This is a genomic window from Methylonatrum kenyense (assembly GCF_023195885.1).
Lineage (GTDB): Bacteria > Pseudomonadota > Gammaproteobacteria > Nitrococcales > Aquisalimonadaceae > Methylonatrum > Methylonatrum kenyense.
Genome location: NZ_JALPKO010000007.1, coordinates 168,587 through 209,857 on the forward strand (window position 1 = coordinate 168,587; position 41,271 = coordinate 209,857).

At 63.4% G+C, this 41,271-nt stretch carries 32 protein-coding genes and 2 tRNA genes (1 of these 34 running past the window's edge); 19 read left to right on the forward strand and 15 right to left on the reverse strand.

Annotated elements, in window-relative coordinates; translation table 11 throughout:
• The 3 genes from pqqB to M0534_RS10175 all read right to left on the reverse strand — a co-directional run.
• On the reverse strand, positions 1-503 hold the 5' portion of the coding sequence (pqqB, locus tag M0534_RS10170; protein ID WP_248568315.1) for a pyrroloquinoline quinone biosynthesis protein PqqB. The gene continues 412 nt to the left of window position 1, outside the view; the window shows 503 of its 915 coding nt (coding positions 1-503); its start codon is at positions 501-503; its stop codon lies off the left edge, out of view.
• A 56-nt stretch (positions 504-559) separates the two neighbouring features.
• Positions 560-634: a pyrroloquinoline quinone precursor peptide PqqA gene (pqqA, locus tag M0534_RS13825; protein ID WP_428348745.1), complete on the reverse strand. Its 75-nt coding sequence runs from the start codon at positions 632-634 to the stop codon at positions 560-562.
• Between the two features lie 266 nt (positions 635-900).
• On the reverse strand, positions 901-2,136 hold the full coding sequence (locus M0534_RS10175) for a helix-turn-helix transcriptional regulator (RefSeq protein ID WP_248568316.1): 1,236 nt from the start codon (positions 2,134-2,136) through the stop codon (positions 901-903).
• 192 nt (positions 2,137-2,328) lie between these two features.
• Here M0534_RS10175 and M0534_RS10180 point away from each other — a divergent pair, with 192 nt between their 5' ends.
• Both M0534_RS10180 and M0534_RS10185 read left to right on the forward strand, forming a co-directional pair.
• The gene (locus tag M0534_RS10180; RefSeq protein WP_248568317.1) at positions 2,329-3,111 is read left to right on the forward strand and encodes an alpha/beta fold hydrolase; all 783 of its coding nucleotides are present in this window, start codon (positions 2,329-2,331) and stop codon (positions 3,109-3,111) included.
• Between the two features lie 114 nt (positions 3,112-3,225).
• A complete protein-coding gene (locus tag M0534_RS10185; protein ID WP_248568318.1) occupies positions 3,226-5,517 on the forward strand; it encodes a hypothetical protein in 2,292 nt (763 codons plus the stop codon).
• A 63-nt stretch (positions 5,518-5,580) separates the two neighbouring features.
• Here M0534_RS10185 and M0534_RS10190 read toward each other — a convergent pair whose 3' ends face one another.
• Complete coding sequence (locus M0534_RS10190) at positions 5,581-6,345, reverse strand: SDR family NAD(P)-dependent oxidoreductase (protein WP_248568319.1); 765 nt, start codon at positions 6,343-6,345, stop codon at positions 5,581-5,583.
• On the reverse strand, positions 6,326-7,846 hold the full coding sequence (glpK, locus tag M0534_RS10195; RefSeq protein WP_248568320.1) for a glycerol kinase GlpK: 1,521 nt from the start codon (positions 7,844-7,846) through the stop codon (positions 6,326-6,328). The genes M0534_RS10190 and glpK overlap by 20 nt, the downstream gene beginning before the upstream one ends.
• 393 nt (positions 7,847-8,239) lie before the next feature.
• Here glpK and glpD point away from each other — a divergent pair, with 393 nt between their 5' ends.
• The 3 genes from glpD to egtD are packed head-to-tail and all read left to right on the forward strand — an operon-like array spanning position 8,240 to position 12,039.
• Positions 8,240-9,760, forward strand: a complete 1,521-nt coding sequence (gene glpD / locus M0534_RS10200; RefSeq protein WP_248568321.1) for a glycerol-3-phosphate dehydrogenase — start codon at positions 8,240-8,242, stop codon at positions 9,758-9,760.
• A 56-nt stretch (positions 9,761-9,816) separates the two neighbouring features.
• On the forward strand, positions 9,817-11,079 hold the full coding sequence (egtB, locus tag M0534_RS10205; RefSeq protein ID WP_248568322.1) for an ergothioneine biosynthesis protein EgtB: 1,263 nt from the start codon (positions 9,817-9,819) through the stop codon (positions 11,077-11,079).
• A gap of 3 nt (positions 11,080-11,082) precedes the next feature.
• Positions 11,083-12,039 (forward strand): L-histidine N(alpha)-methyltransferase, encoded by a 957-nt coding sequence (gene egtD / locus M0534_RS10210; protein ID WP_248568323.1) that lies wholly within the window; start codon positions 11,083-11,085, stop codon positions 12,037-12,039.
• A gap of 58 nt (positions 12,040-12,097) precedes the next feature.
• Here the strand turns inward: egtD and M0534_RS10215 are convergent, their stop codons facing one another.
• The 5 genes from M0534_RS10215 to M0534_RS10235 all read right to left on the reverse strand — a co-directional run bounded on the left by M0534_RS10215 (position 12,098) and on the right by M0534_RS10235 (position 18,755).
• Positions 12,098-14,254, reverse strand: coding sequence for a TonB-dependent receptor family protein (locus M0534_RS10215; RefSeq protein ID WP_248568324.1), 2,157 nt, complete (start codon positions 14,252-14,254; stop codon positions 12,098-12,100).
• Positions 14,255-14,602: 348 nt separating this feature from the next.
• Positions 14,603-14,678: transfer RNA gene (locus M0534_RS10220), tRNA-Phe, on the reverse strand.
• 41 nt (positions 14,679-14,719) lie between these two features.
• Positions 14,720-14,989, reverse strand: a complete 270-nt coding sequence (locus tag M0534_RS10225) for an oxidative damage protection protein (RefSeq protein WP_248568325.1) — start codon at positions 14,987-14,989, stop codon at positions 14,720-14,722.
• Positions 14,990-15,039: 50 nt separating this feature from the next.
• The gene (gene mutY / locus M0534_RS10230) at positions 15,040-16,119 is read right to left on the reverse strand and encodes an A/G-specific adenine glycosylase (RefSeq protein ID WP_248568326.1); all 1,080 of its coding nucleotides are present in this window, start codon (positions 16,117-16,119) and stop codon (positions 15,040-15,042) included.
• Positions 16,119-18,755: an AsmA family protein gene (locus M0534_RS10235; protein WP_248568327.1), complete on the reverse strand. Its 2,637-nt coding sequence runs from the start codon at positions 18,753-18,755 to the stop codon at positions 16,119-16,121. Before M0534_RS10235 ends, mutY begins: the two co-directional genes overlap by 1 nt.
• Before the next feature lie 279 nt (positions 18,756-19,034).
• On the opposite strand from M0534_RS10235, the gene M0534_RS10240 reads away from it, so the two are divergent.
• Together M0534_RS10240 and M0534_RS10245 are read left to right on the forward strand one after the other, a co-directional pair.
• On the forward strand, positions 19,035-19,526 hold the full coding sequence (locus M0534_RS10240; RefSeq protein ID WP_248568328.1) for a host attachment protein: 492 nt from the start codon (positions 19,035-19,037) through the stop codon (positions 19,524-19,526).
• Positions 19,527-19,741: 215 nt separating this feature from the next.
• Entirely contained in the window at positions 19,742-21,199 is a 1,458-nt protein-coding gene (locus tag M0534_RS10245; protein WP_248568329.1) for a DUF945 family protein, read from the forward strand.
• A 25-nt stretch (positions 21,200-21,224) separates the two neighbouring features.
• On the opposite strand, the gene M0534_RS10250 is transcribed toward M0534_RS10245, so the two are convergent.
• Positions 21,225-21,298, reverse strand: a tRNA-Gly gene (locus tag M0534_RS10250).
• 188 nt (positions 21,299-21,486) lie between these two features.
• Between M0534_RS10250 and thiS the strand changes: the two genes are divergently transcribed.
• The 5 genes from thiS to M0534_RS10275 all read left to right on the forward strand — a co-directional run bounded on the left by thiS (position 21,487) and on the right by M0534_RS10275 (position 24,712).
• On the forward strand, positions 21,487-21,687 hold the full coding sequence (thiS, locus tag M0534_RS10255) for a sulfur carrier protein ThiS (RefSeq protein WP_248568330.1): 201 nt from the start codon (positions 21,487-21,489) through the stop codon (positions 21,685-21,687).
• Complete coding sequence (locus M0534_RS10260) at positions 21,668-22,498, forward strand: thiazole synthase (protein ID WP_428348728.1); 831 nt, start codon at positions 21,668-21,670, stop codon at positions 22,496-22,498. Before thiS ends, M0534_RS10260 begins: the two co-directional genes overlap by 20 nt.
• Positions 22,498-23,193: a tRNA (guanosine(46)-N7)-methyltransferase TrmB gene (gene trmB, locus M0534_RS10265; RefSeq protein WP_248568332.1), complete on the forward strand. Its 696-nt coding sequence runs from the start codon at positions 22,498-22,500 to the stop codon at positions 23,191-23,193. The genes M0534_RS10260 and trmB overlap by 1 nt, the downstream gene beginning before the upstream one ends.
• Positions 23,194-23,216: 23 nt before the next feature.
• Positions 23,217-24,251, forward strand: a complete 1,035-nt coding sequence (locus tag M0534_RS10270) for an NADP(H)-dependent aldo-keto reductase (protein WP_248568333.1) — start codon at positions 23,217-23,219, stop codon at positions 24,249-24,251.
• Positions 24,252-24,442: 191 nt separating this feature from the next.
• Positions 24,443-24,712, forward strand: coding sequence for a DUF6763 family protein (locus M0534_RS10275; protein ID WP_248568334.1), 270 nt, complete (start codon positions 24,443-24,445; stop codon positions 24,710-24,712).
• A 19-nt stretch (positions 24,713-24,731) separates the two neighbouring features.
• On the opposite strand, the gene M0534_RS10280 is transcribed toward M0534_RS10275, so the two are convergent.
• Positions 24,732-25,835 carry a response regulator gene (locus tag M0534_RS10280; protein WP_248568335.1) on the reverse strand — a complete coding sequence of 368 codons (1,104 nt, stop codon included), beginning with the start codon at positions 25,833-25,835 and terminating at the stop codon, positions 24,732-24,734.
• Between the two features lie 171 nt (positions 25,836-26,006).
• On the opposite strand from M0534_RS10280, the gene M0534_RS10285 reads away from it, so the two are divergent.
• A complete protein-coding gene (locus tag M0534_RS10285) occupies positions 26,007-26,390 on the forward strand; it encodes a DUF6394 family protein (protein WP_248568336.1) in 384 nt (127 codons plus the stop codon).
• 8 nt (positions 26,391-26,398) lie between these two features.
• Complete coding sequence (locus M0534_RS10290; protein WP_248568337.1) at positions 26,399-28,153, forward strand: potassium channel family protein; 1,755 nt, start codon at positions 26,399-26,401, stop codon at positions 28,151-28,153.
• A 77-nt stretch (positions 28,154-28,230) separates the two neighbouring features.
• On the opposite strand, the gene M0534_RS13730 is transcribed toward M0534_RS10290, so the two are convergent.
• Complete coding sequence (locus M0534_RS13730) at positions 28,231-28,629, reverse strand: tetratricopeptide repeat protein (protein WP_282571380.1); 399 nt, start codon at positions 28,627-28,629, stop codon at positions 28,231-28,233.
• A gap of 488 nt (positions 28,630-29,117) precedes the next feature.
• Between M0534_RS13730 and M0534_RS10300 the strand changes: the two genes are divergently transcribed.
• A complete protein-coding gene (locus M0534_RS10300) occupies positions 29,118-30,527 on the forward strand; it encodes an AmpG family muropeptide MFS transporter (RefSeq protein ID WP_248568338.1) in 1,410 nt (469 codons plus the stop codon).
• On the opposite strand, the gene M0534_RS10305 is transcribed toward M0534_RS10300, so the two are convergent.
• Positions 30,519-33,263, reverse strand: a complete 2,745-nt coding sequence (locus tag M0534_RS10305; RefSeq protein ID WP_248568339.1) for a cation-transporting P-type ATPase — start codon at positions 33,261-33,263, stop codon at positions 30,519-30,521. The genes M0534_RS10300 and M0534_RS10305 overlap by 9 nt on opposite strands.
• A gap of 426 nt (positions 33,264-33,689) precedes the next feature.
• Here M0534_RS10305 and trxB point away from each other — a divergent pair, with 426 nt between their 5' ends.
• Entirely contained in the window at positions 33,690-34,649 is a 960-nt protein-coding gene (gene trxB, locus M0534_RS10310) for a thioredoxin-disulfide reductase (protein ID WP_248568340.1), read from the forward strand.
• 529 nt (positions 34,650-35,178) lie between these two features.
• The gene (locus M0534_RS10315; RefSeq protein WP_248568341.1) at positions 35,179-35,505 is read left to right on the forward strand and encodes a glutathione S-transferase N-terminal domain-containing protein; all 327 of its coding nucleotides are present in this window, start codon (positions 35,179-35,181) and stop codon (positions 35,503-35,505) included.
• 46 nt (positions 35,506-35,551) lie between these two features.
• On the opposite strand, the gene M0534_RS10320 is transcribed toward M0534_RS10315, so the two are convergent.
• Positions 35,552-36,319: an exodeoxyribonuclease III gene (locus M0534_RS10320; protein ID WP_248568342.1), complete on the reverse strand. Its 768-nt coding sequence runs from the start codon at positions 36,317-36,319 to the stop codon at positions 35,552-35,554.
• A gap of 286 nt (positions 36,320-36,605) precedes the next feature.
• Between M0534_RS10320 and icd the strand changes: the two genes are divergently transcribed.
• Together icd and ppc are read left to right on the forward strand one after the other, a co-directional pair.
• Complete coding sequence (gene icd, locus M0534_RS10325) at positions 36,606-38,366, forward strand: isocitrate dehydrogenase (NADP(+)) (RefSeq protein WP_248568343.1); 1,761 nt, start codon at positions 36,606-36,608, stop codon at positions 38,364-38,366.
• A 232-nt stretch (positions 38,367-38,598) separates the two neighbouring features.
• Positions 38,599-41,241 carry a phosphoenolpyruvate carboxylase gene (ppc, locus tag M0534_RS10330; RefSeq protein ID WP_248568344.1) on the forward strand — a complete coding sequence of 881 codons (2,643 nt, stop codon included), beginning with the start codon at positions 38,599-38,601 and terminating at the stop codon, positions 41,239-41,241.
• The last annotated feature ends 30 nt before the right edge of the window (positions 41,242-41,271 follow it).

The following is a 41,271-nucleotide window of genomic DNA, read 5'->3' on the forward strand; positions in this document are numbered from 1 at the left end:
GGCGGGGCCTTGCTCAACAGCGGCACCGGATGAATGCGCAACCCCGGCAGTTCTGCGGGTTCGAAACTCCGGGTCTGCAGATCAATGCGATTCGGCGTCACCCCCGAATAGTGCTCGAGGATGTTAAAGATCGGAAAGCCGGTTTCGAGATCTTCCCGGACCCGGTCAGTGCAGTAGACGGACAGCGGCGCGCTGCTCTCGCGCAGCATGATCAGGCCTGTCACATGGTCGATCTGGCTATCCATCAGTAATACGGCAGCAATGCCCGAGTCGCGTACAGCGCGAGCGGGCTGCAAGGCGGGCGTTGCCAGGATCTGGGCGCGAATATCCGGTGAGGCGTTGACCAGAAGCCAATTCTCGCCATCAATGCTGACGGCAATCGAGGATTGGGTGCGCGCCTCTGCGCCTGTCGCGCCCTCGCGCCAGTCATTGCAATTACGGCAGTTGCAGTTCCACTGCGGGAAGCCACCGCCGGCGGCGGAGCCGAGTACGTGAATTTTCATGGTAGGAAGAAAAAGGGGGCGGCCGATGGCCACCCCCTTTTATCTCAGCCCTGACTTCAGCGGTTGCTGACGTACAGGTTGATTTCGAAGCCGAGACGCATTTCGTTGTAAGCAGGCTTGTTCCAGGACATTGTGCATCCTCCAGTTGTGGATTCAACTTGCGTTGACGAGCATTCTATCGCTCGTGTTTGCAACCATTGCAAACTAGGACTCGGAAGTCAAGCACCCTATTGACAAACACGACCGGATTATGAGTCGCCGAGCACCGCGCCATACGCGACGCACGCTTGTCACAGGATGTGAACAGATTGGAGCACCCTGAGCTGGCCAGAAATTTTCCTGTCCGAGCCAGACGTCCACTGGCACGAAGCCCGGGACGAAACAACCCCTTGATCTGTCAGGTCACAAGAGCCTTTGACCCTCGCCCCTCAACACATTCCGAAAATTTGCCACCCGTCGGTTGTCCGATTCTCGTGTGACACCCCGGTCCTGTGAGCAGTAACCGTGCCAGCGCCGATTGGCGACTGGTGCCAGTCTTGCGGAATACCGCCTTCAACTGCGCACGTACCGTGTGGATACTGACACCGCTTTCCGCTGCAAGTTTCTCGAGCGGTTCCCCGGCAGCGATGACGCCGGCCACGCGGACTTCGGCGTCGGTCAATCCGTACAGGCTGGCCACCCGAACAAGGTCCAGCGAAACCGGCATGGCCGGATCGTGGAGGAACACCGCGACGAACGTGTCCACGACCGGAAACACGGCATCGATGTCCAGGCTCGGGTGGATTGGCATGACCAGCGCATTCAGGTGGCTACCGTCATCGCGGCGCATGACCAGGTTGCCACCAGCCGACTTGCCTCGGCCCTGGGCCGCGCGCAGACAGACCCTCACCAGGCGCCTCAAGCGATTGTTGTCTGCTTCGATAAAACAGCGGAACCTGCCCTGACGCGGGGTCGGCAACTGCCCGCTCTCGATCAGCGACTCCGCTCCCGGCGAGGTGTATTGCACGCGCCCGCGTTGATCGAGCAGCAGAAACGGCAGTCTGCTGCCGCAGGCAGCCCTCGCGGCGGCCGCGTTGCGCGCGCGCTCGGCGCCGAGTTGGCGGCCCAGGAAGAAGGCCCGACGGAAATGCGGGAGCAGACTATTGATGTGTCGGGTCTCGATGTCGGTGTACGGACCCTGCCCCCCGGTACGCTGGATCAGCAGTTGCACAGCCTCATCGGCGGAGCGATCAACCGTGCCACAGACACCGTGATGGATATCCAGCCTCCGCGCCCAGTCATTGAAGAATTCCGTCTGGTAAAACGCTTCCTGCTTGCAGGAGAAATCAAGATAGGTGGAATACAGGCGGCCGGGCTTCTTGTGCCTGAGCTCGGGGCGCCATGGACAGGTGTTCACATAATGCGCGGTGTATTCGCGGTGGGCCCCGTCATCGATATTGACCTTGAGGCTGCGCTTAACCGTTGTCGCGTCGGCATTCATGATCAGTAGGCGGGCCGATCGCGACCCCGTGCCCTCGACCAGGCACTCGAGCGCCTGCTGCAATCTCTCCGGCTCGGTCACCGAGAGATACAGATTGTCGAGTAGTGACGCGTGCCACTGCGCGTCACTACCCATCACACCTGGGCTATCCATACCCCGACCCACCCTTGCATCCCCGTGACGATGGTTCGTCACTTCTTTTCACGATACTGCCAACCTGGCCACGCCATGCATCCGATGCCGGTTTTTCTTATTGTTGGCGAGGCCGGTTGCCACTGTTTCCGTTTGGCAACAGATTACTAACTAGCGAAAACTCCCGATCACTGCAAGCCTGATGGAGCAAGGATGCAAACCCGAACACTGACCCTGAACAACGGCATGCCACTGCAGTTCGACCACGCGCCGCGTGAGACTGGCCTACCCACACTGGTCCTGATCCACGGCTGGACATGCCGCCGGAGTTACTGGAAGCCGCAGGTCGAGCACCTGAATGATCGCTACCCACTGCTGGTCCCGGACCTGCCCGGACATGGCGACTCACCTGCCTGGCAGGAAACCCCGGCAAGCATTGACGGACTCGCCGATTGTCTCGTCGAATTGATCACACACCAGGTCACGGGACCGGCCATCCTGCTGGGGCATTCCATGGGTGGTGCGGTTGCGCTCAAGGCGGCGCAACAACTCGGCAACGTGGCCCGCGGCGTGATCCTGGCGGACACCTTCGTGATCGACTATGGCGGCCTGGATGCGGAGACCCAGGACACTCTCTACCAGACCTTCGCCGATGACTTTTCCGGCGGCATGCACTGGCTGATCGACAACACCAGCGTCGAACAAACCCCTGAGTCACTGAGAAACCGGTTGAAACAGGAGATGGCAGAAGCCGATCCGGCCTGGGCGCTGCCGCTATGGAAGACGTTGCTTGCCTGGCAGCCGGACGAGACCTTCCCTGCAGTTCGATGCCCGATTCGAGCGATCAACGGCAAGCTGGTCCCGATGACCGCCCGCAAGCGTTGCAAACCCTTTCTGAACGAAGTCGTCATGCCCCGGGCCGGGCATTTTCTGCAGATGGAGGATCCCATTGGATTCAATCGCTTGCTGGATGAAGCCCTGGCCGATTTGACCTGAGCCGCACCGCATCACCCATATGGGTGATGCGGCGAAACGCACCCCCTTGCTAACTAGGACGCAGGGCTGGCTGTCCCGCAGCCCGCAAACAAAACAGCACAGAGGGTGTGAGTCATGTTCAAACGATGGGCAATTCTGGCGTTCGCAATCGGCGCCGCATTTACGCTTGCTGCGTGTAACAGTTCGAGTAGCGGCAGCAGTAGTTCACGCAGCACTACAGATGCCAACCTCGGCGACCCGGCAATTATTGAAGGGACATTTTTCACTGCCAGCGGCAACGGGATGTCCTACCGCATGGATGGCCTTGGTTGGCAGATTGTTAGTCTGGCCGTTTCCGATGGCTTCGCCAGCGACCGCCTCAGCGACTTCCTAGCCCCCGCGACACTCCCCGCAGACGCAACATTCTCGGTTGTGCGCTTGAGTAGTGAAGACGCAGTCGACATCAGCGATGCCGTAGAAGTGATAATGAACAGCATCTACGAGATCGACGTTGACCTCGCACTAGAGCTCGTGCAGTCGGAATTCTCCGACATATCGCAACTGAGCAGCAGCCGTTTGGCGCTTCGCATCAGTTCGGAAGACGAGGAATTCAGCTTTCGGACACCGCTGGCGGTGGGTGATGCCGACGAGCCCGACGCCATCGACACTTCGCCGCTGAGCGAGTTGCTGACCCGGGAGATCGAGGCCCAAGCACTCGGTGGCGACGGCGATCTCGACGCCTTCTATGCAGAGATCGATCCACTCGAAATCAGTGAAATCCGTAACGCGTTCATCGAGGCTGTCAACCAACTGGTCACCGCAATCAATCTCAATGATCTTGAGGATGCGGCGGCAACTCTGGAGGAGAGCGGGGTCGGGGATACAGTCGGCCAAGTGGTTGCACGCGCCTCTAGCCCGCCCGCGGACGCCGCCGACCGGGACAACCTGCTTGGTGAATACAACCAGATTTTTTTCCAGACCTCCTTGCTGACGAGCGGGTTCGAACATCTGCCGACGGTGACCGATCTGGAACTAAGCGAGGGTTCCGAGGCTTCGGAGCTGGAAGTCGCCATCACGCGGGGCGAGCAATCTGTCCAGGCACAGTTCTCGGATGGTGTCGTGGATCCCGGAGATTTCCGCTATGAGCAATTCGATGGCTTGACCGACGAATCCGGCCCTGGCCTGCTCGGAAGCAACGGCGGCCTGATCGTCACGCGGGAAGCTTTTACTGAACTGGAAGAGCGCGACGAATTCAATCGCCGAGCCGAGTTCGCGCCGACCACGCGTTTCTTCGTGGCAAGTCCCGTCGACCGTCTACTTTTCGGAAGTTCGCGGGAGACATCGCGAATCTTCTGCGCCTCGACAAGCTGTGACAGCCTCTCGCAAGGGGACTTGATTGACAGTTTCGTCGACGTGGGCTTTCTGGTCGCGGCACCGGTGCTGGATGCCCCCGTTGAGATCACGAACATCAATGGTCGATACGGCACCCTGATCCTGTCCTCGGATCTTGAGGATGACGGCCGCGAACTTGCCGGACGTGGAATCGCGACGACGGTGAGCAACGGAACCAGCAGCGCGTTCGATTTTTTCCTTGAAGTCGAATTTTTTCGAAGCTCGGACGGCGAACTGGTTCGCGAGGCGGACACCGTTTCCGACGCGGGAATCCCCACCGAGTTCGACGTGCCCTTTGATAACGGCTTCCCGTTCGGTAACGGAGCGCTGGAGCTGACGATTGATAACGACCTCATTCTCCGCGGTTTCGCGAACAACGCAGATGCCGATCTCATGTTCATGACATCGGCCCCGGTCTGCGTTGACACGACTGGTGGTCGCGAGCCCTGTGAGGCAGACGGCGATGACCGCCTGAATAACGGGTTGTTCTTCGCCAACTACGAGCAAGTAGAGCCTGATGACGGAGACAACGGCGATCTCCTGGACCGGGTAAACCACGAACTTCTGGTTGGAATGAAGCTACCGGAATCCACTCCGGAACTCGGTGCCAGAACGTACCGGATCCGCGGCAAGGGTATTACCTACACCGGTAGTGGCAACAACACCCTGACCACCGCCGTCACCGGTGGTCGCCTGGCCCTGGATGGCAGCGGAGGCATGGAATTGACCGCCAGGGTGCTTGAGGCCAAACGCTCCGGCGACGCGGGCAACCCCCGCCGACAGGGAGGCATTTTCGATGGCGTCGGGCAGATAACCGTCAATCCCAAACTAGCCGGTGGCATTAGTCTGGACTTCATGGGTTTCGAGGATGAGGGTCCAGAGTTCGGCGTTGTCGGCAACGGCTTCGTCTCTGCCGACGCGGATCATCGCTACATCGCAATCCTGCTGGAGGTTGGAGACGGTGTTGCTAGCAACCAAGAAGGAAGTGTCGAGGAGGGAGGCTTTATTCTGCTGTTCGGCACCCTGATCGACTGACGCTGAAAGTACCCTTTACCGTCACTGCGCCCGGCTCCCGCCGGGCGTTTTTCGTTCCGCCCCTCAGACCATCAACTGCCCACCATTGACCTCGATCACCTGGCCGGTGACATAACCGGCCAGCCCGCTGGCAGCGAGGTAGAGAAAGGTGCCGGCGCAGTCGTCGGGCTGGCCCAGGCGTTTTTGCGGAATGGCATTGCGCGTGCGTTCGAGTTTTTCCGGCGTCGAGTAGCGTTGGTGGAAATCGGTGTCGAAGGTGCCGGGGCTGATGGCGTTGACGCGGATGTTTCTCGGTGCCAGCTCGGTGGCCATGGCCCGGGTGAAGGTGCTGACGAAGGCCTTCGAGGCGCTGTAGAGGCTCGAGCCCGGGCTGCCGCCATTGCGTGCGGAGATGGAACTGACATTGATGATCGCCCCGCCCTGCTCCGCCAGATGCGGCGTGGCGGCGCGGGTGGCGTGGATCACCGAGCGGGCATTGAGGTCGAACACCGCATCGATGAAGGCATCGTCGATCTCCTCGATCGGCGTGCGCCCGACCATGGACCCGGCGTTGTTGACCAGCACCTGCAGGCCACCAAAGCGCTCGACGGTCTCGGCAACCATGCGTTCCACATCCGCGGCCTTGCGCACGTCGGCGCAGACCAGGTCCGCCTCGCCGCCGGCGTCGCGAATGTCCGCGGCCACCGTCTCCGCCCCGTCCCTGGTCTGGTGACAATGCACCATGACGCGCATCCCGGCTTGCCCCAGCCAGCGCGCTGCGGCGGCGCCGATGCCCCGGCTACCGCCCGTGACCAGCGCCACCTTCCCTTCAAGTTCCAGACTGGGCATCCCGTTTGGCATCCGCGTAACTCCTGACCTGTCGCATGGCTTCATCCCAGCCGGCCACGGCACGCGCTCGCTTGTCGGGGTCCATGGCCGGTTCGCAGCGGCGGTCGCACCGCCAGCGGTCGGCGATGGTAGCACGCGCGTCGAACACACCCAGGTGCAGGCCGGCCAGGTAGGCGGCGCCGAGGGCCGTGGTCTCGATGACCTCCGGGCGTTCCACCGGCACGTCCACCAGATCGGCCAGGCATTGCAGCAGCCAGTTGTTGGCCACCATGCCGCCGTCCACCCGCAGGGCTGCCGGCCGATAGTCCGCATCGTCGGCCATGGCATTGAACAGGTCCCGGGTCTGGTAGCAGGTGGATTCCAGCGCCGCGCGTACCAGTTCGGCGATGCCGGTATCGCGGGTCAGACCGAAGATTGCACCACGGGCCAGTGGGTCCCAGTAGGGGGCGCCAAGGCCGGTGAATGCCGGCACCAGATAGACCCCGCGGTTCGACTCCAGGCCTTTCGCCAATTCCTCGGTCTCGGCGGCAGAGCCGATGATGTGAATCGCGTCGCGCAGCCATTGCACCGCGGCGCCGGCAACGAATATCGAGCCCTCCAGGGCATAGGTGGTCTTGCCATCAAGGCGGTAGCCGATGGTTGTCAGCAGGCGATTGCGCGACTGCACCGGTGTATCACCGGTGTTCAACACTGCGAAGCAGCCAGTACCGTAAGTGCTCTTGACCATCCCCGGCTCGAAACAGGCCTGGCCCACCAGCGCCGCCTGCTGATCCCCGGCAACACCGGCAATCGGCAATTCGATACCGATACCCTCGGTGGCGACGCCGAAATCGGCGGAGCAATCCAGCACCTCGGGCAACAGGGAATCCGGGACATCCAGCAACTCGAGCAACACCGGGTCCCAGCACTGCTCGTGGATATTGAACAGCAGCGTGCGGCTGGCGTTGGTGGCATCGGTGACATGACGCTTGCCGCCGGTCAGTTTCCAGATCAGCCAGGTGTCGATGGTGCCGAAGGCCAGTTCGCCACGCTGAGCCCTTTCGCGGGCGCCGTCCACATGGTCCAGCAGCCAGCCGATCTTGGTGCCGGAGAAATAGGGGTCCAGCAACAGGCCGGAACGGGCGGTCACATCAGGCTCATGCCCCGCCTCGCGCAGCGGTATGCAGCGGTCTGCGGTGCGCCGGTCCTGCCAGACGATGGCCCGGTGGATCGGCTCGCCGCTGGCGCGATCCCAGATCACCGTGGTCTCGCGCTGGTTGGTAATGCCGATGCCGGCCACTTCGGCGCCCTGTTCCGGCAGCGCTGCCAGGGCCTCGCGGCAGACCGCACAGGTGACGCGCCAGATTTCCTCGGCGTCATGCTCCACCCAGCCATCATCCGGGAAGTGCTGGCTAAATTCCTGCTGAGCACTGGTCACGATGGCACCGGCGTCGCTGAACACGATGGCACGCGTGCTGGTGGTGCCCTGATCGATCGCGAGGATGTGGCGTTTGCCGCTCATTTCTAAGGCTCCTGCGGTGAATGTCCCCTGAACGTAACCGGCTTTTCCACGTCCGAAAAGAATGATGCAGCGCGGGACGAGACTGTGTTTCTTTAAGGAAACACTAATTTATTCTCGCGTCTGCGCCCGAGACCGGTTTTGGTCATCTGGCAAGGCGCGGTGCCGGTTCGGTAGCTTGAGCTACCGAACCGGTGGCGCAATACAGCCAGGGGCCAAAACCGGCCGGGCCCTTTGGGTTGGGCCGCATTTTTCCCGACTGCCGCGTTGCGCTGCTTGACCGCAGAATGACTGCGGCGCTGCGCAGCGCGCCTTGCCTCGGAAAAAATGCGGACTCCAACGCAGGCGTGAGAAAAAAGTCAGTGTTTCCTTCAGGAAGCGAAGACCGGGCAAGTCATGCGCGACTCAGAGCACGTTCAGCCGTTCGATCTGCTGATTGCGGGCGGTGGCATCAACGGGGCCGGCATTGCCCGTGATGCGGCCGGCCGGGGTCTGCGTGTCTTGCTGTGCGAACGCGACGATCTGGCCGCCCACACGTCCTCGGCCAGTACCAAGCTGATCCACGGCGGCTTGCGCTACCTGGAACACTACGCGTTCCGCCTGGTTGCCAAGGCCCTGCGGGAGCGGGAACTTCTGCTCCGCGCCGCACCCCACATCATCTGGCCGCTGCGCTTCGTCATGCCCCATGTGGATGGCCTGCGGCCGCGCTGGATGATCCGTGCGGGACTGTTCCTCTACGACGCCCTGGGCGGATGCAGCAGCCTGCCGCGCAGCCATGTGATCCGGCTGGACCAGCACCCGGCCGGCGAGTCGCTCAACGGCAGCCTGAAGCATGGCTATGCCTACTCCGACTGCGGGGTGGAAGACGCGCGCCTGGTGGTACTGAACGCACTGGACGCCGCCGAACGCGGGGCCACGATCCGTCCGCGCACGGAAGTCACCGGTGCCGAAAGGGAAAATCCGCTCTGGCGCGTCGAGCTGCGAGACAGTGTTTCCGGCAGGACCGAGACCGTTCGCGCCCGGGCCCTGATCAACGCGACCGGCCCCTGGGTGGGGAAGCGGCTGAACGGGGACGCCACAGCGGATCAACGCAGGATCCGCCTGGTCAAGGGCAGCCATCTGGTGGTGCCCCGGATCGGCCGACAATCCGAAGCCTACATCCTGCAGAACCCGGACCGGCGCATCGTCTTCGTCATCCCCTACGAAGGTGATTACTCGCTTGTCGGCACCACCGAGGAGCTGTACACCGACGATCCTGCCGCCGCGCATATATCCGAGGCGGAAACGGATTATCTGCTGGAGACCTTGGATCGCTTCTTCGGGGCCGGGCTGGGCCGCAAGGACATCGTCTGGACCTATTCCGGCGTGCGGCCGCTGGTCGAGAACCAGGCGGCGAACATCTCGGCGGTAAGCCGCGACTACCAGCTGACACTGGAAGCCACCGGCGGCGCCCCGCTGCTGACAATCTACGGCGGCAAGATCACCACCTTCCGCCGCCTGGCCGAAGACGCGCTGAGCAGAATCGCCCCGCACCTCGGCGCTCCCGACTGGCGCTGGACGGCCGCTACGCCGCTGCCGGGCGGTGACATCCCGAACGCCGATTTCGACGACTGGCAACGGCGCGTGGCGACCCGTTATCGCTGGCTCGATGCCGCACTCTGCCGGCGGCTCTGCCGGGCCTACGGCACCCGTGTCCACGAAATCCTGGGCACCGCCGCCGGCGCGCAGGACCTGGGCGAGGCGATCGCGCCGAGCGTCTTCGAAGCTGAACTGCGCTACCTGCACGACCGCGAATGGGCCCGTTGTGGCGAGGATGTGCTCTGGCGGCGCAGCAAACTCGGATTGCATTTGAGCGCAGCTGGCCGCGACGCCGTCAACGCCTGGTTTGAAGAGAAACTATCGATTGTCACAGCTTGATCCCGATGCCCTGCCATGTACGCTTCAGGGATACCACGCAAAAACCGGATCTCCCGATGGCACTAGTAGATATGTCCCGCTCCAGCGCCGGAGTGTCACCGGCCCTGCGCGACCGCTACCGTCGGGTGCGCGCCGATACGCTGGCGCTGACCGCCCCACTCTCCGCCGAGGACCAGACGATCCAGAGCATGCCGGATACCAGTCCGAGCAAATGGCACCTGGCGCATACCACCTGGTTCTTCGAGGAATTCGTGCTGGCCGGTGGCCTGCCCGGCTACCAGCGCTTCGATGCCGAGTTCAGTTACCTGTTCAACAGTTACTACAACGCGGTCGGGCCGATGCATGCTCGACCGCAGCGGGGCCTGCTGTCACGTCCGGCGCTGACCGCGGTGCACCGCTACCGGGAGCACGTGGATGCGGCGATGGAACAGTTGTTCGAGGTCTCGAGTGATGATCCGGCGGCCACCGCGCTGATCCTCCTCGGCACGCATCATGAGCAGCAGCACCAGGAATTGATCCTCACCGACATCAAGCACGCGCTGGCCTGCAACCCGCTGCTGCCGGTCTACACCGAGGGCGAGGCACCGGCGAGCAACGCCCGCGCCATGCGTTTTACCGAAGGTGTGGAAGGACCGGTCGAAATCGGTCATCAGGGCTCCGGCTTCCACTATGACAACGAGGGTCCGCGGCACACCGTCTGGCTGCATCGCCATGCGCTGGCCGACCGCCTGGTGACGAACGGCGAATTCCGCGCCTTCATCGACGATGGCGGCTATCGGACGCCGGCACTCTGGCTGTCAGAGGGCTGGAGCACGGTTCAGGAACAGGGCTGGCAGCGGCCTTATTACTGGTCCGAAGACCTGGAACGGGAGTTCACGCTGCATGGAGAGCAGGCCATCGATCCGCATCGTCCGGTGTGTCACCTGAGCTACTTCGAGGCCGATGCCTTTGCCCGCTGGGCCGGCGCACGCCTGCCGACGGAGGCGGAATGGGAGTCGGCCGCGAGCGGCGAAACCTGCCCGGAAAGCCTCTGGCAACGGGGCTGGCTGCATCCGGCGCCGGTCAGAGACACCGGCAACCGCCAGTTCCACGGCCAGGTCTGGGAATGGACCGCCAGCGCCTACAGCGCGTATCCGGGCTACCGCCCGGCCGCGGGCGCGGTCGGCGAGTACAACGGCAAGTTCATGTGCAACCAGTATGTGCTGCGTGGCGGATCCTGCGCGACTCCGCCAGCGCACCTGCGCACCAGCTACCGAAATTTCTTTCCGACCAGCGCGCGCTGGCAGTTCAGCGGCCTGCGCCTGGCCCGGGACAACTGAGCGATGGCCTTGCCGAACGCCGCACTGACGCCACCGGCGTCGGAGTTTCTGCGCGACGTTCTGACGGGACTGGCCTGCGAGCCGAAGACCATCGCCCCGAAGTACTTTTATGACGAAACCGGCTCAGCGCTCTTTGACCGCATCTGCGAGTTGCCCGAATACTACCCGACCCGCACCGAGCGCGCGATTCTGGCCGCGCATGCCGAGAAGATGGCAACCGCCATTGGCCCCGGCGTCCAGGTCATCGAGCCTGGCTGCGGCAGCTGTGCCAAGGTGCGTTATCTGTTCGATGCCCTCGATGCCCCGGCCGGATTCGTGCCGGTGGAGATCAGCGGCGAACATATGCTGCACAACCTTAAGCCGCTACGGGAGCGCTATCCCGGTCTCCCGCTGCACCCGCTGTGCGCCGATTTCACGCAGCCATTCGCGCTGCCCGAAGGTTGCGACGCGACCGCCCCACGGCTGCTGTTCTTTCCAGGCTCGACGCTGGGCAACTTTACCCCCGAGGATGCCCGGGTACTTTTGACCAGGCTGCGCCACCTGGTCGGCGACAACGGCATGTTGCTGCTTGGGGTGGATCTGGTAAAACCGGTCGCTGTTCTGGAGCAGGCCTACAACGATCGGGACGGCGTTACCGCCGCGTTCAACCGCAACCTGCTGCACCGAATAAACAACGAACTCGGAGCGGATTTCGTCGTCGACAGGTTCCGCCATCGGGCGGTCTGGAACAGCCGCCATCAGCGCATCGAGATGCAGCTGGTCGCCGAGCAGTCCCAGCAGGTTCACGTCGAGCAGCGGACAATCCGCTTTGCTGTCGGCGAGCCGTTGATTACCGAATACAGCTACAAGTATTCCGACGCGAGGGTGGCCGCGCTGGCCGCGGAATCAGGCTTCAAGATCCGCCAGCGCTGGACTGATAACCGCGACTGGTTCGGCATCTATCTGCTGGACGCCTGCTGACGCCATGTCGCCGGCCGGGAGGTGCCCGATCGCCATTGACGGCGACCGGGCATGTCATTCAGAAGCGTGCTTCGAAACCGCCGTACACCTGACGCCGTACGCCCGGTGTAATGCCGCCAACCCGGTTGGCGACGTACTCGCGGTCGGCCAGGTTGCGGCCGGCAACGAATACCGTCAGCCCATCCCTGACCAGGTAGTTGACCGAGGCATCCAGCACCGTAAACGAAGCAATGCGCCCCTCGTCACCATCCGGCACACGATCGCGCGTGTTCTCGTTGTCGACGAACTGGCGCCCCACATGCTGCACCCCGAGCCGGGCATCAAAGCGGCCCACTTCGTAGCCCAGGGCCATGTAGCCGGAGAACCGGGGCGCGAACGGGAAGTCATTACCGCGCTCCAGTTCACCCTCGACGGAATTCTTGAACTCGGTGTCGAGGACTGTTGCGTTGGCCAGCAGGTAGACATTCCAGTCGGTATCGAAGAAGGCCCAGGAATCCACCCGGCCCGAAAACTCGATACCGCGCATGCGCGCACGGCCGGCATTGAAGTTATCGATATCGCCCTCGGCGTCGCGGTCCGAGGCGATCAGATCCCGGTAGTCGATGTAGAACAGTGACACCTCCCCGGTTACCGGAGCAGCCGGCGTGGTCCGGACACCCACCTCAAAAATGTTGCCGATCTCCGGATCCGGCTCCACATCGGTAGTAGCCGGCGAAATACCGCGGTGAACGCCGCCGAAGATCTCGAAGGTTTCGAAGCCTCCGTAGCTCACGCTGATACCCGGCAGGAATTCATTGAAACGTCGTGTTTCCGTCTCCCGTGAGCCCTCGCCGCGTTGGGCGCTTTCCTTGAGTTCCCAGCGCTCGAAACGGGCGCCAGGTGTGATCGCGAAGTTACCTACCTGGGTCGTGTTCTGGACGAAGAATGAGGTCGCAGTTACGTCGAAGCGGTCATCACGGCAGTCATTTCTTAACCCAATCACATTGCCATCTTCGTCGTATTCTGGCTCTAGCTTGTCGCATTGGCGGTTGTCTGTACCGGGACTATTACCCCAAAATTGGCGACGCTCGGCTCGCTCCTCATGATAGCGGAAACCCGTTACAACCCGGTGATCGTAGCCCAGCGCTTCGTATTCATGGGTCAGGCGCGGCTCGACACCCATCACACGGAAATCACGCGGTCGAATTTGATTGCCACATTGATCTGCGTTGGCAAAATCCTCACGAATACTATCGTCACCCTGCCCCTCTGGCCCATCCGGGCAATTCAACAATCCGCTGGAATCACTGGCCTGCCGCCGAGAGGTACGCTCCGTCTTGTTGGCGTAGAAGTTGGTTGCCAGACTGGTGCGATTGGTGAAGTCGTATTCGTGGATGATCTGGCCTGCGATCCGCTCTACCTCGAAACGATCCTGGGGCAGGGGATTTTCCCGCCGGCTGTTGCTGAACTGCTCCTCGGAGTACCCGGCCTCGCCGCCACGCTGGTTTTCGTTATAGGTCGTTGCCTTGAATGTCAGCCGGTGACCGGGTTCCAGCTCGGTCACCGACTTGAACATGAAGTCGTTGATGATCTGCTGCTCGCCGCGGCGGAAACCGTCCTGCGACTGATGGATGAAATCAACCAGCAGCCCGGTGTTGCCGTAGGTACCGCCGGCCGAGACATTGGTGTCGATGAAGCCGCGATTGCCGGCGGCACCGTAGAGCACCACTTCCGGCTCGCGGGGCGGGTTGCGCGTCAGGTAGTTGATCGAACCGCCAATGGTCTGCGGACCGTACTTGATGGTGCCGGAGCCCTTCACCGCCTCGACCCGGCGCAGACGCCGCGGTGCCGGCTGATAGTTGGCGCTTGAATCGCTGTAGGGCGCCAGCTGGATCGGTGCGCCGTCCTCCATCAGGTGCATCTTTCGCGAGCGCCGCGGGTTCAGGCCCCGAATGCCCACATTGGGCCGCCGCCCCAGGGGGTCCTCGGACACAACGTTGACGCCGGGCAGGCTCTGCATGGTGTCCAGCGTGGTCGCCGGACGGCGCCGTTCAATCGCGAAGTCTTCCACCACGCTGGCGGAGCCGGGCACGCCGGCAACACCCTCGTCGGCAAAAATCTGCACGGGTGACAGGGTCAGGCCGCGGCCCGTGTCGCCACCCTCGTCCTGAGCCGACACGGTGGTGGCGGCCAGCGCCAGGCAGGACATTGCGCCCGCGCGCATGAGATATCGCATGGTTTTCTCCTCCGGGACGGGCCTGGTCTTTACGCCAGATCCCGCGTCATCGTGCAGCAACCGCAGTTGCAACTGCGCATGTTGTTATCTTCTTGAGGTTCGCACCGCGGCTGGCCTCGGCTTTGCGTAAGAACCCACCAGCAGCAGAACGCAGTATTCGCTCGCCCCTCGCTTCCGGCTGGCAACAGTTTGTCACAAGGTAACGGCGCTGGGCTGTGGAGATAGCCGGGAAGATTTCCCTAAATCTCCCCGCCGCAAACAAGCCACTGGCAGGCATAAAAAAACCCGCGCCGACTGGCGCGGGTTTCCTGATCGGAACACCGTGTCCGGTACAGACCCCTGAAATACTGGTGGCCGGGGACGGAATCGAACCGCCGACACGGGGATTTTCAATCCCCTGCTCTACCAACTGAGCTACCCGGCCAAGGGCGCCTATTCAAGCCGATCACCCCGATAGGGTCAAGCTCAATCCTGCGGCTTGAAGTCGGGCGGGGGCGCGGAGCCGCCACCGAGCAGGAACTTCTCCATCTCGGTTTCCAGGAACTTGCGCGCCTTCGGATCCACCGGACTCAGCCGGTATTCGTTCATCAGCATGGTCTGATGTGCCAGCCACTGCTGCCAGGCCTCTTTCGACACATTCTCGAAGATTCGCTTGCCGAGCTCTCCGGGATAGGTGGGCCGATCCAGCCCCTCCGCCTCCCGACCAAGCTTTGCACAATGCACCATGCGCGCCATCGTCACTGCTCCCACCAATGAATGATTCCGGGGCGACTGGCCGGCGTCATCTACCGATTGGCAGCCAGCACCTGCTCCAGCAGGCGCTGGACGGGTGCCGCCAGGCCATGTGCGTCCCGCGCTGCGCCGTTATACCAGACCGATTCTGCACACTCCATGATGCCGTGATCGCCATGAACGCTGGCGTGCAGCGGCTCGATGTCCAGATGAAAGTGACTGAAGGTATGCCGAAACGTCTGGCCCGGTGCCGGCAGCTCAACCTCCAGACCAAGCTGCTCCCGGCACCAGTCCACGGGATCCGTTCCGGCTGGGCACTCCGGCAGGCTCCACAGGCCACCCCACAGGCCCGCCGGCGGCCGACGCTGCAGGAGGATGCCGGCTTCCGACTCCAGCAGCAGCATGCGCGTGGAGCGGACCGGAAGGCGCCTGGCCGGTTTCCTGCCCGGATAGGCGTGTTGCGTGCCTGCCGACCGGGCCTCACAACCATCCGCCACTGGACAGGCCTCGCACTGCGGATTTCGGCGGAGGCACAGGGTCGCACCGAGATCCATCATGGCCTGATTGAACGCGGCGCAGTCGTGTTCAGGGGTATGGCTCTCGGCCAGTTGCCAGAGCTGCCGAAGGACCGCGCTGCGACCGGGCCAGCCCTCGACCGCGAACTGCCGCGCCAGCACCCGTTTGACGTTGCCATCAAGGATCGCTGCCGGGAAACCGCAACCCAACGACAGGATCGCGCCGGCCGTCGACCGGCCGATACCCGGCAGGGCCTGCAAGGTCTCCAGCGACTGCGGAAATTGACAGTCGTACTGGTCGCGCAGCACGCCAGCTGCGGCGTGCAGATTTCGCGCCCGGGCGTAGTAACCGAGCCCGGACCAGTGGGCCAGCACGGTATCCTGATCGGCCTCGGCCAGCGCCTCGACATCGGGAAACCGCTGCATGAAGCGCTGGAAATACGGGATCACCACGGCGACCTGGGTCTGCTGCAGCATCACCTCCGAGACCCACACGCGATAGGGCGTGGCCGGATGCTGCCAGGGCAGATCATGGCGGCCGCTGTGGGCGAACCAGTCCAGCAGATTCTGTCGGAACCGCCGGATGCGCTGCGCCGACGGTTCGCTCGCGGCCGGCATCAGCGGAACAGTCCCCGCAGCCGGTCTTCCACTTCCTCGCGGCCGCGTTCCTGCAATCGTTCGCGCTCGCGTTCGATCCGCTCGCGGGCATCGCCTTCGGCGTCGCGGGCACGCTCGCGCAAGGCCTCCTGCTCCTCGCGCAGCCGGTCCAGGGACTGCCCGCCAAGCGCGGCCTGCAGATCAAGCCGGATGCTGGGATCTGCCAGACTGCCGGATATACGCAGCGGGATCGGCAGGCGCCGCAGTTCGTCCAGCGACTGACCGCCCTGCCCGGTCAGGGTGCCGACCAGGTTCACCACCAGATTGTAGTCGATGCTTTCCTCGTTCAGATCGGCGATGCCGCCGCCCTCGACCCGGAACAAGGGTGAACTGGCGTTCAGCCGTTCATTGTTGATCCGCCCTTCGTCGAACAGCAGCCGACCGGACAGCTCGCTGAAATCGGTCTGCTGTGGCACGTCATCACTGGTGCTCTCGCCGCGCAGCCGGGCCGTGGCATTGCGCACCATTTGCGCCAGGTTGAAGCCGATCACGGCGCCATCGCGGAAATCGAATTCGGACTCACCGCTGAGGCCGGTGACCAGATCGTCCACCTTGAGGCCTCGGGTCGTGCCCTCGATGGAAAAACTGCCAACCCCTTCCAGAAAGTCACGCTCCATGACCCGCTGCACCAGTTCGCGGACCTGCACGTCACGGATGCGCTCGTTGACCGAGATCTCCGCCTCGTCACCGGTGGCATCGATGCGGATGTCGCCGCTGTATTCGCCGCCGTACAGGCGAGCGCCGATCGGATGCACACGGATCCGGCCGCCGTCGGCCTCGACCGTAAAATTGACGTCGGAGAAGGTCAGATCATTGATGATGAACTGGTCGAGCCGGAAGCTGCCGTCAAGGCGCAGGGCCCGGAGCATCTCCATTGGCAGCTCCACCGGCTCGACCTCGCCGTTGTCGCCGTTCCGGGTGCCGTTGTCCGCCGGTTCCTCGTCCGAATCCGGCGGCAGATAGCGATCCGCGTTGAAGCGGTTGCCGCGCAGCTGGAAGCCGATCATCGGGTCATCGAGCTCACGCACCGACACACTGCCCTGCAGGCTTGTCTCGTCGAGTTCCAGCACCAGATCCTGGACCTCGGCGGAATCGCCGCCGTATCGGAAACGGCCCTCGGTCCGGAAGCTGGTCAGCACCTCATCGTCGGCGGTCACCGGCACCTCCTGCCCGAGGCGGTCCAGCAGGGTGCGCAGGTTGAGCTCCGCCAGTTCGAAACGGCCCTCCGCCCGCGGCTCGCCGGTCAATGCCTCGACCGTTGCCGCCAGATCCAGGCGGATGTCATTGTCAACCGCCAGATTCACGTCGCTCAGCCGCAGACTGTCATCGCCGTAGCGGAAATCGCCCGACGAGTTCAGCACCGAAAGGGCATCCTCGTGCATGTCTTCCGGCATCTCCTGGCCGGCACCCTCCAGCAGATGCCGCAGGTTGAGATTGCGCAGTTCATAGCGGCCTTCCGCCGTGGGCGCATCGGGCACGCCGCGTGCCACCAGATCCAGGTCAAGCTCGGCACCATCCAGCCGCACCATGAAGCCCTCAAGGTCCAGCGCGTCGTCCACCAGACTGAAGGCCCCCTCGGCACGGAATGCAGTCAGGGCATCGTCGGCCATGCCGTCCGGAAGGTCTTGCCCGGCGCGTTCCAGCGCCTCCCGCAGATTGCCCTCCGGCACCTTGAATCGGCCACTGGCACGCGGCCCGTCACGCAGATTGGTCGCCTGGGCCTCGGCATCCAGCCGCAAGCCCAGGGCCTCCAGACGCAGGTCACTGAGGCTGGCGGTGTCTGCCTCGAGATCGGCTTCGATCAGGGTCGACAGCCGGCTTCTGACGCCACTGGACGGCAGCCCTTCGGCGAAGGCGGTCAGCTCGAGTTGCCGCACATGGGCACGGAATTTCTCGAATGCCCGATCCGCGCGCAGGTGCAGGTCCAGTTCACCCTCGATCCGGGTGTCGTCATCCAGCAGAACGACCCAGCTTGCGGCCACCGGAATGTCGGTATCGAAATCCAGCGAACCGACGCTCAGGTCTACCGGCCCCGCCTCCTGCCGCGTGCCAGCCTGGCGGTCTTCGTGAATCACCCGCATCTCGCTGATCTCGATGCCATCCAGCCGGCCGATCTGCAGCGGAGGGCTGCGATCACGGTCCTCGTCCCGCGGCGCTTCGTCCTCCGGCGCCTCGGTTACGACATCATCGGGATCTTCTGGCAGGTCCAGTTCCCAGTTAGCCTCACCGTCCTCGTTCACCACCAGGTGCACCAGCAAGCCGTCAAGCCGCACCACGTCCACCACCAGTTCGCGCCGCAGCAGCGGCAGGAGCTGCACCGCAACACCAGCGTTCTCGATCTGGATGAACGGCTGGTCACCGAAACCCTCCCGATTCTCCAGCCGGGTCCGTCCCAGCTCCAGCCCCAGCCAGGGGAAGAACGACAGACTGATGTCTCCCTCGATGACCAGTTCCTGACCCGTGTTCTCCTTGACCAGGCGGGAGATGTCGTCGCGGTAGTCATTCGGGTCAACCAGCGCGATAACCGCCACCGCGGCACCGACCAGCAACACCACGACAAGCACGAGGACAATCAGTAACCACTTGACAATTTTCATATTTTCAAGCCTTTCCCAGGGCGATCCCTTGCACCGGCAAGATGCCTTCTATACTGACAATAGATGGCTTCTCACGAAGGAGGTTCGGCACACCGCCAGAGCACTCCGACATGGCAGCGCCCAGTCGGCGTCTGCCCTTGCCCCCAGCGTAAACCTGTACCGGCCGGATCGGCCAGAAGATACGGGCGCTGGGCCTGTTGCGTCTCGCCAGGGGAACGGATGTGGTCAGCGTTGGCCCCCGCGGCCAGTCACATGTCGATACCAGGACAGGAGAGGACCATGAGTCGATACTGTATTGTCGTCGCAGAGGGTTCCGTCGCCCGATTTTTCACCATGGAACCTGCTGAAGTACCGGAGCTTGAATCCGGCCCCCACCTGATCGAGAAGAAGAGCATGCAGAACCCCGAACACCAGGCCCATGCCGACCAGGTCTGGGCCGATCGCATGGGCCGCAATCGCTCCGTCGGCATGCGAGGCCATCGCTACGACGATCACCGCGTGCAACGCACGGCAGAGATGGAACGTCGTTTTGCCCGCGACATCACCCGGGAGCTGGACCAGTTCGCACGCGGCAACGGCACCCGACACGTGGTGGTCTGCGCCGAGAAACGCATGCTCGGATACCTGCGCCATGACCTGGATCGTGCCGTACCCGAGAATGCGGCGCTGCATGAGGTGCCCAAGGACCTCGCCAAGCTGACGCCCCGCCAACTCCATGATCACCTGGCGCGTGATGGCCATATCCCGCCGAGGGCACGCGCGCGACACTGACGAGGGCCGGATCCTTTGCATCACCGGCGCAGGCCCGCCTTCGAGCCTGCGCCGGTTGCCGAACCCGCTCCACCCCTCCCTGCACAGCACACCGAGTAACACAGTAGAATCCCGCTTCGATTCCAACGGGAACACGGATCCACCCCCGCGGGTCGGACCCGGGACGGTTCCGGTCATCCGGTCCGGTGTTTCCCTCGGTACAGGAGTTGGCTGCAATGCGCGGCATCATGAAGGCTGTTGCAACACTGCTGGTGCTCGGCATCGTCGCCGGTGCCGTCTACGCTTCGGCGGTAAGCAGTGCGCACCGCGAATCCGAGGACACGGTCAATCTGGTCAGGGACTGGCTCAATCAGCGGTCCGAGGCCCAGGTCCGGATGCTGCAGTACGACCGGGACACACTGGGCGGCGAGATTCGCTATGACATCGAACTCACGGCAGACGAGGACTCGCCGCTTTACGCGCCACTGGTGCTGCTGACCGGCGATGAGGAAACGCCGCAATACCGCCTGCAGGGCACCATCGACCTGCGTTTCGGTCCCTGGATTCCCGAGCACGGCTTCGCCGCAATGCTGGGCGAGGAGAACATTCCATGGCGCGACGGCTTCACCGACGCACTTGAAAACGGCCCCGGGGCCGACGACCGATTCGCGCAACTTGTCATCAAGCGGGAACTTGGCGGCGCCACTGACATTTCACTGACCGTGGACGACGTTGACCTGCGGCTCAAGGACGGCGGCGACCGGCTGAGCTGGAGCGGTGTCGGCACGGCGCTACGGTTGAGTGCGGCCCGACGCACGCTGGACTACCACGGGCACCTGGACCAGCTGAAGCTGGATGGCCCGGCGCTACGCCTGGCGGTGGACAGCGCCGGCTTCGAAGGCCGCTCCGAGCGCACCGATCTGGGTTGGCAGGGGCGTCTGTTCCAGTGGCATCTGGGGCACCTGGATCTGCTGGACACCAGCGACGAGCTGCACCTGGAACTGGACGGCGGCCACGGCAGGGCGGGCGTGGAACGGGTCGACGGCCTCGACCAGGTCGACCTGAAGCTGGGCATCGATCGACTCAGCTATCAGAACCAACCGCTGGGCGGCCTGGAATTCGCGGTCCTGATGCAGCGGGTCGATTCCGAGGCGGCGCGGCTGCTGGTGGAAGGCCAACACCAGGCACCCGATCCGGAGGCGCGCTCCAGCGCCGAGGAACAGGCGATCCGCGATGCACTGCGCCGTTTCCACGAGGCCGGACCGCGCTTTGAAGACGGCCGGCTGGCGTTGACCGATGGCGAATCAGCATTGCTGGAATTGCGTTTCAACGGCGAGATCAACGGCCATCGCATTGCCGAGCTGCCGGCGGACACCGGCCGCGAGGAGCTGGACCGGCAGGTACTGGAGGCCGCCTCGTTCTCCGCCCGTGGTGAGCTTTCGGCCAATGCCTACAGTCATCTGGCACGCCTGCTTGTGCTGGCCAACGACCCCCTGGGGGAGACCGCCCGGGACAGCGATCAACTGGCGTCCGAGGCCGCCCTGTACCAGGTGATCATCGAAATGACTGCGCTGCAGATGCCCTTCATCCTTCGGCTGGATGATGGCGGCCTGGGACTGGATGTGAGCTTGCGCGATGGCTGGTTGCTGAGCGGCGACGAGCGATTCGCCCGCCTCGAGGACCTGCTGGAGTAATCCGCGGGAAACCGGGAAGGAAAGCTGGAGCGGGTGATGGGAATCGAACCCACGTCATCAGCTTGGGAAGCTGAGGTTCTACCATTGAACTACACCCGCGCACCGTCCTCATTCTCGTCCGAGCCAGGCGTATTGACAAGCTGCCACAGCGCGGGTGCAGGCCGGGCGACAATCAACGTTTCCCGGACACTGCGGTACACTGCGCCACCTCGACACACCCTCGGACCGGGCCACGGCAGATAGCAGATGGTGGCACGGCGTCACGACAGAAAGCACGGACAGATGCCATGCAGATTCAGATCAACGGCGAACCCCGGACCGTCGAGGACAATTGCTCCGCGGCCGACCTGATCAAGCACCTGGGGTTGGAAGGCCGGCGGATTGCAATGGAGATCAACGGCGAAATCCAGCCGCGAAGCGGCTACACAGAGCGCCGCATCGCGGCTGGTGACTGCATCGAAATCGTGCATGCCATCGGCGGCGGCTGATCGCCGCCACCCGATCAAGGAGACCCAGATGCAAGACGACGTCCTGACGATCAGCGGACGACCGTATCGCTCGCGCCTGCTGGTGGGCACCGGCAAATACAAGGATTTCGCGGAAACCGGCGAGGCCATTGCCGAAAGCGGCGCGGAAATCGTCACCGTTGCGATCCGGCGCAGCAATATCGGCCAGGACGCCGATGCGCCGAACCTGCTGGATGTGATTCCGCCGGACCGGTATACGCTGCTGCCGAACACTGCCGGCTGTTACACCGCCAGGGACGCTGTGCGCACCTGCCGGCTGGCGCGCGAACTGCTGGACGGCCACAGCCTGGTGAAACTGGAGGTGCTGGGCGACGAGACCACCTTGTACCCGGAGATGCGCGAAACCTTTGTCGCCGCCGAGCAGCTTGTGGCCGACGGTTTCGAGGTCATGGTCTACATGAGCGACGACCCGATTGCGGCGCGGCACCTGGAGGAGATCGGCTGTGTCGCGGTGATGCCGCTGGCCGCGCCCATCGGCTCCGGGCTGGGGATTCAGAACCGCTACAACCTGCGCACCATTATCGAGAACGCATCGGTGCCGGTGCTGGTGGACGCCGGCGTCGGTACGGCATCGGACGCAGCCATCGCGATGGAGCTCGGTTGCGATGGCGTGTTGATGAACACGGCCATTGCCGGCGCCCGCGAACCGGTACGCATGGCGCGGGCCATGCGCATGGCCATCGAGGCCGGCCGCGAAGCCTACCTCGCCGGCCGCATGCCGCGCCGCCGCTATGCCAGCGCGTCATCGCCCCTGGACGGAACATTCTTCTGATGACCGGCGGTCAGGAACACCCGCGCCTGCGCCCGGTGCGAAGTTTCGTCCGCCGCGAAGGGCGCATGACCGACGGTCAGAAACGCGCCCTGCAGGACCTGATGGCCCGCTATGGCCTGGATGGCGACGGACCGGCCCTGGACCTTCCGGCTGTGTTCGGCCGTCTTGCTCCGGTGACCCTGGAGATCGGTTTCGGTAATGGCGAATCCCTGCTGGAGATGGCACGCCGGGCACCTGAACAGGATTTCCTGGGCATCGAGGTTCATCGTCCGGGAGTGGGCCACCTACTGGCCCGGGTCGAGGAACTTGCGCTGGAGAACCTGCGGGTCATTTGCCATGACGGGGTCGAGGTCCTGCGCCACCGGATTGCCAGCCGGAGCCTGGACGGCGTGCAGTTGTATTTCCCGGATCCGTGGCACAAGAAACGGCATCACAAGCGGCGCATCGTCCAGCCGGAGTGGTTGCGCCTGGTTGCAGACCGCCTGAAGCCTGGTGGCCGCCTGCACATGGCCACGGACTGGCAGGACTACGCGGAACACATGCTGGCGCTGGCCGATGCCGAGCCTGCCCTGGTCAACTGCGCCGGACCCGGATGCTTCATGCCGGACCGCGCCGGTCGCCCGGAAACCAAGTTTGAACGACGCGGCCTGGCCCGTGGCCACGGGGTCTGGGATCTGGTCTACAGCAAAGCCTGAAAACATCTGCAGCGGAGGTCGACATGGAATACCGTCCACTGGGAACCAGCGGCATTGATGTCAGCGCCCTGTGCCTGGGTACGATGACCTGGGGCGAACAAAACACCGAGGCCGAAGCCCACGAACAACTGGACTATGCGGTCTCCCGCGGCATCAATTTCATCGATGCTGCCGAAATGTACCCGGTGCCGCCAAAGGCCGAGACCCAGGGGCTGACCGAGCAGTACATCGGCAGCTGGCTGAAGGGCCGCCAGGATCGCGACAAGCTTGTGATCGCCACCAAGATTGCAGGGCCCGGCCTGGACACCGTGCGCGATGGCGAAAGCCGCTTCACCGCCAGCCAGTTGCGCGAGGCCGTCGACGGCAGCCTGCGCCGCCTGCAGACCGACTACATCGATCTGTACCAGTTGCACTGGCCGGCACGCAACGCCAATTACTTCGGCAAGCTCGGCTACCAGCCCGCCAGGAATGATCTGCTGACACCGATCGAGGAAACCCTGGAAACCCTGGATGCCCTGGTACGCGAGGGAAAAATCCTCAACATCGGCCTTTCCAACGAGACAGCCTGGGGCGTGATGCGCTTCCTGCATCTGGCGGAAACCCGTGGCTGGCCGCGCGTGCAATCCGTGCAGAACCCCTACAACCTGCTGAACCGCAGCTATGAGGTGGGGCTCGCCGAAGTCAGTCACCGCGAGCGTTGCGGCTTGCTAGCCTATTCGCCGCTCGGCTTTGGCGTGCTGAGCGGAAAATACCTGGATGGCCGGCAGCCGGCGGGCGCCCGGCTGACCCTGTTCACGCGCTTTCAGCGCTACCTGAACGATGCCGGACAGCAGGCCACGGCCGCCTACGTGAAGCTGGCGCGGGATGCGGGTCTCGACCCGGCGCAGATGGCCCTGGCCTTCGTTACCTCGCGACCGTTCCTGAGCAGCAATATCATCGGTGCAACCACGATGGAGCAGCTCAAGAGCAACATCGACAGCGCCGAGCTGGAACTGACCGGCGACGTGCTGGAGGGGATTGACGCAATTCACGCCGAGCGCAGCAATCCCTGCCCGTGAGGAAACCCGCCGGCCATACGGTGTGGCGCAACGCCCGGGCTTGCCGGAACGCGGCAAGCACTCTATACCTGAGTAAAGTAAACACTGATTTATTCCCGCGCCTTGCCAGATGACCAAAACCGGTCTCGGGCGCAGGCGCGCGAGTAGATCAGTGTTTCCTAAAGTGGAACCGGCGATGGCGGAGGCAGCAGATGGTCAGGAGACACGAACCGGTGATCGGGGCCTGGTTCCGCACCAGCGATGGTGCCAGTTTCGAGGTTGTCGCCTCGGACCCGGATGATGCCACGGTGGAAATCCAGTACTCCGACGGCGCCATCGAGGAGCTGGACATGGAAACCTGGCTGGAGCTGAACCTGGAAGCCGGTGCGCCCCTGAACGATGTGCTCGATTCGCTGGATCTGGACGAGGACGACAACGGCATCAACGGAAATCCGCTGGATCGACTGGATCTGGATCGCTAGTGCGTAACCCCGCGTTTCGCTATAAAGCCAGATAGATTGCGATCCCGACCCCGACCGCCAGTATCAGGAATCCGGCGATCTGCCAACGGCCCGGGCGACGATCAAGCTGCCGCATCTCCTCGGCCGCTGCCTCCGAGCTTGCGACCACCGCCTCCTCAACGACCACATTGACCGCTTCCTGTACCGTGCTCCGGACCGCGTCCCGCGCCTCCGAACGCGCCAGTTGGCGAACCCACTCATCCAGCGCATTCTTCAACACCGGCACGGCGTGGTCCTGCAACATGGCCAGCTGCTGCTGGCGAGCCGCCTCACCGCGCAACAATTCCGGCACCAGGTCCCGGACCTGCCGCTCGACGGTCGCCGCGTCGCCTCCGTCGTCCTTGGCCGGGGCGGCCGGCGCATGCAAGCTCACATAAGCGCTGGAGACTTCACGCGCCACGTCACGGGCGGCATCGGTGGCGGCCACGCGAGCCGCCTGCTCCGCCGCCAACAGCAGTGACTCGCGGGCAGAATCGTCGTCGGAATCGGCTTCTCCCGGCGGTGTCGCCAACTCGATCAGGTCGGTGCGCAGCTCCGCCACCGCCTCGGCCACCGCCGCGCTGACGAGCGCCTCGAGTTCCGCCTTCGACGGTCCCTCACCGGCGGTCGGCGGAACGGCGCGCTGCTCGGTCTCGGCAGAAACGGAGAAATCCACCTGGGGCAGAGGCCCCGGCGTCACCTCGGTATCCGCCGGACCGGCATCACCATCACGTCTCTGCCGATCCACTGTCTCCAGCAGTTCCTGCAAGGCCTCTTCCGACACCGGTTTCACCAGAAACCCGGATATGCCGCTGCGGATTGCCCGGGCACGGTCCTCCGGCGAATTACGCGAGGTGTACATCACCAGCGGCACTCCGGCTGCCTCGGGCAGGGCCGACAGGGCGCTGGCGACTTCGAAGCCATCCATATCCGGCATCATGTAGTCGAGGAACACCACGTCAGGCACGTCACCACGAACCGAGGAAACCGCTTCGGCTCCGGAATCAGCGGTTTCGACATCAATACCCTGGCGCAGCAACAGGCGCGTGAGCGCGACACGCGCCAGCCGCGAGTCGTCCACCACAAGGGCCTTCCTGACGTTCATTCCACCTCCTGCAGGCCGCTGCTGCCCCGACGGCAGGGCTGACAATCAAAATGCGCCAAGCCCCGCGGGCTGTAAAGGAAACCCCGCCCTGGCCCGGTCGTCGTGGTTGAACTGCCTGCCCGACCACATCCTGTTGTATGGTGCAGAAAACATGGCTCAACGGGGATCGGCATGCACACGGAAAAGGTGTTTTTCGGCTTTTTCATTCTGCTGGCGCTGACGCTGAATTTCGGTTTCTTCATCGGCGAGATCGACAATCCGGACCATCACAATGTTTACGAGCTTTTCGCCGCGTTGTTCGTCAGCCTGATCGCGACCGTGCTGAAACTGGGCGAGCGCAGCCAGATCGGCGCACTCCTGTTGGCCGCCAGTCTGGTTGCCGACCTGCAGTTGATCGCCGCGGCAACGGTCTGGGCGGTAGCGGTTCATGTAACCGATGTCGGACTCAGCCCGATGGTCATGGCCAGCATTGTCTCGCTGTCCGGCGGCGCGTTGCTGGCGAACGTGGTTTCGGCCGTGCTCGTCACGGTCGAGACCGCGACGCTGAGCCGGTAGCTACCATCATGAGTCAGTCGGCCCGGCCCAACCGGAACCCGGTGATCACGGTCCTGCTTCGGCGCATGCGTACGCCGCTGCTGGTGCTCCTGACCGCGTACGCGCTGGCGGTCCTCGGCTTCAGCCTGATCCCGGGCCAGGATGACCAGGGCGAATCCTGGCGAATGAGCCTGTTCCACGCCTTCTACGTGGTCAGCTACACCGGCAGCACCATCGGTTTCGGCGAGGTCCCCTACACCTTCAGCGAAGGCCAGCGGTTATGGACCATCGTCAGCATCTACATGACCGTCATCGCCTGGCTGTATGCCGTCGGTGCGCTGATTTCGACGCTGCGCGATCCCGCCTTTCATGCGGCACTCGACATTGTGCGCCTGCGCAAGAATATCGCGCGCCTGGACGAGCCATTCCATATGATCTGCGGCTACGGTGATACCGGTGCCTTGCTGGTCCGTGCCATTACCGAGCGCGGCGGTCGTGCGGTGGTGGTGGAGACCGATGCGGAACGCGTCCAGGCATTGAACCTGCGCGAGCATGTGCCGCATGTACCGGCCATGCATCTGGATGCGCGCAACCCGGAACACCTGATGATGGCAGGCCTCAGGAACCGCTGGTGTACCAGCGTCCTGGCGGTCACTGATGATGACCGGACGAATCTGAAGATCTCGCTCGCGGCGAAGTTGCTACACCCCGGCAGTCATGTCATCTGCCGGGCCGAGAGCAGCGAAACTGCGGACAACATAGCCTCATTCGGAACGGACCACATCGTCAACGGCTACGACCATTTCGCCTACCGCCTGCACCTGGCAATTCGTGCGCCGGATCTGCACCGGGTCTATGACTGGTTGACCGGCATTCCGAACACCGAGTTGCCGGAACGCGCCAGACCACCGGCCGGCCACTGGCTGATCTGCGGCTACGGCCCCCTCGGCCGCGCGGTGACGGAGCGCCTGTTGAAGGATGGTCACGAAATCACCGTCATCGACGAGACGGCGGCCGAGCTGCCGGCAGGTGTGCAACGCGTCGCTGGCAGTGGCACGCAGGCAGGCAGCCTGCGCCAGGCCGGCATCGCGCACGCCGACGCGCTGCTCGCCTGCACCAGCGATGATGCCGACAACCTTTCGACGGTGATGACGGCGCGGCAGCTGCGCGACGACCTGTTCATCGCCGCACGGCAGAATGCCCTACGCAACAAGCCGCTGTTCGAGGCTGCAAACACGGACATGACGGTGGAGCCCAGCTACATCGTCTCCAGCCAGGTGCTGGCGATCCTCAATGCGTCACTGCTGAACAGCTTTTTGAAGGCTGCCGAGGACTGCGATGCAAGCTGGCACCGTGAATTGGCGGAACAGATCAGAAAACTCGCCGACGGCAGGATTCCGGTCACCTGGACGCTGCGCGTCAGCCAAAAACGCACGCCAGTACTGGTGAACTGCCTGGAGGCAGGCAAGCCGGTGGCGTTGCAGGACGTGATGCGCAATCCCGCAAACCGGGACAGCTCGCTGGATTGCCTGCCGCTGATGCTGCGCCGCGCCGACCGGACCGTGCTGCGACCAGCCGAGGATACATGGCTGGAGACCGGCGATTATCTGCTGTTCTGCGGCACGCCGCGCAGCGAGACGAGCATGCGGAGGTCACTCCGTAATCGGGACCTGCTCGAATTCCTGCGCACCGGCGTGCATCGGCCGGGCGGCTGGGTGTGGCGGAAATTTCGTCAATGGAGAATGGGCGGCGAGAACGGGAACGCGGCGCAAAAAGAAGGGTAACCCAAGTATCGGGCTACCCTGAGGGGTCTCGCGACGGCCCGTGGCAACCCCCACCACGGACCACGCGACTGGAGCCATCAAATTGCCGTTCCCGCCTGCTCCGACGAATCAAGCCAATCCTGCGCGTACTGGCTGCCGTTGCCCGCTGCGCGATAGAACCAGCGCACGGCTTCCGCGTAATTCACGTCGACGCCGCGACCCTCGGCGTACATCACGCCAAGATTGTGCTGGGCATCGGCATGACCTTGCTCGGCCGCCTCGCGCAGCCAGCGCACCGCCAGCGCTTCGTCGCGCACCACACCCTGACCGGTCGCGTGAAGGAAGCCGAGCGCGTGCTGTGCCTCGGCCAGGCCTCGCATGGCCGCCTGCCGGTAGAACCCGGCCGCCGCTTCCACGTCCATGACCACGCCGTCACCCATCTCGTAACGCCGACCGATCTGGTAAGCAGCAATGGCAAGATCCAGCGCGTTTGACATGATTTTTTTCTCCCGCTAGTTACATTTCCTGCGAAACCTGAAGCACGAAGCGTGCCAGCCAACCGAGACCTTGCGATTCAATGATTTAACAACGCTGCCGTCATTCTTATGACACCTTGGGTCAGATTCCTCCCGTACCAGGTGTCAGGAATGGTCACACTCCGCCCGATGACCGCGGCAAGCCTGATTGGCCGACGGGCACCGACACCTCCGAAAGCCCGTGGGGTCGGCCGACCTGCCGGGGCGATTGCTGTTGACGTTTCATATCCGGTTAGTTTAGGAAAACTCTGACTTATTCGCACGCTTGCCCCGGTTGGGCCGCAATTTTTCCCGATTGCTGTGTTGCGCTGCTCGACCGCAAAATGAATGGGGGCACTGCGCGGCGCGCCTTGTATCGGAAAAATGCGGACTCCAACGCAGGCGCGCGAATAAGTCAGTGTTTTCCTGGAGAGATAGCCGGTTTTCCAGCCGTCAGTATTCCGACACCCGTGGGGCATTCGCGTACGCACCTGAGGAGAAGCCTCATTCGAAATTATCTGGCCCTGTTCCTTGACCGACGACTGGGCATTATTTTCGTGCTCGGCTTCGCCAGCGGGTTTCCGTGGGCGCTGATCGGCTCGACCCTGACTGCCTGGCTGTTCGATGCCGGCCTCACCCGCACTGCGATCGGCGCACTTGGCAGCATCACGATGCTATACGCGCTGAATTTTCTCTGGGCACCGTTGCTCGATCGCGTGCGGTTGCCGGCGCTGGGTCTGCTGGGCCAGCGCCGTGCCTGGATCCTGCTGATGCAGGCCCTGCTCCTGCTGGCCACCCTGCTCCTGTCACTCACCAATCCGGCGGTTTCGGTCTTCTGGATCGCCGCCGCCGGGCTCCTGCTTGCCAGCGCCTCCTCGACCCAGGACGTGGCGATAGATGCCTACCGCATCGAGATCATCGGCCCTGGGGAGCCACACCGGCTGACCGCGGCCTCGGCCATGACCACCGCCGGCTGGTGGACCGGTTTCGGGTTGCCTGGCGGGCTCGCCCTGGTCCTCGCGGACCTGCCAGGCTGGGAATGGAGCCATGTCTACCAGACGCTCGCCCTGATCCTGCTCGGATTGATCCTGTTCACGCTGTGGATTCCGGAACCGGAGTCGAATCGCGATGCGGAACAGCGCAAGGACGAGACACGGATGCGCGAGGCACTCGGCCCGACCCCGGCGGGCAGACGCACCGCCTGGCTGCTGGTCACCGTGGTTCAGCCCTTCGCCGAATTCATTCGCCGCAACGGCCTGTCACTGGCCCTGGCGATTCTCGGGTTCATCGTGCTGTTCAAGATAGGCGAGGCCTTCATGGGGCGCATGGCCATCGTCTTCTACCGCGAAATCGGTTTCAGCAATACCGATATCGGCATGGTGTCGAAATTCATGGGCTGGGGCACGATGCTAGTGTTCACGCTGCTCGGCGGCCTGCTGAACGTGCGCTTCGGCATCTTTCGCGGCCTGCTGATCGGCGGCATCGCAATGGCCTCAACCAATCTGCTGTTCGCGCTACTGGCCCTGACCGGTCCGCAGATGTGGTTGTTCGTGTTTGCCGTGGTCGCCGACAACTTCACCACCGCGCTGTCGACGGTGACATTCGTTGCCTTCATTTCCTACCTGACCAGCCGCGTCTATACCGCCAGCCAGTACGCACTGATGGCCTCGCTGGGCAATCTGAGCCGCACCACGCTGGCGGCCGGCAGCGGCATGATGGTGGATGGCCTGGGCGGCAACTGGGCCCTGTTTTTCATACTCACCACCATCATGGTGCTGCCCAGCCTGATCCTGTTGCTATGGATCCGGCAGGCACTGACCGAGCGACTCGGCGCGGTTTTCGGCCGCGCCAGGGCGGCAGCGAGACAGCAATCACCCTGAGCAGTCGCGCGGCACGTTGGTGGTCGATTCGCGCGTATCAGGCCGGCTTCCACGCCGCCGGAACCAGGCTTTCTCCACTTCGACCAGCAGCAGGACCGAGAAGCCGGCCAGCAGCATGACACCCCAGGTGCTGGCCGGCAGCGGCATGGTGCCAAACAGGATCTGCAACGGCGGCGCGTAGGTGAACAGCAGTTGCAGCGCCAGGATGCCGGCAATGGCCCCGGGGACCCAGGGATTGCTTGCGATGGCGCCACGCTGCCACGCCGGGTCGGCCAGATAACGGGCACTGAGCAGATAGAACGCCTGGCAGACAACCAGGGTGTTGACCGCCGCGGTCCGCGCAAGCTCCACCTCATCACCACCGGGATGTAGCAGGTGGAACATGATGAAGGTGAAAAGCACCAGCAGGCCCGACACGAATGCCACCCGCCAGAGCAGGAAGCGTGACAGGATCGGCTCGGCCGGCGGCCTCGGCGGCCGCTGCATGACCCCGGATTCGGTCGGCTCGAAGGCCAGCGCCAGGCCCAGGGTCACGGCCGTCACCATGTTGACCCAGAGAATCTGCACCGGGGTGATCGGCAGAACCATGCCGGCCAGCACGGCAACGATGATGACACCGGCCTGGCCGCCATTCGTGGGCAGCAGGAACAGCAGCGCCTTGCGCAGATTGTCGTAGACTGTGCGGCCTTCCTCGACGGCGCGGGCGATGGAAGCAAAATTGTCGTCGGCCAGCACCATCTCGCTGGCCTCCTTCGACACCTCGGTGCCCTTCATGCCCATGGCCACGCCGACATCCGCCCGCTTCAGCGCCGGCGCGTCGTTGACCCCGTCGCCGGTCATGGCGACCACTTCGCCACGCGCCTGCAGCGCCTTGACCAGCCGCAACTTGTGTTCCGGGCTGGCCCGGGCGAACACATCGGTTTCTGCGACAAGCCGGCGCAGTTCTTCCTCACCCAGCCCCTCGATGTCCTGTCCGGTGCTGACCCGCTCACCATCACCGATGCCGAGTTCGGCACCGATGGCGCGGGCGGTCAGGGCGTGATCCCCGGTAATCATCTTGACCCGGATACCTGCCTGCTGACACAACGCCACGGCATTGATCGCCTCGTCCCGTGGTGGGTCGATGATGCCGACCAGGCCGAGCAGGGTCAGGCCCTGCTCCACGTCGTCGAACTGCAGACCGGACTGCTTCACATCCACTTCGCGCACGGCCAGCGCAAGCACTCGCTGCCCCTCCGCGGCCATCTCCTCCATGCGCTGCAACCAGGCGTCCCGCTGCAGGGACCTGCGCTCCTCGCCATGCTGCTCGTGGCTGCACATGTCGAGCAGGCGCTCTGGCGCACCCTTGACACTGACCCAGGCCTGGCCCTCGTTATCCTGATTGAGGCTCGCCATGAAACGGTGTTCGGATTCGAACGGGATGGCATCCAGCCGGGGGCGGTCGCGATGCAGGCCCGCATGATCCAGCTCCGCCTTCATGCCCAGTGTCAGGAGGGCGCCCTCGGTGGGGTCGCCGTGCAGAATCCATTCGCCGTCGCGGTGTTCCAGCGTTGCATCATTGCACAGTACGCCGGCCGTCAGCAGTTGCCGGAATGCCGTGGTCAACTCGCCCTCAAGCTCTCCGTCCGGGGCGTAACCAACGCCACTGACCCGACAGTCTGTGTCCGCAGTTACCACGCGCCGTGCGGTCATCTCGTTGCGCGTCAGCGTGCCGGTCTTGTCCGAACAGATCACCGTGACGGCACCAAGCGTCTCCACAGCCGGCAGGCGCCGGATAATGGCCCGCCGTCCGGCCATGCGCTGGACACCGATCGCCAGGGTGATGGTCATCAGGGCCGGCAGCCCCTCCGGGATGGCGGCCACGGCCAGGCCGACCGCCGCCAGAAACAGTTCTCCCACCGCGTAGTCACGCAGGAACCAGCCGAACAGGAAGGTCAGCGTGGCGAGTACCAGGATTGCCACTGCAAGCAGCCGGCCGAAGGTGCCGATCTGCCGCAGCAGGGGCGTGGCAAGGGTTTCCACTTCCGCCAGCATGCCGCTGATGTGCCCGATCTCGGTTTGCTCACCAGTGGCCGTCACCACACCAGTGGCCTGCCCGGAACGCACCAACGTGCTGGAGAATGCCATGCACAGCCGATCGCCCAGGACGGCATCGGCTGCCACCGGGTCGGGATGTTTCTCCACCGGCACGGACTCGCCGGTGAGTACCGCCTCATCGACCCGCAGCTCGCGCACCCGCAGCAACCGCATGTCGGCGGGCACACGGTCACCGGACTGCAACTGCACGATATCCCCCGGCACCAGCTGTTCCGCCGGAATCTCGCGGCGGTGCCCGTCGCGCAACACCAGCGCCTTCGGCGACAGCATGTCGCGGATGGCATCAAGGGCCCGCTCCGCCTTGCCCTCCTGCACCATGCCGATCACGGCATTGATAACCACCACGCCCAGAATCACCGCGGTGTCCAGCCAGTGGCCGAGCAGGGCCGTGACCGCGGCGGCGCCGATCAGAACGTAAATCAGCACATTGTGAAACTGCGCCAGAAAGCGTGCCAGGGGACCGCGGGCCCGGGGCGGCTTGAGCCGATTTTCCCCGTGACGGCGCAACCGTTCCTCCGCCTCGTCGCGACTCAGGCCTCCGTCGGATGCCGCCAGCTCCGCAAGCACGGCATTGGCCTCAGCTGCATGAAAATCCGTTTCCGTCGTGTCAGGCTTGGTCGGCGGGTTCGACTGGATCATTGGGTATACCTTCGCTCCAGGCTGTTACCGTGGGACTGTTGATGCAACGCAACAAACTGTAACAGCCGAGTTACGCTTTCGCAGCAACGGACAATTTCGGCCGCTACGCTAGCGCCGACCGGGAATCGTGCGGATTCTACGCATACACATTCCGCCGCGGCTGACGCAGAATGCATGGGGCGACTTGAAAGCATCCAGGCGTGCCCCGACCTCCCCGACTTAAGGAAACACTGACCTATTCCCACGCCTGCGTTGGAGTCCGCATTTTTTCCGAGGCAAGGCGCGCTGCGCCGCGCCGCAGTCATTCTGCGGTCAAGCAGCGCAACGCAGCAGTCGGGAAAAATGATGACCAAAACCGGTCCCGGGCGCAGGCGCGGGAACAGAGCAGTGTTTCCTTAAAAACACATGCCACGGGATCAATCAATAATGACGGAATCCAGACATCAGCGCCTGCTCATTCTCGGCTCCGGCCCGGCAGGTTACACCGCCGCTGTCTACGCGGCCCGCGCCAACCTCGAACCGGTGCTCGTGACCGGCCTGCAAATGGGCGGGCAGCTCACCACAACCACTGACGTCGACAACTGGCCCGGCGATGTCGAGGGCCTGCAGGGGCCGGCATTGATGGACCGGATGAAGGCCCACGCGGAGCGCTTCGGCACCGAGGTGCTGTTCGATCACATTCATACGGTCAAGTTGGGCCAGCGGCCGTTCGTGCTGGAAGGCGATGCGGGCACCTACACTTGCGATGCGCTGATCATTGCCACCGGCGCCAGTGCACGGTATCTCGGCCTGCCCTCGGAAGAGGCGTTCATGGGCAGGGGCGTCAGCGCCTGCGCGACCTGCGACGGCTTTTTCTACAAGGGCCAGCATGTGGCTGTCGTTGGCGGCGGCAATACCGCGGTGGAAGAGGCCCTGTACCTGTCCAACATTGCCGACCACGTCACCCTGGTCCACCGGCGCGACACGCTGCGCTCCGAAAAGATTCTGCAGGACAAGCTGTTCGAGAAACGCGATGCCGGCAAGGTGACAACGCTGTGGAACCACACCCTCGACGAAGTGCTGGGTGATGACTCCGGCGTCACCGGCATGCGACTGGCGCCGACCGATGGCGGCGAAAAGCGGGACGTCGATGTGGCCGGGGTATTCATTGCGATCGGTCACACGCCGAATACCGAGATTTTCAGGGACCAACTCGACATGGAAGGCGGCTACATCAAGGTGCAAAGCGGCCTGCACGGTAACGCCACGGCCACCAGCGTCCCCGGCGTTTTCGCCGCCGGCGATGTGATGGACCACGTCTATCGCCAGGCAATCACCTCAGCGGGCGCAGGCTGCATGGCGGCGCTGGATGCCGAACGGTATCTGGATCAGCTAGAGAGACACTGAGTTATTCACACGCCTGCGTTGGAGTCCGCATTTTTTCCGAGGCAAGGCGCGCCGCGCAGCGCCGCAGTCATTCTGCGGTCAAGCAGCGCAACGCAGCAGTCGGGAAAAATGCGGCCCAACCCGAAGGGCCCGGCCGGTTTTGGCCCCTGGCGGCGTTGCGTCACCGGCCCGGTAGCTACGGCTACCGAACCGGCACCGCGCCTTGCCAGATGACCAAAACCGGTCTCGGGCGCAGACGCGGGAATAAATCAGTGTCTCCCTAGAAGGCTAGTTTTCAGTGATTCAGGTTTCAGTGTTCAGGGGCGCCCCACCTGAACACTGAATCACTGAACACTTTCCCTTTCCTTGTTCCTCTGCGTCACAAGGCTGCTGAGGAATTTTCACTTGAGATTCCTTCCGGAAAATACAATAATTTACGTAAGAAACTTTTCGCCCCGGCTCGGTAACCCCGGACCGGGAAACTCAGGGAGGATAACGCGGCAAAACCGCAGTAATCCAAACGAATACGAGAGGTTTAGACGCATACAAAATGATGGGAACCAGCCCACTGAATCCGCAGTACGTGAAACGTCCGCCGGAGAAGCAGCGTCAGGTAAACCAGGAATCCGCCCACCTCGCCCTCTACTTCTATGAAAGTTGCGACACCTGCATTCGCATTATTCGCCTGATCGAGCGTCTGTGCCTGCGTGTCGAACTTCGCAATATCCGCAACGTCAGTGCGTTTCGCGATCACCTGCTTCATGGCACAGGGCGACAGGACGTGCCGTGTCTGATTATCCAGGAGCAGGGCAAGGAACCACGCTGGCTTTGTGATGCGGAAGAAATCATCGCGTATCTGGAACAGCGCTTTACCTGAACAAGCGCGGGTTTCGATATGGCGATGCGACGCGATCACCCAATCGTCATGGGTGATCGTAGTCGACAGTGAGAGGGGCGTGATCCGAGAAGCGCTCGTCGGTGTAGACTGCCGAGCGCTGTAGCGTTTCAGCCAGCCCCGGGGTGACGATCTGGTAATCGATCCGCCACCCCGTGTTATTTGTCCAGGCCTGGCCACGATTGGACCACCAGGTGTATTGCTCCCTTTCCGGGTAAAGAAAGCGAAAGCTGTCCACCCAGCCCAGTTCATCAAACACACGATCCATCCAGGCGCGTTCCTCGGGAAGAAAGCCGGAGTTTTTCTGATTACCACGCCAGTTTCGAATATCGATGCGTCGATGCGCGATATTCCAGTCACCGCAGATGATGTAATCGCGGCCGCTCGCACCCCATTCACGCATCTGCTCGAAAAAGCGGTCCATGACCCGATACTTGACCTGCTGTCTTGCGTCTGCCGACGAGCCTGAGGGCATGTACAGGGAGATCACGGACAAGTTACCGAACCGGGCCTCGATGCAACGCCCCTCGGCATCGAATTCGTCCCAACCGAGGCCGACAATGACCTCGTCTGGACGAGTCCGGGCGTACAGGCCGACACCGCTGTAGCCCTTCTTCTCCGCCGAGTGGTAATAGCAGTGGAATTCCTGCGGATAAAAGGTCTCATCGAGTTGATCCTCCATGGCCTTGATCTCCTGCAGGCAGACGACATCCGCATCCTGCCTTGGCAACCAATCGAAAAACCCCTTGCGGGCGGCGGCACGAATTCCGTTGCAGTTCAGACTAATGACGCGCATGGACAGGCTCCTTGACCCAGGGAAACACTGAAACGCGCCGAACCCTACCCCGCAGTGATCCACTTGGGAACCGCCGAAACACCGCCCGAACATGCGAACGACCGGCTGTTTCCCTATACTCTTGCCACCGAAGGAGACGCCGACCAACCGAGCAAGGCCGGTTTCGGATGGAAATCCAGACATCAACCGGCGTTTCCCTGAACGAGGTCGCAAACCGGGCCTCGTCAGTCACCCGGGCCGGGGCCACAAGCCCCTGCGCACATCTGGGGCCACACAGGGAGGACTCATGGAGAACCAGATCCGTTACCCCGAAACCGGACAGAAGATCACGGTCGAGGACGGCAGACTCAAGGTGCCGGACAATCCGATCATCGGCTACGTCGAAGGTGACGGCATTGGCCCCGACATCACCCGCGCATCGATGCGCGTCTGGGACGCGGCGGTGGAAAAAGCGTATGGCGGCGAACGCAAGATCCACTGGGCGGAACTGTTCATGGGCGAGAAGGCCGCCGGAATCTATGACGGCGACTACTTTCCGGACGAGACCAAGGAAGCATTGAAGGATCTTCTGGTCTCCATCAAGGGCCCCCTGACCACGCCGGTGGGCGGCGGTTTTCGTTCGCTGAATGTGTCCCTGCGCCAGGAACTTGACCTGTATGCCTGCGTGCGCCCGGTGCGCCATTACGAAGGCGTACCTTCGCCGCTGAGAAAGCCGGAAGACGTGGATGTTGTCATCTTCCGCGAGAACACCGAGGACGTTTATGCCGGCATCGAGTACCAGTCCGGCAGTGACGAAAACCGGAAGCTTGCCCGATTCCTGCGCGATGAAATGGGCGCAAGCTTTTTCGACGATGCCGGCCTCGGCGTCAAGCCAATATCCGAATTCGGCACCAAGCGGCTGGTGCGCAAGGCCATCCAGTACGCCATCGAACAGAACCGCGAAAGCGTGACGTTGGTGCACAAGGGCAACATCATGAAGTTCACCGAGGGTGCATTCCGTACCTGGGGTTATGAACTTGCCCGCGAGGAATTCCCGGACCAGACCATCACCGAGGAGGAGCTGTACAGCACGTACGGCGGCAAGCGTCCGGAAGGCAAGGTGGTGATCAAGGACCGCATCGCCGACATCATCTTCCAGATGATGCTGCTGCGCCCCAACGAGTTCGACGTGATCGCGACCATGAACCTGAACGGCGACTACCTCTCGGACGCGGTGGCCGCCGAAGTCGGTGGGGTCGGCATCGCACCCGGCGCCAACATGAGCGATAACGTCGCGGTCTTCGAGGCGACCCACGGCACGGCGCCGAAGTATGCCGGCCAGGACAAGGTCAATCCCGGCTCGCTGCTGTTTTCCGGGGTCATGCTGCTGGAACACATTGGCTGGCAGGAAGCGGCCGACCTGATCACTGCTGCCTATCAGGAGGTAGTCACCAGCCGCATCGTCACCTACGACTTCGCCCGCCAGATCGAGGGGGCGTCGGAGGTCAAGACCAGCCAGTTCGGCAATGCCATCATTGACCAGATCCGTGGCGGCCTTGATATCGAGCAGTATCGCCAGGAACGCGAGCAGGCCATCAAGCAGGACCGAAAGGTGCGCGAAATGCGCCGTGTCTCCTCGCCGCTGGATGAAATGATCGCCTCCGGCCGCACGCCGCACACGGTCGGCGACCTGATGAACCCGACGCCGGTTTCGGTACCGCCGGAAACCACTGTCGAGGATGCGATGCACCTGATGCGCGAGAAACACATCTCCAGCATCATGGCGCGCCCCGGAGAGGACGGCCAGTGGGGCATCATGACCCAGCGCGACGTGCTCAGCCGGGTAGTTTCCGCCAACCGCACGCCGAAAACCACCCGTGTCACCGAGGTGGCCTCGAAGCCACTGGTCACCGTGCCGGTGGACATGACCTTGCAGGAATGCGCCGAGAAGATGACCAATTCGAACATTCGGCGCGTCGCGGTCATCGACAAGGATCAGGAACCGATCGGAATCATATCCGACACCGATATCTTTGCCAGCGTCGAGCAGTTCGGATTACCGGAGTAGAAACCCGACCCTCCGGACGATCAGGAGCCCGGGCCCTTGGGCGATCACGTACCCGAACGTGGGTTGGTCACCGAGAAGGCTCGGCTCCTGCGGCGCCGATGACGCGGCGGCGAATGACCAGGCAGGAGCCCAGCCCTCTGGGCGATACAGACCTGTTACCGGGCACACAGACTAATCACAAGGACCGACGAATCGGTCGCAGGGGCGTCTTGCGGCGCCCCGAGGGGCTTTCATGACCACCAAGGACACCGATCTTCCACTGCGGGAGAACATCCGGCAGTTGGGCGACCTATTGGGCCAGACCGTGCGCGAGCAAGGCGGCGCGGAACTGTTCGACACCGTAGAGAAGGTGCGCATGCTGGCCAAAGACGCGCGCGCCGGCGATACGGAAGCGGCAACGCAGCTGGAACAGACGCTCACCGGACTGGATGATCACATGATCATGCCCATTGCCCGGGCGTTCTCGCATTTCCTGAACCTGGCCAATATCGCGGAGCAGCATCACCGCGTGCGTCGCAGCCGTGCCTGGGCCATGGATCCGGAATCGCGCCCGGCCCGCGGCTCGCTGGAAGACACCCTGTCGCGGCTGGCGAGCAGCACCGATCCGGATGCGCTGCACCGGGCTGCCTGCGACATGCAGATCGGCCTGGTGCTGACCGCGCATCCGACCGAGATCACCCGGCGTACCCTGCTGCAGAAACACAACCGCATCGCCCGCCTGCTCGACCAGCAGGATCGCCAGGACCTGACGCCGGAGGAACGCGAGGATCTGGAAACGGACCTCAAGCGCGAGGTCACGTCCGCCTGGTTCACCGACGAGATCCGGCAACGCAGGCCGTCGCCACTGGACGAGGCCCGCTGGGGCTATGCGGTGGTGGAGCAGACACTGTGGAACGCTATCCCGCGCAATGCCCGGCGTCTGGACCGGGCCCTGCACAAGCATACCGGCAAGGGCCTGCCACTGGACGCGGCCCCGATCCGCTTTGGCTCATGGATGGGCGGCGACCGGGACGGCAATCCGCGGGTCACGGCCCGGGTAACTCGGCAGTCCTGCCTGCTGGCGCGCTGGATGGCGGCAACCCAGTACGAACGCGATATCAACACCCTGGTGGACGAGTTGTCCGTGCAGTGCATGGACGAGGACCTGCGCGAGAAGGTCGGTGATGCCTGGGAACCCTACCGGGTGCTGCTGAAGCGGGTGCGCGCCCGCATGCGCCTGACCATCCGCTGGGTCGAGGCCCGCCTGGAAGGTCGCAACGCGCCGGAAGGCGAAGTCTACCTGCAGACCGACGAACTGCTGACCACGCTGAAGGAGTGCTACCACTCGCTGCATCGCTGCGGCGCCGGCGTGCTCGCCGACGGCAACCTGCTGGACACCCTGCGCCGGGTCGCCTGCTTCGGCCTGACCTTGATGCGCATCGACATCCGCCAGGAAGCGGACCGCCATACCGAGGCACTTGATGCCATTACCCAGGCAATCGGCCTCGGCAGCTACCGCGACTGGGATGAACAGCAACGCCAGGACTTCCTGATCCGCGAGCTGGGCAGCGAGCGGCCGTTGATTCCGCATCATTTTGAGGCCAACGACGATGTCCGCGAGGTGCTGGACACCTTCGAGGTCATTGCCGAACAGGCTGCCGAGAGTCTCGGCGCCTACATCATTTCCATGGCCTCCAAGCCGTCCGACATCCTGGCGGTCGAACTGCTGCAGAAGGAGGCCGGCGTCAAGACCCGCATGCCGGTGGTGCCGCTGTTCGAGACCCTGGATGACCTGGAAGGCGCCGAGGAAACCTTGGAACGCCTGCTCTCCATCGATGCGTACCGCAGCCATATCGGCAGTCATCAGGAAGTCATGATCGGCTACTCGGATTCGGGCAAGGACGCCGGCCACCTGACCGCCGCCTGGGCCCTGTACCAGACCCAGGAACGTCTGCTTGCCTGCTGCCGCCGGCAGGGCGTGAAGCTGTCCCTGTTCCACGGCCGCGGCGGCTCCATCGGTCGTGGTGGCGGGCCGACTCATGCGGCCATCCTGTCGCAACCACCGGGCTCGGTCAGCGGCAGCCTGCGCGTCACCGAACAGGGCGAGGTGATACAGGCCAAGTTCGGCATGCCGGGCATCGCACTACGCAACCTGGAGCTCTACACCACTGCCGTGCTGGAGGCGACGCTGCAGCCACCGCCGGATCCGAAGCAGGAATGGCGTGATGCCATGGACCTGCTGGCGGAGGTCGCGGCGAAGAACTATCGTGGCATGGTCCGCGAGACGGAAGGCTTCGTTGACTACTTCCGCTCGGCGACGCCGGAGCAGGAGATCGCCGGACTGACCATCGGTTCACGGCCGGCACGCCGAAAGACCGGTGGCGGGGTGGAGACGCTGCGCGCGATTCCGTGGATCTTCAGCTGGACTCAGACCCGGCTACTGCTGCCGGCATGGCTGGGCGTCGGTGAGGCACTGGACGAAGCCTATCAGCGGGACCTGACCGAGGAACTGCGTACCATGTTCCAGGAATGGCCCTTCTTCCGGGCCTTTGTCGACATGGTGGAAATGGTGCTGGCCAAGGGTGACCCGGAAGTCGCCGCACAGTATGACAGGCGCCTGGTACCGCCGGAGTTGCGGCCCCTGGGGGCGGATCTCCGCGCCCGCTTCAGCAAGACGCTGGACAAGGTGCTGGCAATCAGCGGCCATGAACGGCCGCTGGACGATTTCCCGGTCGTGCGCCGCTCGGTGGACGTGCGCAATCCCTACGTCGACCCGCTCAACCGCCTGCAGGTGGAACTCCTGCACCGTGTCCGGCATGGCAACGAGGACGATCTGCGCAAGGCGCTGATGGTGGCCATCAATGGCATCGCCGCTGGTATGCGGAATACGGGATAACTATTGCGTTTTACGTGTAACGTTTAAAGA

What these genes read in the sequence shown, in the direction of transcription:
- M0534_RS10175 (WP_248568316.1), bottom strand. Translation starts at nt 2,136, where the DNA reads ATGGATAGCCCAGGTGTGATGGGTAGTGACGCGCAGTGGCACGCGTCA.
- M0534_RS10180 (WP_248568317.1), top strand. Translation starts at nt 2,329, where the DNA reads ATGCAAACCCGAACACTGACCCTGAACAACGGCATGCCACTGCAGTTC.
- M0534_RS10185 (WP_248568318.1), top strand. Translation starts at nt 3,226, where the DNA reads ATGTTCAAACGATGGGCAATTCTGGCGTTCGCAATCGGCGCCGCATTT.
- M0534_RS10190 (WP_248568319.1), bottom strand. Translation starts at nt 6,345, where the DNA reads ATGCCCAGTCTGGAACTTGAAGGGAAGGTGGCGCTGGTCACGGGCGGT.
- glpK (WP_248568320.1), bottom strand. Translation starts at nt 7,846, where the DNA reads ATGAGCGGCAAACGCCACATCCTCGCGATCGATCAGGGCACCACCAGC.
- glpD (WP_248568321.1), top strand. Translation starts at nt 8,240, where the DNA reads ATGCGCGACTCAGAGCACGTTCAGCCGTTCGATCTGCTGATTGCGGGC.
- egtB (WP_248568322.1), top strand. Translation starts at nt 9,817, where the DNA reads ATGGCACTAGTAGATATGTCCCGCTCCAGCGCCGGAGTGTCACCGGCC.
- egtD (WP_248568323.1), top strand. Translation starts at nt 11,083, where the DNA reads ATGGCCTTGCCGAACGCCGCACTGACGCCACCGGCGTCGGAGTTTCTG.
- M0534_RS10215 (WP_248568324.1), bottom strand. Translation starts at nt 14,254, where the DNA reads ATGCGATATCTCATGCGCGCGGGCGCAATGTCCTGCCTGGCGCTGGCC.
- M0534_RS10225 (WP_248568325.1), bottom strand. Translation starts at nt 14,989, where the DNA reads ATGGCGCGCATGGTGCATTGTGCAAAGCTTGGTCGGGAGGCGGAGGGG.
- mutY (WP_248568326.1), bottom strand. Translation starts at nt 16,119, where the DNA reads ATGCCGGCCGCGAGCGAACCGTCGGCGCAGCGCATCCGGCGGTTCCGA.
- M0534_RS10235 (WP_248568327.1), bottom strand. Translation starts at nt 18,755, where the DNA reads ATGAAAATTGTCAAGTGGTTACTGATTGTCCTCGTGCTTGTCGTGGTG.
- M0534_RS10240 (WP_248568328.1), top strand. Translation starts at nt 19,035, where the DNA reads ATGAGTCGATACTGTATTGTCGTCGCAGAGGGTTCCGTCGCCCGATTT.
- M0534_RS10245 (WP_248568329.1), top strand. Translation starts at nt 19,742, where the DNA reads ATGCGCGGCATCATGAAGGCTGTTGCAACACTGCTGGTGCTCGGCATC.
- thiS (WP_248568330.1), top strand. Translation starts at nt 21,487, where the DNA reads ATGCAGATTCAGATCAACGGCGAACCCCGGACCGTCGAGGACAATTGC.
- M0534_RS10260 (WP_428348728.1), top strand. Translation starts at nt 21,668, where the DNA reads ATGCCATCGGCGGCGGCTGATCGCCGCCACCCGATCAAGGAGACCCAG.
- trmB (WP_248568332.1), top strand. Translation starts at nt 22,498, where the DNA reads ATGACCGGCGGTCAGGAACACCCGCGCCTGCGCCCGGTGCGAAGTTTC.
- M0534_RS10270 (WP_248568333.1), top strand. Translation starts at nt 23,217, where the DNA reads ATGGAATACCGTCCACTGGGAACCAGCGGCATTGATGTCAGCGCCCTG.
- M0534_RS10275 (WP_248568334.1), top strand. Translation starts at nt 24,443, where the DNA reads ATGGTCAGGAGACACGAACCGGTGATCGGGGCCTGGTTCCGCACCAGC.
- M0534_RS10280 (WP_248568335.1), bottom strand. Translation starts at nt 25,835, where the DNA reads ATGAACGTCAGGAAGGCCCTTGTGGTGGACGACTCGCGGCTGGCGCGT.
- M0534_RS10285 (WP_248568336.1), top strand. Translation starts at nt 26,007, where the DNA reads ATGCACACGGAAAAGGTGTTTTTCGGCTTTTTCATTCTGCTGGCGCTG.
- M0534_RS10290 (WP_248568337.1), top strand. Translation starts at nt 26,399, where the DNA reads ATGAGTCAGTCGGCCCGGCCCAACCGGAACCCGGTGATCACGGTCCTG.
- M0534_RS13730 (WP_282571380.1), bottom strand. Translation starts at nt 28,629, where the DNA reads ATGTCAAACGCGCTGGATCTTGCCATTGCTGCTTACCAGATCGGTCGG.
- M0534_RS10305 (WP_248568339.1), bottom strand. Translation starts at nt 33,263, where the DNA reads ATGATCCAGTCGAACCCGCCGACCAAGCCTGACACGACGGAAACGGAT.
- trxB (WP_248568340.1), top strand. Translation starts at nt 33,690, where the DNA reads ATGACGGAATCCAGACATCAGCGCCTGCTCATTCTCGGCTCCGGCCCG.
- M0534_RS10315 (WP_248568341.1), top strand. Translation starts at nt 35,179, where the DNA reads ATGATGGGAACCAGCCCACTGAATCCGCAGTACGTGAAACGTCCGCCG.
- M0534_RS10320 (WP_248568342.1), bottom strand. Translation starts at nt 36,319, where the DNA reads ATGCGCGTCATTAGTCTGAACTGCAACGGAATTCGTGCCGCCGCCCGC.
- icd (WP_248568343.1), top strand. Translation starts at nt 36,606, where the DNA reads ATGGAGAACCAGATCCGTTACCCCGAAACCGGACAGAAGATCACGGTC.
- ppc (WP_248568344.1), top strand. Translation starts at nt 38,599, where the DNA reads ATGACCACCAAGGACACCGATCTTCCACTGCGGGAGAACATCCGGCAG.